Consider the following 57671-nt stretch of genomic DNA (forward strand, 5'->3'; position numbering starts at 1 on the left):
AAAAACCCGAAGCGGTAAGATCATGCGCAGAATCCTGCGTAAGATCGCCGAAGGCGAAACACAGAACCTGGGCGATACTTCTACCCTGCTGGATCCGGCAGTGGTGGACGAGATCAAACACGGAAAACTCTGATCGGTTTTCTGCACAGATGCATTGAGAACCTGATGGCTTTGAGGAATTTTTACAATTTGAATCTTTTGTATGCGTAAATGTTTTGTTGGTATTGGTCTGCTATTACTTGTCATGATCAATAGCCAGGCGCAGATGCTGAACCCTATCACACCTGCACCGCTTACATACGAATCACTGAAAGGAACCGGCGTGACCATTCAGTCATCCACCATACTGTATTATCCCGCTTCCTTTGCCGGTCAGGCAAATTATATGCAGCAGCAGATAGAACAACAAACAGGCATACGGTTGCAGTTGTCGGCAGGTAGTCCTTCGAAAGTTTTACCCCGCATCATTCTTCAGACAGATGAAAAAAGCATTACCCGGCCCGAAATGTACCATATCAGTGCTGCCGGGAAACAGGTGATCATTACTGCCAACGATGTAAGGGGATTTGTAAATGCTACACAGACTTTATTGCAATTATTGCCGAATAAAAAATCCATTACAGCTACTATTCCTGCCGTGGCCATCACCGACTATCCGCAATTCAGTTACCGCGGTATGCACCTGGATGTGGTGCGGCATATCTTTCCGGTGAGTTATGTGAAAAAATATATCGACTACCTCGCTTTTCATAAGTTCAACACATTTCACTGGCACTTAACTGATGACCAGGGCTGGCGTTTTGAAGTGAAGAGTTATCCCAAACTGAATACCATTGGCTCCTGGCGCGACTCTACCCTGATCGGTCATTTCAAAGATGTTCCGGCACGGTATGAAAGAAAACGATATGGCGGTTTTTATACAAGAGCCGAGATCAAAGAAGTGATTGCCTATGCAGCCGTGAGAGGCATTACCATTATTCCTGAACTGGATATACCGGGGCATAGCCGTGCCACTATTGCCGCTTACCCCGAGTTCAGCACCAAACCCGATACTACCTGGAATGTGGCCAGTACCTGGGGCATGTATAACCGCCAGAACAATGTGCTGGCACCCAATAAGGCTTCTTTCAGGTTTCTCAAAGACATTTTTACAGAACTGGCAGAACTATTCCCTTCAACCTACATACATATCGGTGGCGATGAATGTAGTATGCTCTGGTGGAAACAGGATCCCCAAACACAGGCTTTTATCAAAAGCAAGAACCTGTCATCCGAAAAAGCATTGGAAACCTATTTTATCGAATACGTTGCCAAACAGCTGAAACAGCTACATAAGAAATCTGTAGGCTGGCACGAGATTGCGGAAGGTGATCTGGATACCACTACCCTGATCATGAACTGGAGTGATGATAAACAGGCTCTCGCTGTTGCCAAAAAAGGTTTTGAGATCATACAAACACCGGGTAAACCTTTTTATTTTGATCATTATCAATCCAAAGATCCGAAAGATAGTCTGGCCATTCATGGCTATAACCCGGTAGAAGCTGTCTACAAATACCAGGTAGTGCCGGATGCCGTGAAAGCTGCAGGACTGGCCCACAAGATCATTGGCGCACAGGCGAATGTATGGACGGAATATATGGCTTTTCCCACCAAAGTAGATTACATGGTTTTACCGCGTATGACCGCTTTGAGTGAGAATTTATGGAGCCAGAAAAAAGATTATCCTGATTTTTTACGCAGGCTGGAAGAAGAGATGATACCCAGGTACAAAAGCTGGAACAGCTCTTATTTTCAGGGGTATAAATTATGGACAAAGGATAAGTAAATACGCCATAGTATTCATCGGATTTGATAGCGTTATCTCCTTTACCCCCTCAACACAGCCACCCTTGCCTTACGCAGTTCTCTTGTGGCACGCAGATGCAACGTGCGGTGATACAACACCCAGCCACCTATTGCACCAATCAGGCTGCCCAGCACAATATCAATAAAACGCGCAGAGATCAATGCAGCCGGGTCAGCGGTCATGGCCCTGCCAGCCTCCGCAAGCAGTAAGGTGAGTGGCGTGATAAAAATGACTGCGAGGCCATAATGCCGTACAATCAGCATTTCAACAATAAACTGCAGCAAAAGAATACTCAAACAAACAACAATAGCGCTTGGATGAAAAGAAAGGATCAACCAACCCAAACCGAGTCCGATAAAAGTTCCCAGGATTCTTTGCAGGCTTCGCTGCAGAACGTGACGCCGGTTGGCACCCTGCATAACAGCGATACAGGAAATGGGTACCCAGTAAGGATTATTCAATTTCAGCAGGTGCGCCAATAACAGGGATAAGCCCATCACCAGCCCGATCACAGAAGAAGTGAATATACCTGTAAACCGGATCCTTTTTTTTGCAGGCATTCCTGTCTGTTTTGACGGGTATTTGCTGATGACCAGTAAGGAATACAGCAAAGCCAGCACACAGGCCAGTAAGGCACCCAAACCAAGCATACCTGTTTTAAATACAATGGTTTCGGGTTGATAAGGCATACAACTGGCTATGGATAGCAGCATGATGAAAAAGAAGTTACCCGGGGGCCTTTGATAAAAACGATGGGTGAGCCAGTGTACTGCAAATGAAAGCATCCCCAGCATCAGCGCAGATAACAAAGGATCGAAACTGAATGCCAGGCCCACTGCAAATGAAATCATAAAACCGACTGAACAGATTCCCATGGTGAGCATCCTGGCAGCGATATGGCTGGATGGGATGTATAGGATCACCAATCCACCTGTGCAGGCCAGTATGGCATCATTCAAGCGGCCAAAGAAAAGTCCCGCTAACAGGGGAATACCTACACAAAGAGCCGCCAGCAAGGGAATATGCCAGAGCCGCTCTGATTTTTTCAGTTCCAGCAGTGCGTGTAATTCGCGGCGGATGATATAATGGGTGCGTCTGTTCAATGCGGTTGACAGGTAGATAAATAATATCCAGACGAAATTACTCCGGATCAGTCAGGATACAATAGCCTGCACATCTTTTCCCGGCAAAAAACCAACCTGCTTTTGCGACCTTTTTGTTATCGGATCTTCATTTTACACAAGCCACCATTATCTTCGTAACACAGATATGGCACTGAACGATACACTGAACAAACGCATATACCAAACCATTACGCTGAAAGAGCTGCTTTACTGGGTATTGTTTTATGTGGTGTATGGTTTTATCTATTATGTAACGTACGATATCACTATTTATGCCAAAAACGGTCAGAAGAACGGGTTCGAAGAAAAACTGCTGAACATTGTTTCCGACTTTGCCATCAAAGCTGTTTTAAGTGCCCCGCTCTGGTATCTGTATTTTGTGCAGTTGCGGAATAAGCCTGTATCGGTTCATTTCCTGCTGCACCTGTTTACCATTCCGCTTTTTATCCTCGTATGGCTTATCCTGCATCAGCAGAGTTCGGTGTATTTCGGTTTTGTGAGAGTACAGGGAAAAGCTTCGGCCTGGTTCGACTATTACCTGCCTTTATTGTTTTACCTGATCCAGTTCGCATTGTTTTATGCGCATAATTTCCGTTTAACTACCCTTACCCAACTGGAAAAAGAAAAAAAATTGCTGGCACTGGCACACGAGAGTGAAATGGCAGTGCTGAAAGCGCAGATACATCCTCATTTTTTATTCAACACGCTGAATAATATCAGTGCCCTCATCCGGCCCGAACAGGAAAATGTGCGGGTAATGATTGCACAGCTGGCAGATACATTCCGGTATTCGCTTCGCGCCAGCAAACTGCACCTGGTACCATTGGAAGAAGAACTCCGCTTTTTAGAAACCTATCTTTCTCTTGAAAAAGAAAGATTGGGCAACCGGCTAAGTTTTCAGATTAACTGCCCGAAAGATCTCCGTTTACGCAGCATCCCTCCGATGCTGATCCAGCCCCTGGTTGAAAATGCATTGATCCACGGCATTTCCCGGGCAGCAAGGGGCGGTAGTATTATACTGGACATCAATCAAACCGGTAAGGATTTGCAGTTCACCATTACTGATACCGGCCTGGGTTATGCGGGTAATACCGAAGAACTGTTTCAACAGGAAGGTATTGGTTTGAATAATATCCGTGAGCGTTTGTTGCTTTTATATGGCGAGGAGCTGCGGGTTTCAAAAAATGATCCGTCCGGACTTGTTTTTTCATTTATCATCCCCCTGCAAAATACCTGATATGATCTCTGTACTGATAATTGATGATGAACAAGGTGCCAGGTCTTTGATCAGGGAATATTTATCCCGTTTCCCAGAATTGTCTGTTCTGGGAGAAGCCTGTGATGGTGCAGAAGCAGAACAGATGATTCACTCCCTGAAACCCGACCTGGTCTTTCTCGACATCCAGATGCCTGTATACAACGGATTTGAACTGGTTAACCGGCTGCAGTTTTTCCCAAAAATTATTTTCACAACGGCTTTTGATGAGTTTGCCTTACAGGCTTTTGAAGCCAATGCCATTGATTATCTTTTAAAACCCTATACACTGGAAAGATTCAGCAAAGCGGTTAACAAAGTGCTGCATCAAACCAACCATTCAAAACCACTGCAGGCTTTACTGGAAAGCCTTGCTGCCAAAGCCCATACGCCTATCAGCCACATGCTGCTCGAAAAAGGAAAAGTGCTCGCCAATGTGGCCGTTGAGCAGATCCTGTACTTTGAGGCGGAAAAAGAATATACCCGTATCATTACTTCAGACAACAGCTATCTGAGCAACCTGGGCATAACTCAACTCGAAGAGAAACTGGACCCGAATAAGTTTATCCGCATTCACCGGTCGTATATAGTCCATATCTCTTTTATAAAAGAAGTCAGAAAAGAACCCAATAACTACCAGGTAATCATGACCAATAGCACCGTATTGAATATTGGCAGAACTTATCTCGATCATTTTAAAAAACTGATTCACTGATGCTGTAACCGCATTTCCTGTTGTTCGTGGTCGTATAGGGTCGTTCGTAGGTTATGCCGGTTACCGGCTCCTCCAGCAGACTATGTTTGCCGGAAAAAATGCGATCCCTACTTTTCAGTTTAGCCATTTGCTGTTTTTCTGCAGCTTATAGTCAGTTACCTCCCGTAAAACCCTGCCTCACACGGGGAGTTATTTTTTCGGAGGGTAAGCCGGTAGCGCAGGTAACCGTCACCCTGTTAAGTTTGCCGGATAGTCTTCCGCTGCAAATGCAGGCATCGGCCGGCAATGGCAGTTTCCTGTTCAGCAACCTCTGTAGTGGCAAACTATTGCGCATCAGTGCAACCGGTTTCGCCAACCAGCTGGTACCTGCGCCTGCTGATACTACCCTTGTTATTATTAATCTGGTACCAGTTACCAAAGAACTCAATACTGTTACGGTAAATGCAGAAAGAAGGGCCATACAGTCTTACCCCGACAGAACGGTGATCCGCGTTGACAATACCCCCTCTCATGCAGCTTCCAATGCGCTTGACATTCTGGAAAGATCGCCCGGGGTTTCCGTCGACAGGGATGGCCAGATCAGCATGCAGGGCAAACAGGGAACCCTGCTGTTGATTGATGGAAAAAAAGTTTATGTGAACGCCCAGGAAGCAGCCAACCTGCTGCGTTCCATCAGTGCGCAGCAGATCGATCACATAGAACTGGTTCCGCAGCCTTCTGCCAAATATGATGCGTCCGGTACAGCCGGACTCATCCATATTCATACCAAATCCGGCAGAAATACAGGTTGGAGCGGAAACAGCAGTCTGGTATTATCGGCGGGTAAATATGCCCGGGCCAGCATGAACAGCACTGTATTTTACCAGCAGCCAAAGATCGCTGCCGCTATCTCGTATGCAACGGGATACACACGCAATTCTTACGAAATTTTTATCGACAGGCTATACAGAACAGCCAACAATAAAATCTCTACGTTATACAAACAGTTTACTTTTAATCCGGTTACCCAGATACCACACGCTATCCGAACAAATGTTGATTACCGGATAACCCCTGTAAAAACTATTTCACTACAAGCAACTGCCTATTTCAGTGAACTTACCGATGGAGGAAAAACAAGTACGCATATTTCTGAACCATTGCGGGGAGAAAGTATAGGGTCTACGGATTTTAGTAACCGTATCTCCAGAGCCAATTATTCCGGCGGCATCAGCTACCGGCAGCAACTCAATAAAAAAGGCGACGAGCTTAGTATGGATGCAGACTACAGTTATTTTAACAGGTCAAACACACAAACCAACCATAACTATTTATTTGATTCTGTAAATACCCCGGTAGGTTCGCCTTATCTGCTAAGGGGTGATAACCCGTCGCGGATCTATGTATATTCTGCCAAATTCGATCTTGTAAAAACCGACAATCACCAGTTCAGATGGGAGGCAGGTGGTAAAATGAGTTATGTAAACACCAACAACCGTTCTGATTATGAAAGGTATACCGGAAGCACCTGGGAGCAGGATGCACGTTCCAATCATTTCAATTATACAGAAAAGATCATGGCAGCCTATCTGTCTGTGAAAAAAACAGCCGGCAACTGGAATATCACGGCAGGTGCAAGACTGGAACATACGATGGCCGATGGTGTACAATTGCAGAATAACCAAAGCTTCAGCAAACGATACACCAACCTGTTCCCCTCTGTTAGTATTGCAAAAAAGCTGGAAAATAATCAGACCCTCTTACTCTCTTACAACCGTAGGATTGACAGGCCCAATTACCAGGATCTGAATCCATTTCAGTTCATACTTAACCAGTTTACTTTTCAGCAGGGTAACCCTTTGTTATCGCCACAGTTCACACATACTGTTGAAGCAGGCTGGTCTAAAAGAAACATTTCAGTTAAATACTATTTCAGCCGGATCACTGATCTGATCAGCGATAATATTTATCAGGATACCGCGTTAAAACTGAGTTTTCAGCAGAAAGATAATGTGGCAATCAAATCAATGCATGGCGTCAGTATGAACCTGAGTACACGGGTATGGAACCAACTATCTTTATCCTTTTATACCCATGTTTTTTATAACCGGATACAGGGCAATATTGATCAGGAAACCTTTCGTGTTGAAACTGTTAGTGGTTCGGCCAATGTTACGGCACAGATTCAGTTACCCAAAAGCTGGAGTGTTGACCTGTCCACTACTTATCAGCACAGAAATTACCTCTCTGCTCTCCTCTACGATAAAGGTTCGGCCAATGTAACCGTTGGCGTAGGAAAACAACTTTTCTCAAATACCTGGAATCTTCGCCTCATTGTGCGGGATCCGTTTCTGTGGCAAAGAGTGTATTATACCAGCTATTACAAGGGAGTTGATTTTTCCATCAAACAGTTAACAGATAGCCGGCAGATCAGTATCAGCATCTCTTACAGATTTGGGAAAGATGCCAACCGTTCTGCTGCCAGAAAAAGCAGTGCGGCAGAGGAACAGGCAAGAGCAGGTGCTGCGGGATCCTGAGTCCATTCAATTTAATGCACAAAAAAGCCCAGGTTCACAGACTATGTTCAGACAAACTGTGATCCCGGGCTTTTATCAATTCTTCATCAATGTTAACGCAGTGCCATCCCACGATGGGAACAGTTTTGTATTGTTATTGATCTTCAGATGTCCATTTGCCACCGAGCTGAACACAGAACGGAAATCCGTACTCACCGGCAGGTCACGGCCATCTTCCAGTGCTGCTTTGGCGAGTGATGTAATATTATTGTACACTTTTCCTCCCTGTACATCATTGCCCAATACAAACAAACAACTCGCCCTTCCATGATCAGTTCCGCCGGTACCGTTCTGGTGCGCGGTACGCCCAAATTCGGTCATCGTCATCACGGTTACATCATCCTGGTAAGCTTCCATATCTTTCCAGAATGCAGTTATGCTGTCGCTGAAATCTTTCAGGTTCCGTGCCAGCGCCCCATTCACCGTTCCCTGGTTAAAATGGGTATCCCATCCGCCGCTCTCGGCAAAAGCTACTTCCATACCCACATCCATTTTAATCAGTGTAGCGATCTGTTTTAATGCATTGCCCAGCGGAGAATTCGGATACACTACTCCATTGGCCGGCTGGTAGTTTTTAATATTGTTCACATTGAGCATCTTCATCGCATCAAAACTTTCCTTACCGGTTTTACTCAGGATCTGGCTGGAGGTCTGATCGTACAGCTGCTCAAAAGATTTAGAAGCTAAATTAGTAGCCAACGGATTGCCCCGCATCTGTATGGCAAAATCCTGCAGGTTATTAATCGCTAATGATTCATTATCGCCATACAGACTTCTTGGCAAAGAACTGGTCAGGCTCACTGCACGAAAAGGAGTGCCCTCATGCCCCAGTAAACCCACGGCCCTGTTCAGCCAGCCACTGCTGGTACTCTTGCTGAAGGGGGTGCCGCTTTCCATATAATCCTGCGCATCAAAATGACTGCGGGTGGTATTCGGACTTCCCACGCCGTGTACAATGGCCATACGACCCTCTGTAAAAAAAGGAGCAAATGCTGCCAGTGAAGGATGTAATCCAAAACGTCCGTCCAGGTCTATCTGTTTACCTTCGGTTGTTGCCGGGCTCATATACAAAGTAGGACGCAATGTTTTCAGGTTAGGATCTGCGTACGGACTCACTGCCATCAATCCATCCATTGCCCCGCGCTGGAAAATACAGACCAGTACTTTATTCTTTTTATACGGCAATAAAATCTTGCCGCTATTGGCAGCTCTTGCAATAAAGGTAGGTACCCCACCAAACCCTGCTGCAAACAGCGCCATAGCGCCCGATTTCATAAATGCTCTGCGATTGACCATATGGATTATTTTTTGCGTCTCTGCGCCTTTGCGGAAAAAAATTGGCTCGCAAAGGCGCGGTTTATTTTCTTTGAAATTCTGGAGAACCAATAATGATGCCTGCTACCTGCGATACAGTATTTGTATTACCTGCTACATACAGCGTGGTTACGGGCAGGTTCTTTTTGCTCAGGGCTTTTTTCTCATTTAGTTTTTCCCGTTTATTTTTTTTCGCCGACAGATCCATCATCTCATCCTGTTCCGCTGTTTGCACCTCAGCAGTAGCGAGTGGATTTTTTTCCGCTGCTTCGCTGATCTTCTGTTCCAGGTTGGTATCGCGCACCATGGCGGTAAGGCGGCGGATGTTTTCGTCCTGGTTTCTTTCGGGCAACAGTATCTTACTATAAATAGCCAGTGCCGCTTCTGCACTCTCGGGTTCATGGTTATCATTCAGTGCGGCCAGATTTAATTTTACGCCCGGAATTTTTCCGGTGGCAAATGCCAACCCGAAATTCATCCGGTTCAACAGCGACCCGGTATTGATCCAGTATCCCGCACGATCAGGAAAACCGGTAGGGGCCTGGTAAAAATAGAATCGCTGTCCCATACGCGTACACCAGTTATAGATCTGAAAGGGTTGTTGCACATCTGCATTGGTAGCCCGGATGGCACTGATGGCAAATTCGAACGGCGATTTTACTTTTTCGCGCAACGCTTTTGTATCCCAGAACTCACGGCTGTTCACCATGGTGATCAATACGGTTTTGATATTGCCATGGCTTTTCAGGAAAGCTTCTGTCATTTTATTAACCAATGCCGCCGAAGGCGTATCACTCACAAACCTCGCAGCTAATTTGGTGCTGATGAATTTAGCAGTAGAGGGATGGGTAGCCAGCATTTCCAATACCTGTTCACCTTCTTCATAGCCGCCATTGGCTGGGAAGTTTTTACCGAGGATGGTCTTGGCACTTTCATCATGTTTGTCTGCACGGAATAAAAAATCACCTTCCACCACAAAACCTCTGCGTTGCAGCAAAGCTGGGCCAGCGGCCTGCAGTAATTTGATACCGGGACCATCCTTATACAAGGGCTTCACACTCCAGCCGGTTAAGGCACGGGCTACAGTGGTTACATCCTGCTGCGTATAACCGCCATCTACACCCAACGTGTGCAGCTCCATGATCTCGCGTGCATAATTCTCATTCAGTCCCTGTGTTTTTCTGGCAGCCAGTGTTTGCTGCAATATTTTTCCGCCGGGGGTAGCGGTATCATTGGCCGCCTGCTGTAAACGCTCACGGGCCTGCCTCGCCAGTACATTTTTTTCCTGACGGCGGGCCATGTCGTTATCCATACTTACACTGGAAGCATTGTCCAGATATTCCAGCATGGCAGGGTGTTTGGCCGTGGCTTCCAGCAAGGTGGCAAAATTACCCAGTACATTGGGGCGGATCGCATCACGTTCGTACGTGAGCACGTACTGCTGGCACTGGCCCTTTGTTAAGGAAACATTGAAGTGATTGAACCAGAAATCTGTCAGTAATTCCTGCAGCTGGTTCTGTCCATAGGCCGCACGGATCACTTTCTGGTTAATGAGTTGCCGGTGTAATTCCTGCGGCAGTTGGTAACCCTGTGCATCCATCAGTTTTTTTAACTGTGCACGGTACTCGGGCTTATCCAGGTTGCGGAGAGAATCTTTATCCAGTAAATTATTTTTGGCCGCCACGCGGATGATCTGCCCGGCATTGAGGTAACGGTTCACAATGGTTTCGTTATCCATGGTCAATGCTTCATAATTAGCGGCAGGCAGACGGCGTTTTACTTCCTCATCAGGTAATCGGCTGTTTAATTGTTGCTGTAGCCAGTTATCCAGTCCCATCTCCAGCACCTGTTTTACCTGGCCCGGTTGGATACCGAATGTAAAACGGTTCAGTAAATGGGCCGCAGCCTGCTCCTGTGTGAGTCCCATTTTTTTATAGGGCATATTCAGCCGGGGTTCGGAACTGTCGGCAGAATTGCCCTGTACAAAAGCAGATAACAGTGTAAGACAGGCTCCTACTGTAAAGGTTTGATACAAACGCCGAAGATTCATAGTAACCATTTTTAGTATGACGGGAAACAGAGTGGAAGGTTTAACCCAGCTCCCCATAAAAAAGCCTGCTGTTAGTTACAGCAGGCTTAGCAAATCATTTCCTGACTGCGCCTTTGCTCCTTTGCGAGAAAATTTGCACGCAAAGGCGCAAAGGCGCGGTTTGTTTATGTTGTTTTTTTGATCGCAACGCGGTAGAGGATCATTCCCATAGTGGCAAAGAACAAGGTGCCCAGAATAAAGTAACCACCCTGCGACAAACTATGCACAATACCTTCTTCCATACTGACGGCTTTCAGAAATTTTTCTCCGCTATCCGTTCCTGCCAGAAAAGCGATCACCACACCAGCCACGGCACCACCTGCTACCAGTCCGGTAGCAAACAGGTTGCCCTTGCCCAGCTCCTCTTCCTCCGCATTCAGTTTGATATTCTCTTTTTTCTGTTTGGCTTCTACAATACCCCGGATGGCACCGCCAATAAAGATGGGTAAAGTAGTAGCCAGCGGCAGGTACACACCAATGGCAAAACTGAGTGATTTGATGCCGCATAATTCCATCGTAATGGCTAAGAAAATACCTACTACCACATATTGCCAGTCGAGGTTCTGCGACAGGATTCCTTTGATCAAAGTGGCCATTAAGGTAGCCTGCGGTGCGGGATATTTGTCAGACCCGATAGCATGTTGTACACCTTGCTGCAGCATTTCAGTGGTAGGTCTGTCAAGGAATTTCACGGTTAAACCGATCACGATCGAAGAAACAATGGCACCCACAAACAAAGCGATCTGCTGGTTACGGGGTGTAGCACCTACTATATAACCACTCTTCAGATCCTGCGAAGTAGCGCCGGCATTAGCAGCAGCAATACAGATCATACCACCTACTACCAGTACCAGTGGCTCAAAAGCTTTACCCGTCCAGCCCACGCTTAAAAAGATCAGGCTCGTGCCCATTACCGTAGCAATGGTCATACCGCTGATGGGGTTATTGGAAGAACCGATCAATCCCACAATTCTGGAAGATACGGTCACAAACAAAGCCCCGAACAAAATCACCAGTACACCAATCAGTAATTTCTGCAGAAAACTATCGCCCGGTACCTGCGGTAATACAGCAATCAGTCCAATCAGAGCCAGGCTGCCAAAACCCACTACTTTCAGGTTCAGATCTTTGTCTGTGCGCAATACAGCCGCCGCACCGGGTTGGTTATTGGCTTTTAAAGAAGCCACACTTCCCTTGATGGATTTAATAATAGTAGGAATGGTTTTCAGCAAAGTGATCACCCCCCCTGCCGTAACGGCACCGGCACCTACCTGACGGATATAGGCATAATAAATAGCTGCAGAATAATCAGCAAAACTATGCGTTACCGGATCCCAGCCACCTTTTCCGCCGGCTTTGGTTACATCAACGAGGTAACCCAGTTTTACCAGTTGCAGCGCAATTACATCGCCCGGAACCAGGGTAGAAAGCAGTGGAATAAATACCATCCAGCTCAATACGCTACCCGCCACCAGTACACCGGCAATCTTAGGACCAATGATATAACCCACACCCATATACTCCGGTGTGATCTCTCCGGATACCTTGGCAGAAGGGAAAAATTTATTGATCTGTTTGGTGGCATAAAAAGGGGTTTCTGCAATCACATGTAAAATCTTCTGCAGAATGGCGTAGGCAAACGCTACACCCAGTCCCCAGAAAGCGGTCTTGGCAAAATCGCCTCCTTTCTCACCCGCCTTCAATACATCGCCGCAGGCCGTTCCTTCGGGATAAGGAAGATTTTCATGTTCATTAACGATGAGTGCTTTCCGCAGAGGTATCATTAATAAGGTGCCAAGCAAACCCCCAATGATGGCCAGTATCAGGATGGTGAGATAATTGAAATATTCTGCACTGGAGGGAGAAGAAAGAAACAGAAAACCCGGCAGGGTAAATGCCACACCCGCTGCAATACTCTCGCCCGCAGAACCGGTGGTTTGAATGATGTTGTTCTCGAGGATCGTTGTTTTCAGAAATTTTCGGCCCAGTGTAATCGCAATCACCGCAATGGGAATGGAGGCAGAAACCGTTAACCCGGCTTTCAGCGCCAGGTACACCGTGGCGGCACCGAATATGACCCCGAATAAACTACCTACCAGTATGGATTTTACGGTAAGTTCCTTCATATTTGTTTCAGGGGCAACAAAAGGCTTGAATGTTTTTTTCTCATCAGACATAGTGCAAGTTTTAGTTAGCGTAAGGTATTGGAAGGGAGGGTTAAAGGAAGTTAAACAAGTTGAAGTAGTTAAAGGGGTACAGAAAAGGTAATCGGAAAACTATCCTAGATCCTTACCTCCAACGACCAGTTTAACCAGCTTAACCTCTTTAACCATTTTAACCAATTTTAACCAGTTCAACTCCCTTTAACCAGTTTAACCAGTTTCCAATATCTTTAAAAAACCAAAATACAACTTATGAGTGAAATACAAAGCGATATCAGGAAAACCGGGATGCCGAAATCGGTTCCTTATATCATTGGTAGTGAAATAGCAGAAAGGTTCAGTTTTTATGGTTTGCGCTCCATTATGGTCACTTATATGGCGGTTGCGTTTTTCAATCCTACTCTCAATCCTGCGCTCAATGCCGAAGCCGATGCTAAGGCCAATGAAATGTCGCACCTCTTTGTTACACTGGCTTATTTCATGCCCATTGTGGGCGCTATCATGGCCGACTGGTTTTTCGGGAAATACCGCGTAATCCTGTTCGTTTCTATGCTGTATACCCTGGGCCATTTCATCTTGTCTGTTTCCGACAACAGTTATACTCTTTTCAGCACTGGTCTGGTAATTATTGCCTGTTGCGCGGGCGGTATCAAATCCTGCGTATCGGCCAATGTGGGCGACCAGTTTGACAAATCCAACGAGCACCTGCTCTCTAAAGTATATGGCTGGTTTTATATGAGCATTAACCTCGGCGGTACACTGGCCCCTTTGTTCATCCCGCTTCTGAAAAAATATTACGGTCCGGAGATCGCTTTTGGTGTACCCGGTATACTGATGGCACTGGCCACACTGATTTTCTGGCTCGGACGAAAAAAATATGTCAAAGCACCTCCCGCAGGTATTAAAAAAGAGAATTTCTTTACTATTTCCGTCTATGCACTGATCAAACTGTTCAGCCGTAAACCCGGACAAAAAGTATGGGAAGCTGTTGGCGAAAAGTATTCTGCCAAATCGATCGATGGCATACAGGCTGTGTACCGGGTGCTGGCCGTGTTTGCTTTTACGCCCATATTCTGGGCCTTGTGGGACCAAAACCTTTCTGAATGGGTATTACAGGCCACCCGCCTGGATCTGACGCTGATTGGTGGCATTACTATTTTACCCGAGCAGATCAACTTTGTCAACCCCTTGTTTCTGGTATTGCTGATCCCGGTTTTTACTTCTTTTATATATCCTTTTCTGGAGAAAAGAGGGATCAAAGTAACTCCATTGCGCAAGATTGGTGGCGGATTGGCGGTAATCGGACTGGCATTTGTAATCATTGCACTGTTGCAGGAACAGATAGATGCCGGCGGAAAACCTTCGGTATGGTGGCAGATACTGGCCTATATACTGCTGGCAGCTTCTGAGATAATGGTTTCTGTAACCTGCCTGGAATATGCGTATACCCATTCGCCCAAATCGATGAAAAGTACTATGAGTGCTTTGTACCTGCTGGGCATTTCGGCCGGCAACCTGCTCGTAGGGCTCATCAATGGAAACATTGTCAACAAAGGTTTCTTCAGCCAGTTCACCGGCGCCAAATATTACTGGCTATTCATCGGTATACTGGCCATATCATTTGTGCTGTTTCTCCTGATCGCAAGGCGTTTACCGGAGAAGAGTTATATAGGGGTGGAGGAGAGTGAGTAGTGAGTGGGTAGTTGTGAATAGTGAATGGCCAATGGTGAATAGACACTCACTACTGACTACTCACAACTCACCATTGCCCATTGACCATTGCCCATTCACAATAATTTTCCCCTATCCCCCAAAAAATCCCCCATACAGCCTACTTTCGCTTGGCAATTGAACCATCATGAACATCTTACTACTTGGCTCCGGCGGCCGCGAAAATGCATTGGCCTGGAAAATGGTGAAAAGCCATCACTGTGACAAACTCTTTATTGCCCCGGGCAATGCCGGAACAGCACTGTACGGTACTAATCTTGCTCTTTCGGTAACCGATTTTCCTGCTATTAAACAAACCTGCATCGATCAAAAGATCAATATGCTGGTGGTGGGACCGGAAGAACCGCTGGTAAAGGGTATCTACGATTTTTTTCAGAGCGATCCGCAGTTGCAGCACATCATTGTAGTGGGTCCATCGGCCAAAGCCGCACAACTGGAGGGCAGTAAAGCTTTCAGTAAAAAATTCATGCAGCGCCACCAGATTCCAACGGCAGGTTATGCAGAGTTTACAGCTGACAATTTTGAAGAAGGAAAAAAATATATCGCGCAGCATAGTTTACCGGTGGTGTTAAAAGCCGATGGACTGGCCGCAGGAAAAGGAGTGGTCATTTCTTCTTCGCATGAAGAAGCCCTGCAGGTATTTGAAGAAATGATCCTGCACAAACAATTCGGCGAAGCGAGCAGCAAAGTGGTGATCGAAGAGTTTTTAGAAGGCATTGAAGTAAGTGTGTTTGCTTTAACAGATGGAGAAGTGTACCAGATCATCGGTCATGCGAAAGATTATAAACGCATCGGCGAAGGAGATACCGGTTTAAATACAGGCGGTATGGGCTGTGTAAGTCCGGTACCTTTTATGGATGATGTATTCATGCAGAAAGTAGAAGAGCGGATCATCAAACCCACTATCAACGGGCTTTTCAAAGAAGAACTCAACTATCATGGTTTTGTATTTTTTGGTTTGATGAATGTAGGCGGCGAACCTTTTGTGATCGAATACAACTGCCGCATGGGCGATCCGGAAACAGAAGTAGTGATGCCTTTACTGCAAACTGATATTGTAGGACTTTTCGCCGCGATGGATAATGGCACGTTAGTTGATGCTAACATAGAATTCTATCCGCAACACTGTGCAACAGTGATGGCGGTGAGTGGTGGTTATCCGGGTGACTACCGAAAAAATTTACTGATCAGCGGATTGAATGAACTGCCAACAGATGATACCATCGTTTTTCATGCAGGCACCAAACTGGTGAATGGCGAAGTATATACCAATGGCGGCCGCGTATTAACCGTTACAGCTTATGGAAATAATATTCCGGAAGCAGTGGCCAAATCCAAAAAAATACTGGAAAAAATTTCGTTTGAAGGGATGTATTACCGAAAGGATATTGGGTATGAATTTGCGTAAATAGTGAGTGGTGAGTAGTGAATAGTGAGTGTTTGTATTCTGCTTAACTCACTACTCACCACTCACTACTGACTTACCGCATTTTGCCTAATTCGTGGCAACTGCCTCAAAACCCCTGAAAATTCAGTATTTTGGCTTTGCGAAACCACTATTTTCAGTCACCTTTGCAAACATTGACTAACACATTCGAACTTTTTATATACAATGGGATTGTTTAACTTTTTCACACAGGAGATTGCCATGGATCTGGGTACAGCCAATACCCTGATCATTCATAACGATGAAGTGGTAGTAAACGAGCCTTCGATCATTGCCCTGAACCGCAATAATATGAAGGAGGTTTTGGCCGTGGGCAAAAAAGCCCTGATGATGCACGAAAAGACCCACGAAAGCATCCGGACGGTGCGTCCGCTGAAAGACGGGGTAATTGCCGATTTTAACGCGGCCGAGCTGATGATCAGGGAGTTGATCAAGATGATCTACCCCAAAAAGCCCCTGTTTCCGCCCAGCTGGCGTATGGTGATCTGCATCCCCTCCTCTATTACAGAAGTAGAAAAACGTGCCGTTCGCGATAGTGCCGAGCAGGCAGGTGCCAAAGAAGTATATATGATCCATGAGCCCATGGCAGCCGCCCTCGGTATCGGGATCGACGTAGAAGAACCCGTTGGAAACATGATCATCGATATCGGGGGGGGAACCACCGGTATTACCGTGATTGCGCTGGCGGGTATTGTGTGCGACCAGAGTATCCGTATCGCCGGTGATGAGTTTACGGCCGATATCATGGAAGCCCTGCGCCGTTACCACAGTTTGCTGATTGGTGAGCGTACCGCTGAACAGATCAAGATCAATGTAGGTGCTGCCATGAAAGACCTGGATAACCCACCGGATGACCTGCCTGTAAATGGCCGCGACCTGGTAACCGGTATCCCTAAACAGATCATGGTCAGTTACCAGGAAATAGCCGAAGCACTGGACAAGAGTATTTTCAAAATAGAAGAAGCCATCCTGAAAGCACTGGAAACCACACCGCCCGAACTGGCAGCGGATATCTACCGCCGCGGTTTATACCTCACAGGTGGTGGAGCCCTGCTGCGCGGATTGGACAAAAGACTGAGTGCCAAGATCAAACTGCCCGTACACGTGGCCGATGATCCGTTAAAGAGCGTGGTACGTGGTACCGGGCTGGCGCTTAAGAACTACCAGCGTTTTCCATTTATTATGAGATAATCTGGATACAGGTTGCAGGGTACTGGTTACTGGTGTTATCAAATGGTAAGCATATACCTGTAACCTGAAACCAGCAACTGGTAACCGAACCGGCAACCCGCACACCCGTGAAAAATATTTTCCTCTTCATACGTCGCTACCTCACTTTTCTCAGCTTTCTGCTGTTACAGGTGATGGCTATTGTGATGCTGAGCAGTGCGAGTAAAACCCACCAGTCTTTTTTTGCCACGGCAGCCAACGAAGTAACCGGTGGCATCAACAAACAATACAGTGGTTTCCGCGATTATTTTGCCCTGAAAGAGACCAACCGTTTACTGGCCGAAGAGAATGTACGCTTACGTAATATGCTCGCCTCCAATTTTGTTGCACCCAATACGGATAAAGAACTGTACGTAGATACGCTTGTAAAAGATACCCTCGGGCGTTCGCGCAAGTTTACCTGGTTACCTGCCAAAGTGGTCGGTAATTCGTACGCCTTACAAAACAATTTCATTACGATAGAGCGGGGTAGTAACCAGGGAGTGAAAAAAGGCATGGCAGTCGTTAGCTCTGCCGGTATTGTAGGCGTGGTAGTAGAAACCAGCCCTAATTTCAGCAAGATCATGAGCCTGATACACCGTAGCAGTAAGGTAAGTGCCATGCTCAAAAAAGACAATAATACAGGCAGCCTGGAATGGGACGGAACAGATCCAGGTTTTCTTACCCTGCGTAATGTAACCAAGGGCGCCAAAGTAGCGAAAGGAGATTCGGTGATAACGAGTAATTACTCTGCCAACTTCCCACCTAAACTGTTAATCGGTACGGTAGCTGAGATCAGTTCAGAATCTTCCAGTAATTTTTATACCCTGAAGATCAGAACAGCTACTAATTTCTTCAGTCTCCAATATGTATACCTGATCGAAAATGTACGGTATGCAGAACAGGTTCAGTTAGAAACGAATACTTCCAGAATACCATGAGCAGCCTGCTGAAAAATATAATCCGTTTTGTGGTATTTATCCTGTTCCAGGTGTATATCCTGAACCAGGTTCCACCATTGCACCAGTTTCTGGTGCCTTATCTCTATTTCCTGTATATTCTTTGGTTACCCTTTACTATCAACCGCTTCTGGCTGCTGATCATCAGTTTCCTGTTTGGGTTGAGTCTTGACTATTTTACCGGCACGTATGGTTTACACGCCGCTCCCTGTGTACTGATCGCATATATCCGGCCTTTCCTGCTGAACCTGCTGATACCCCAGGAAACCACCGAACAGAGTTATATTGAACCCAGCCATAAAAGCATGGGTTGGGCACCCTATGCTTTATACGTAGGCATACTCAGTTTTGTTCATCATTTCTATCTCGTACTGATTGAATGGCTGCAGTTTGGCAACTTCGTCTACTTTCTCGGTAAAGTGGCCGGCACCACGGCTATCAGCCTGCTCATGATCTTCCTGGCAGAAATGCTGTTTAACCGGAACAGCCGGTACAGGAGTAGTTAACATAGTGTGAATGTTCCGGTTACAGCCAATGGATGTATCGCTTTCCGCTACCCACATCTATGAATAACTTTTTTTAAAATAGTTGATACAAGCTTCCCCCCATTTCATCAACTTTGTAACCAGTACTACTCAATCACTCAACTCACTTACTTAGTTAACAGGTATGCCGGTATTTAATCAGAGCAGGGGGCGCATTATACAGATCATTTTTGCGGTTGTATTTCTGGTAATGATCGGGCAGCTGATCAATCTGCAGTTGTTTTCGGTAAAATACAAGCTGGCTGCAGAGAACAACGCGCTGCTCCGTAAAGTAATTTATCCCGACCGCGGAATCATTTTCGACAGAAAAGGAAAAGCGATCCTGGAAAATACCATCAGCTACGACCTGCAGGTGATACCCTCGGAAGCCAAAGGGGTAGACACCGCTTCGCTTTGTAGTTTACTCAATATCGATACCGCCGAATACAGGAAAAGAATCCGTGATCTCATTTTTAAGAACGGATATGTAAAACCAAGCATCTTTGAACCACTGCTGACCGTTGAAATGTTTGCCCGCCTGAATGAGAACATCTATAAATTTCCCGGTTTCTCACTTACAGAACGTTCGGTAAGAACCTATCCTTATAGCGTGGCCGGACATGTACTGGGTTATATACGTGAGGTAGATACTTCCTTCCTGCGCAGGCACAAAGACGAGGGCTACCAGATGGGCGATTATGCCGGTATGACCGGACTGGAACGCTCTTACGAAAAAGTATTGATGGGCCAGCGCGGTGTAAAAAACTATATACGCGATAACAAAAGCCGCATTCAGGGGCCTTACGAAAACGGCATGTATGATACAGCAGCCGTGGCTGGTAAAAATATTCACCTGAGCCTGGATGTAGAGCTGCAGAAACTGGGTGAAAAACTGATGAGCAATAAAGTAGGAAGTATTGTAGCCATTGATCCGCAAACGGGCGGAATCTTATGTATGGTAAGTGCTCCTACCTACGATCCCAACTACTTAACCGGCAGCCAGCAACGCAGACATTTTGCAGACCTGCTGCTCGATCCGCGTTTGCCGTTGAATAACCGCGGGCTGGGTACTTATTATTCTCCCGGTTCTACTTTTAAAACGGTTGTGGGTTTGATCGGGTTATCAGAAGGTGTGATAGACGAGCATACCACCGTTAACTGTCCGGGCTATTTTACCGGTTGTGGTACCGGTAAGCCTAAATGTCTCGATAAAGGTGTTTTCAATTTCAAAGATGCTGTGGCGCATAGTGATAACAGTTATTTCTCTACCGTGTATAAAAGAACACTTGACCAGCCAAGATATCATGGTGCAGACAGTGCCTTAGCCGTATTCAACAGTTACGCATACACTTTTGGGTTGGGCCGCAGGTTAGGTGTAGACCTTCCTTCAGAGAAAAAAGGAAACCTGCCGGTTTCGGCTGATTACAGAAAAATATTCGGTCCCCGCTGGTATTCCTGCAATGTGATCTCCAATGCCATTGGACAGGGAGAAGTAAATACAACACTGGTTCAGTTAGCCAATGTAATGGCTATCATTGCCAATAAAGGTTGGTTCTATACACCACACTTGGTAGATTCTATAGAAGGTGGTGATGAGTATAATTTATTGGATCCATATAAAATAAAACATCACACCGATAATCGGATACCTGATACGGTATATAGTGCCGTACAGGATGGTATGCAGGCCGTAGTAGAATATGGAACTGCGGTACGTTCCAGAATCCCCGGCATCATCATGTGCGGCAAAACGGGAACCGTAGAAAACTATGCCAAAGGGAAAAAGCAACCCGACCACTCTTTCTTTGGTGCTTTTGCCCCCAGAGATAAACCAAGGATTGCAATCGCTGTGATCTGTGAGAACTCAGACCAGGGCGCCCGTGTAGCGGCTCCTATTGCCAGCCTGATTGTAGAAAAATATTTACGTGATTCGATTGCGGGGCCGGAGAGAAAAGCGATGATTGAAGAATATACCAACAAAGTATACATACCACCATTGATGCGGATCGAGATTGCCAAGAAGGATTCATTACGTAGATTAAAAGAAAACCAGCAGCTGCTGGAACAGAAGCTGAATAAAAAAGAAACCGACGATGCTTCTGACGATGACAGTGCCAAACCGGAAACGGAACCCGGGAACCCACCGACGGCTCCCGTTAAAAAAGTTCCGATACCCAAGAAAAGCGGAGAAACACCAACCGCAGCATTAACCATCGAAGACAGGAAATACAAAAAGCAGCTAACCAAATGAGTAACCGAAACAATATATCAACGCAGGCACAGGGTGTAGACTGGACGGTAGTTTGGTTATATGCGATACTCGTATCCATTGGTATTCTCTGCATTTTTATGGTAGAGTACCGGGTTGATACCAACTGGCTGCAGACTTTTCTCGGTGGTAAAACCAATTACAGCAAACAGTTGATTTTTGCAGGTATCTGTGCCATAGTGGCCACTTTTATCCTGCTAACCGACAGTAAACTCTTCACGGCATTTGCCAACCTGATGTATGCATTCGGGATACTGCTGATGCTGGCTACCTTCGTGATTGGTAAAAATATCAGCGGATCAAAAAGCTGGATCCCGTTGGTTGGTGGGTTTAACCTGCAGCCGGTAGAAGTCTGTAAAATATTTACTGCCCTGGCACTGGCCAAATTCCTGTCGAGACAGGAAACCGATTTCACCAAACTCAAATCACAGATACTTGCGGGCGTGATCTGTCTCTTGCCGGCCGTAATTTCAGTGGCCCAGCACGAATCAGGTATGGCCCTGGTATATTTCAGTTTTTTCCTGGTGATGTTCCGCGAAGGGTTGTCGCCCTTTGTATTGATTCTCGGTTTCTCTTTTGTAGCACTGATCATCTCCACCCTGTTGATAGAACCCAATACACTCGCCATTATTCTTACCACCATTGCGTTGCTGGTGATTTATCTGTTGCGTAAATCCATCAAAAAAAGCAAAGGACTTTTATACCTGATCCTCGTTATCTGGTTTGCCTGTGTGGGCATACAAAGGTTTGCGGTACCCTTTATCTTTAATAATGTACTGGAGTGTTACCAGAGTGCAAGGGTGTACAGTGCTTTCGGAAAAGATTACGATTGCAGTCTCAACAAACGTTCTGCTAAAAAAACAGATAAAGCACCACGCAAACCGGATGATTATAATGTACGCCAGAGTAAGATCGCCATTGGTTCGGGCGGATTAACGGGGAGGGGTTTTTTAAAGGGGACCCAAACAAGGGGTAAATATGTACCGGAGCAGCATACAGACTTCATCTTTGCCTCCCTGGGCGAAGCCTTCGGGTTCGTCGGTAGTTTTGTATTCCTGATGATTTACCTGTTCCTGCTCTTCCGGATTATCAAAATTGCGGAGCGGCAGCGAAGTACTTTCAGCAGGGTGTATGCGTATAGTGTGGCCAGTATCATGTTTTTTCATATCGCTTTCAATATCTGCATGACCATTGGTTTATTCCCCTCACCGGGTGTAACCTTACCGTTGATCAGTTATGGAGGATCATCGCTGGTTTCTTTTACCATACTGATTTTTATTTTACTCAGGCTGGACGCCGACAGGCAGATGGTATTGAGGTAGACAATTTGAAAATGTGACGATTTGAAAATTTGACAATGAGAATTATTCCACTTTCCGAAGGCGCATTTACCATCGATAAAACCAAAGTGTTTGTCCCTTTTGATACTTCATCAGAAGAACTGAACAGCCGACCGCTGGGTAGTTTACTGGTAGAGATCCAGCCTTTTGTAATCGTTACTGCAAAAGATGTGATCCTGCTTGATACGGGATTAGGATACAATGATGCCAACGGCCGTTTTCAGTTACACCAAAATCTCGAAAAAGCCGGTATACAACCCGCACAGGTTACCAAAGTGCTGATGAGCCATTTACACAAGGACCATGCAGGTGGCGTTACGATTAAAAGCGAACTCAGTCCAGACAGGTTCCTCAGTTTCCCTTATGCCACCTGGTATGTGCAGCGCAGAGAGTTTGATTATGCTATGGAAGTAGGAACAGCTTCTTACCTAACCGAAGATTTTCAGTTACTCGAAGATTTCAGCAAAGTGGTTTGGTTAACAGAAGATGAAGGGTGGATCGACGGCTATATCCGTTACCAGTTAACCGGTGCGCATAGTAAATTTCACCAGGTATTCTGGATAGAGGAAAATGGCGAAACCGCTTTTTTCGGTGGAGATGTGGCACCACAGCTGCAACAGATGAAAAGCCGCTTTATAGCCAAATACGATTACGACGGAAAAAAATGTATGGAACTGCGCCAGCAATGGTGGCAGGAAGGACAGGAAAAAAATTGGACCTTTCTCTTCTATCACGATATCAAACACCCGGTGTGGAGTCGTGAATCGTGAGTAGGCAGTGGTGAGTGGGTAGTTGTGAATGGGCAATGGTGAATGGTGAATCTTTCGGTTCCTAAGTGAATTGACAATTTACACCTCACTACTCACTACTCACCACTGCCTACTCACGATTCACGCCCCCCTACTCCTGCTTCCCCCTCAGCCTGCGTTGTTGCAATTCTTTTTCATCACCACCATAAAATCCCTGTCATCTGTTTTACCACGATATCAAATACCCGGTGTGGGGGCGTCAGTCGTGAATCGTGAGTAGGCAGTTGTGAATGGGCAATGGTGAATCTTTCGCTTCCGATATTAATTGACAACTGCCCATTCACAATTCACACCCCCTACTCCTGCTTCCCCTTGCCCCTCAGCCTGCGTTGTTGCAATTCTTTTTTCACCACCACCATAAAATCTCTGTCAACGGTAAGTGCTTTGTTTACACGTTCGTCGGTGGCAAGGATCTTTTTAAACTCGGTACGGTATTTTTTGCGGAGGTTCAGCATCTCTTCTTCGGTAGCGAGAATATCTTCTTTTCTGTTCAGGCGGATCTTCCGTAACTCGGCCGAATAACTGTAATACACAGGCCAGAATTTCTGGGCCTCTTCATTGGTTAATGCCAGCTGTTTGGTAACAAAAGCCATTTTCAGTCCAATGATATTGGCTGGTGGCGGTGGCGTCTGTGCATCATCCTGCTGCGCCTGTACGGTAGTGGCGAAACAAAGGATCAGTAAAAAGGTATATAAAATAGATCTCATGATAAATCGCTTTATTCAGAAGTTAACACTTCGTAGCTCTCGGCATTATCTGTCAGGTATTGTTTCAGTTCATCATCGCTTACCTGCTGCAGGTTGTTTTTTACATCAGTCAGGATCTCTTCATTGGTTAATGTAGTAATCGTATTAGTAACAGCTGCATGCTCGGGGTTATCAAGATAATTCGCCAGTTCGGTTTCGCTCACTTTAGTTAATTCTGAAGACAGATCAACGGTTTTGTATGCCGTGTCTTCGATATTAGCCGGATTATCTGTATACAGGAATGCACCGGTTACGAGCACACCCGTTACCAGTGCTGCAGCTGCATACTGCATCCATTTGCGGGCAAGCCGGAGGCTAACTACCCTGGCCTGCGGTTGCTGGTAGTGCGCCAGACGGGCAAAATCGGCCTGGGCAAAATAAGTTGCCGGAACCTGGTACGGCGTTCCTTTATCAATGGTGTTGAGTAAAGGGGCCACTTCATCTAACTCTTCACGTACAGTATGGTTGGTTTGGATGCGGGAAAGAATCTCTGCGGGTAAGCTGGCAAAATAACCATCCGGCACTTCATACACAGGCGCCGACGCCTGAGCCAGCATTTCCTCCACACGGATCTTTTCGGCCATAACAGCCGGGAAAGAGGCGAAATACCCTTCCGGAACAGTATACAGTTTCACCTGACTGATCTCAGCAACCAGCGGGGCAACTGCCTGTAATTCGGCTATGATCGTTTTCCTGTTTTCCATGATCTGCTGGTTTGACAGCCTGTTTTGCCTAAAGTTTAATAATTTTTTATGAATTCCTCTATTTTACGCGCCGCATGGTGATAGCTTGCTTTCAGGGCCCCTTCGCTGGTTTCCAGTATCCGGCTCATTTCCTGATAAGGCATTTCATCGTAATACCGGAGATTAAAGACCACCCGCTGTTTTTCAGGCAACTGCTGTATGGCCACCTGCAGACGCCATTCCAGTTTATTGGCGTCAAAGTTACTGTCTGCACGCACTTTATTACTCAACCCCGCTTCTTCCTCATCCAGACTGATGGTTCCCCGCTTTTTCTGCTGTTCCAGAAAACTTAAGCCTTCGTTGGTAGCTATGCGGTATAACCAGGTATAGAGCTGACTGTCTTCCCTGAAATTTTCCAGCCCTTTCCACACTTTAATAAAAACATTCTGCAATACATCATTGGCATCATCATGATCCACTACCAGCCTGCGTACATGCCAGTACAATTTCTCCTGGTATTTTTTAATGATGGCCGTAAATGCTTTTTCCTTTGTAGCAGTCTGGTGAAACTGAAACAATAACTCCTTGTCGTCAGCGTGCATGCAGGTATTTTTATAAATATAACGAACTGTTCTTTGACCTGGAAAAACAACAAAGGTTTAATGATTAGTCGAATATAACTAACGATCATTAGCTGCAAATCAAGTCCGGCAGGCCTAAATCAGCGTTTTTGTTAGTTTCGTTTTCAGCAAATGAAGTAACTTGGACGCAGCAAGCTCTATATGTCTTCTTCATTATATATCAGCAATTTCAAAAGAAATGTAACAGACAAGTATACCATTTACAACAGTCTGTTTGCAGCACTTCCTTTCTCCGGCATCGCCAATGTAGGCGCTTTACTTCCTATTTTACTGCAGGCCTGTGTAGATGGGTATGCAGAAGGGAAAAGTCCGATGCAGATCATCGACCGTTTTTTTGAGCAGCATACACAGATCAAAACGGAAGCCGAAAAAATTGATCGTTTATTCAAATTTGCCCAGTACATAGAACGGCAGGTAGTATTGTTTGATGCCATTGAAGATGCCGCATTTACCACGGTGAATAATATAGATGGTGCAGGCAGCCTGAAAGCCCTTGCCAACGAAGCGGCTTTCACCGGTAAAACACAGGCTTTAAAAAACAAACTCCGCAAATTCAAAGTACGAGTGGTGTTAACCGCACACCCTACGCAGTTTTATCCGGGTAGTGTATTGGGTATCATCCACGACATGAGCGAAGCGATCGGCAAGAATGATTTTCATACCATCAACCAGTATATACAACAACTGGGTATCACCCCCTTCTTCAATAAAAAACAACCCACACCATACGATGAAGCGGTGAACCTGATGTGGTACCTCGAGAATGTATTGTACCAGTCTATCGGCAATATTTACAATTACATTGCCCGCGAGGTTTTTGATAATGAATTCGACAGCGACAATCCTTTTATCGAACTGGGTTTCTGGCCCGGTGGCGACAGGGATGGGAATCCGTTTGTAAATGCGGCTACCACCATCCGCGTAGCGGCGGCACTGCGCAGTGCCATCATCGTATGTTATTACCGCGATGTTCGTAAGCTTTCCCGCCGACTAACATTCAGTGGGGTGGATACAATGATTCATCGTTTGGAAGAACAATTGTACGAAAATGTCTTCCGCTCCAGCGAGAGTAACCGCATCAGCAAACAGGAATTACTGAAACAATTAACCGCCATGCGCGAGCTGGTGGTAGAAAAACATCATTCTTTGTTTTTACAGCGTATAGACAGTTTCATCCATAAAGTAAAAATATTCGGAACCCATTTTGCCGCACTGGATGTAAGGCAGGACAGCCGCATACATACACAGGTGTTGGTAGATATCAATACCACTTTACAGAGCCAGGGGCAAAAAGGTATTTTACCTGCCAGGTATGCAGGTCTGTCGCAGGAAGAGAAGATCAGGGTTTTATCCTCACTGGAGATGAAGCTGGACGTGAATCTCTTTCCCAAAGGTCTTACCAGAGATACACTGGAGTCGATGTACGCTATTCAGGAAATACAAGCCATGAATGGTGAGGCAGGTTGCCATCGGTATATCATCAGCAACTGCCAGACGGCTGTAAATGTGATGGAAGTATTTGCCCTGTTCCGCCTCTGTGGCTGGAAAGCCGATAAACTGACCATTGATATTGTGCCTTTGTTTGAAACCATTGATGACCTGCAGGAAGCAGAAAGCATCATGGAGTTTCTTTACTCGCATCCGGTATACAAACAACACCTCAAACAACGCCACCAGCAGCAAACCATCATGCTCGGCTTCAGTGATGGCACCAAGGATGGCGGTTACCTGCAGGCCAACTGGAGTATTTATACAGCCAAAGAAAACCTGACCGCTATCTCCCGTAAATATGATATCAAAGCCAAATTCTTTGATGGCCGTGGCGGACCGCCTTCGCGCGGGGGTGGCAAGACCAATAAATTCTACGCTTCGCTGGGAAATAATATTGAGAATGAAGAGATCCAGTTAACTGTGCAGGGACAAACCATCACGTCCAACTTTGGCACCATCCAATCATCCCAGTATAACCTGGAGCAATTGTTGAGTGCCGGCATCAGTAACGAAATTTTTTCTGATAACCGGATGCTCTTATCACCCCACGACCGGTTTTTACTGGATGAGTTGGGTAAAGTGAGCTACGATGCCTACCAGGCATTTAAAACACATCCGCAATTCCTCTCTTATCTGCAGCAGTTCAGTCCGCTGAATTATTACAGCAAGAGTAATATTGCCAGTCGCCCCTCCAAACGTGGCAGTGGCGGCAGCTTACAATTCGAGGACCTGCGGGCCGTACCTTTTGTAGGAAGCTGGAGTCAGCTGAAACAAAATGTACCCGGCTATTATGGCGTAGGTACGGCTTTACAGCACATGAAAGAAAAAGGTTTGTGGGAAGATGTAAAAGCCATGTTCAGGAACGTACTGTTTTTCCGAACCCTGATTGATAACAGCATGATGAGCATGCTGAAATCTTCTTTTGCCTTAACACAATACATTAAAGATGACCCCGAATATGGCGCCATCTGGCAACTGATTAAAGCGGAATTTGATTTAACAGCTACCCTGGTACTCGAACTCTCCGATGCAACCGAATTGATGCAGGATGATAGAACCGGCCGAGCCTCTATCCAGATGCGGGATAAAATTGTGCTGCCGCTATTAACCATACAGCAATACGGTTTACACCAGTTACACCAGGCAGAGACCGATCCGGTGATGAAAGAGGTATATGAAAAACTAATTACCCGCAGTATGTTCGGCATCATTAACGCTGCAAGGAACTCTGCTTAACGCAGAACGCTAAACGCCCAACGTAAAATAGATTACCTTACAAGTCATTTTTGTCCTGCGTCAGGAATCCTTCCACTTCCACAAATGCAAACAGGCATAGGTACGGTAGGGACTCCATTTGGCGGAAATTTTCAGCATCTTCTCCTTCATCTCTTTTTTATTCTCCGGGTCCAGCTTATATAAATGCGTCATCGCCTGTTGAATACCAAGATCATCTACGGCAAATACATCTTCGCGGCCCAGGGTAAACATCAGCAGCATTTCTACCGACCATTTACCGATTCCCTTGATCTGTACCAGCAGATCAATGATTTCCTCATTGCCCATAGCCAGCAATTTCTTATCGGTAATCTTATGTTCGATACAGAAAGCCGCTACATTATGTACATAACTCACTTTTGCATTACTGAGCCCGATGGCGCGCAGGGTTTCAGCGGGGGTATCCAATACCTGCTGCGGCTTGGGTTCTTTGCCTTTGTACAAATCGAGAAAACGCTGGAAGATTACCCGGGCTACTTTGGTACTTAACTGCTGGCTGATAATACTGGACATGATCCTGACCGGTATATTGGGATGCAGGTCCAGCTGGTGCAGATCCGTACCAATGATTTTAGCCAGCTTTTTATCCTTCTGCAAATGTGTTACATACTCCATGCGGGTAAGTTAAGTATTTTGCAAAGCGATGCAAAGAGAAATTAGATTAACGGCAGACGGATCACATACAATAGCCCTGCCGGATGCGGGTATTACTTACCACAGTCACCACGGTGCTGTTGGCGAAAGCCGTCATGTATTTATAGAAGCCGGCTTACAAGCACTGTTTCATTCTGTTACAGCACCCATACATATTCTTGAAATAGGTTTCGGGACTGGTCTGAATGCCTTGCTTACCTTACAGGAAGCCCGGTTACACCAGCATCCCGTTTTATATACAGCGATAGAATTATTCCCATTAAGTGCAGAAGAGATTGGTCAGCTTAACTACGGACAACTGTTGCAGGATCAGCCCGGGTTCCTCGCCATTCACGAAACCAACTGGGAAAAAACGATCGCCATTGATCCTTTTTTTACACTCAGGAAACACAAAAGCTCGCTGCTTACACTGGAAGGTATAAATGATGTTACCTGTATTTATTTCGACGCCTTCTCCCCCACCTACCAACCCGAACTGTGGACCGAAGCAGTATTTCAACAATTATACAACCTGCTTTTACCCGGCGGGTTACTCGTTACCTACTGCAGTAAATCAGTGGTTAGAAAAGCCATGACAGCAGCCGGTTTCCAGGTAACAAAAATCCCCGGTCCCTGGGGCAAACGCGAAATGGTGAGAGCGGGGAGAGGATTAACGGATTAGCGGATTACGAATTAACGGATTAACGAATCCGCCAATCCGCTAATTCGTAATCCGGTAATCTATTTTAATTCGTAGCTTAACTATATAATCTACACACATGAAACTGCTTTTAACCCTGCTAACTACTGTAATCTTTCTCACAGCTTCTGCCCAGAACAAAGACGAACAAACCATCCGTAACCTGCTGGCAAGGCAGATGAGCGACTGGAACAAAGGCAATATTGCCGGGTTTATGAAAGGGTATTGGAATAACGACAGTCTTTTGTTCGTGGGCAAAAACGGGCCCAATTACGGGTATCGCACTACCCTGCAGAACTACCTGAAAAGTTACCCGGATACAACAGCGATGGGTAAACTTAATTTTGATATCCTGAAAGTACAGGCGCTCTCACCAGACTGCTATTTTGTGTTGGGGAAATGGATGCTCAAAAGAACCATTGGCAACCTGAGCGGGCATTATACCCTTATCCTGCGAAAGATCAAAGGTGAATGGGTGATCGTATCGGATCATAGCAGTTAGTGTAATATTCAGATCAATTCCGCGACTAACAATCCACTAAGTTAAAAGCATCTATATGATACTCATTATCCTCGGCGTAATCTTACTGGTTACCGCCATCGCCATGAATAAAGAAAGAGAGGATCTACGGAAACTATCTGTAGGCCTGCGCATTTCCGGGCTTGCTGTAATAGTGATCGGCATCATGACCTCCTGCATCAAACAGATTAACGCCGGACAGATCGGTGTAAAATCCCTGTTCGGGAAAGTAGACAACGATATCCTTACCAGCGGACTGAATTTTATCAATCCATTGGTAGAAGTGAATACCATTGATATCAAAACACAGAACTATACCATGAGCGGAGTGCACGACGAAGGCGATAAAATGGGAGATGATGCCATCCGGGTACTCACAGCCGATGGACTGGAAGTAGTCATAGATCTTACAGTTCTATACCGGGTAATCAGTACCGAAGCGCCTACCATCATCAAAGAAACCGGGCTCGATTACCGCGATAAGATTGTTCGTCCGCTGACCCGTACCAAGATCAGAGACAATGCGGTGTATTTTACAGCAGTAGATCTGTACTCTAACAAAAGAGATCTGTTCCAGGGACGGATCTTTAAAAGCATCGAAACAGATTTTAAAAAACGTGGCCTGGTACTGGAGCAATTGCTGGTACGTAATATTACCCTGCCTGCTACGGTAAAAGGCTCCATTGAGGAAAAAATAAAAGCAGAACAGGATGCCCAGAAAATGGAATTTGTATTACAGAAAGAAAAACAGGAAGCCGAGCGTAAACGCGTAGAAGCCCAGGGTATTGCCGATTACCAGCGCATCATCAGTTCAGGACTGGGCGATAAACAGCTGCAATACGAACAGATACAGGTGATGAAAGGATTGATCACTTCCCCCAATGCAAAAGTGATTATCATGGGGGGAGGCAAAACACCTGTGATCCTCGATACCAAAGACGGAAAAAATTAACCCTGACTTCTTCTCTTCGTTTCACCCTTATTGAAAAAATTACACGCAAAACAGTCTGTTACAAAGCAGACTGTTTTGCCTGCGCCATCTGCGAACCCATCAAACGGCCAAATACGAGATGCCCGCAGAATACGCCGATCACAGAAGAAAAAATATCGAGATAATCAAAAGTTCTCCCGAATACCGGAATCAGTTGCAGGTATTCGTTGATGATCACTAACAGTAATCCGAAAGAACAGGTAAACGTAAGATCACGTTGTGTTTGTAACCTGAAATACCGTTGAAAAAACCAACAGGCCCCGAAAGGCAGCAGGAAAGAGCCGATCAGGTTAGGCGCAAAACCCACCAATGGCTGCAAGAGAGAAGGAATATGCACCAGGGGTCTGATCAGGAATTTAATGGTCCAGATCAGTAATGTGCCGGTAATCACGGTCCATCTGGAGATATTTTTCAGGTACATATATGCTCAGTTTCTCAACTGAAAATAAGGAAAAGCCGATGCAAATGATTTATCCGGGGGAATTTATTTTATGAAAGGCTCGTGTTACTCCTGTTCAAAATCAATCGGTTTACGCCATAAACGGATTACCCACCTCAATAAAAAAGCCAGGCTGAGCAGGAACCAACTATAAAAAAGCACATTACCCATCCTGATATGATCTTCTACAAAGGCATATCCGAACATGATACCGGCTGTGCTGTTAATCGCCATCCACAGCAACGCCACCGACATCGTATTCACAATACGCAGCAGATATTCCCTAACGCCTGGTTCCACAGAAAGAATATTGATGAAAATGAACTACAAATTAGTCAGATAAATGTTCTGAAACAATCTATCACCAGGAAAGATTAGTCAAAACTCTGGTTGCTCGCAGCCGCCAGTTTCAGGATGCGGTCAAACTGTGCCGGTGTAAGATCGTTGTAGAAATAGTAGATCGGGTCTACCGGTATACCGCCCCTGTGTACTTCGTAATGGCAATGTGGTGCGGTGCTCTTACCGGAGTTACCTACGTAACCGATAACCTCGCCCCTTTTCACCGTTTCGCCCACCCGGGCTTTGATCCGTACCATGTGGCCATACAGGGTTTCATACCCAAAACCATGCGATACCACAACCCGGTTACCAAAGCCGCCGGTGTGATAACCAGCGTCTTTTACCCGACCATCAGCAGTTGCATAAATCGGGGTACCCATCGGGGCACTGAAATCCAGTCCCATATGCGCCCTGCGATCTTTGTAAACCGGATCAATCCGATAACCAAAACCCGACGCAATCCGGTTCAGGTTCTTATTACTGATGGGTTGGATAGAAGGCGTAGAAGCCAGCAGTTTTTCCTTATTCTTCACCAGACTGGCAATTTCATCAAAAGATTTTACCTGGTAAGCGGTACGCAATGACAGGTTATTCAGCTGACCCGCAATACTTTCTACCAGCTCCGATTCGCCCATGCTTTGAACCAGTTTCACTTCTTTCCGCAGCTCAATATCCTTGATGCGCGCACTGTCCGGAATGGGCGTGGCTCCGAAAATAGAACGGTACACCCCATTGTCACGGTTCTCGATCTCATCCATTTTCAGTTCCAGCTGCTTCAGTCTCTCCATGAAAACACTGTAATTATTGCTCAGGTCTTCGTTCTGCTGGCGCAGGTATTTTTCTTTGGGAGAGTCAATATAACGGAAAGCAATGGCAAAAATGATGGCACCGGTTACAATCGATGCCGCTATGAAGCCGATCAACTGCAATAACCGCACCCGCAGGGGTACTTCCAGCTTTTCGTACCGGAGGGTGTGGGTATTATAGTAGTATTTGACCTTTTTCATCAGCTTTTTTGCTTGTGAGGGGCTGAGACGGTGAATAATCAATGGTAAATGAGCGCAGAATCATCTTTTAAGCCGTTCGATTCACGCCTCGCGATTCACGCATTCACACCCCAATTCCTTACCTTTGATGCCCCTAAAAAGCCTCCAAATATAGTTTCTAACGCTCTAACAATTTGTTTAAAATTTTTTGATAGATGATGACCAGTGCCGAAATACGCCAGAAATTCCTTGATTTTTTTGCCTCAAAGGGCCATCGCATTGTGCCATCGGCACCGATTGTAGTGAAAAACGATCCTACGCTTTTATTCACCAATGCGGGGATGAACCAGTTCAAAGACTATTTTCTGGGTAACAAAAAACCGGAAGCGTCCCGCATTGCAGATACCCAGAAATGTTTACGGGTAAGCGGCAAACATAACGATCTGGAAGAAGTAGGGGTAGATACCTATCACCATACCATGTTCGAAATGCTGGGGAACTGGAGTTTTGGCGATTATTTTAAAACCGAAGCCATAGCCTGGAGTTGGGAACTGCTGACCGAAGTATACAAATTAGACAAAGACCGTTTATATGTAACCGTTTTTGAAGGTGATCCTAAGGAAGGGATACCCGCTTCTTCCATCGCACTGGAAGAATGGAAAAAAATTGTACCGGAAGATCGCATCGTTTTCGGTAATAAAAAAGACAATTTCTGGGAGATGGGAGATACGGGGCCCTGCGGACCCTGTTCAGAAATTCATGTTGACTGCCGTAGCGATGAAGAAAGAAAACTGATTCCCGGAAGAGACCTTATCAACAAAGATCACCCACAGGTAATTGAGATATGGAACAATGTATTCATCCAATACAATCGTCTGAAAGATGGTAGCCTGGCACCATTGCCATCCAAACATGTAGATACAGGCATGGGCTTTGAAAGACTGGTACGTGTGATCCAGGGAAAACAAAGTAATTATGATACCGATGTTTTTACCGGCACTATTGCCACCACAGAAAAGATCACCGGCAAAAAATACGATCACAGCGATAGCAAAGAAGCCGTTGCCTTTCGTGTGCTGGCCGATCATATCCGTGCTATTGCCTTCACCATCGCCGACGGACAATTACCTGCCAATAACGGTGCCGGTTATGTGATCAGGAGGATATTGAGAAGGGCCGTTCGGTATTATTATTCTTATCTCGATTACAAACAGCCTTTGTTATTTCAACTGCTGCCCTTACTGGCCGATCAGTTCAGTAATGTATTTCCGGAACTGAAAAAGCAACTTGATTTTGTAAGTAAGGTAGTGAAGGAAGAAGAAGACGCTTTCCTCAAAACGCTGGATAAGGGGTTAAAGCGCATTGATGACATCATTGCACAATCCAAACAGCAGATAGAAGGTAAGGCTGCTTTTGAACTGTTTGATACATTTGGTTTCCCCATCGATCTTACCCGTTTGATTGCTGCAGAGCACCAGCTCACGATTGATGAGAAAGGTTTTGAAGCAGAAATGCAGCAACAGAAAAACCGCAGCCGCGCAGCCGGTACCATTGATACAGAAGACTGGGTAGTGCTTTCCGATACAGCGATGAACGAATTTGTAGGATACGATTCGCTCGAGATCAAAAGTAAAGTGATCAAGTACCGAAAAGTAAAAGCCAAAGGTAAAGAAGCCTACCAGTTGGTACTCGAAGCCACTCCTTTTTATGCAGAAAGCGGCGGACAGGTAGGCGATACGGGCACACTGGATTTTGAAGGAGAAATAGTGGCCGTAACGGATACCAAAAAAGAGAATAACCTGATCATCCATTTTACCGATAGTTTACCTGCTAATATTCAGGCGGCAGTTATGGCTAAAGTAGATGGCAACCGGCGCCAGTCAACCGCCATACACCATAGCGCCACTCACTTACTGCACGCCGCTTTACGCAAAGTGCTGGGTACACATGTGGCACAGAAGGGAAGTCTGGTGAACGAAGAACAACTCCGTTTCGACTTTTCCCATTTTGCCAAAGTAACGGAGGAAGAGATCACGCAGATCGAAAGCATCGTGAATGAAAAGATCCGCGCAAATATTCCAGTATACATCAAAGAAATGAGCAAAGACGAAGCCGTAGCCATGGGTGCCATGGCTTTGTTTGGAGAGAAATACGGAGATATTGTTCGCGTGGTGGTTATGGACCCCGCCTATTCGATCGAACTCTGCGGTGGAACCCATGTAGGTTATACCGGTGAATTAGGTTTTTGTAAGATTAAACATGAATCTGCGGTAGCCGCTGGCGTAAGAAGGATAGAAGCCGTAAGCGGTAAAGCGGCAGAAGCCCTGATACAGGAGCAGTTTGAACAGGTAAACCAGATCCGCGAAGCGCTGAAAAACCCGAAAGAGATCAGCAAAGCCGTAGAAGCATTACAAGCAGATAATAACGAACTGAGAAAACGTATAGAAAGTCTCGAAGCCAAACAACTCATCATTACCAAAAACGAATTGTTATCACAAACAGAAAACATTCAGGGAATTACATTCCTCGGTGCGGTAGTAGAAGTAAACAGTGCCGACAGCCTGAAGAAACTCTGTTTTGAAATGAAAACTGCCTTAACAAATTATGTGGTAGTATTGGCGGCACAGGTAGATGGCAAAGCGCAGGTAGCCATTTTACTGGATGAATCGGTAAGTGTTTCCAAAGGACTGGAAGCGCCCAAAATCATCAAGGAGCAGGTGGCAGGTTTGATCAAAGGCGGCGGTGGCGGACAGAAAACACTGGCCACAGCTGGTGGACAGGATGCCTCTAACCTACCGGCAGTGATAGAAAAAGTGAAAGCCTTACTGGTATAATTGCATTCTTTATTTTAGCCACAGATACACTAAAGATTATCGGTGTATCTGTGGTTTTTTACTGCCTGTATATGAATAGTCTCTTCTCATCTGACCGACTTCACTTTCGCGAGTTCACAGCAGCTGATGCGCCGCTCATTTATACATTGAACAAAGACCCGGAAGTAACCCGTTACCTGCACGAGTTGCCCACTACTGATGAAACGGTTGCTTTGGAACTGATTACTAGCAGAATGATTCCGCAATACCAGCAGTACGGTTATGGCAGGTGGGCGGTATTACTGAAAGAAAACAATGCATTCATTGGCTGGTGTGGTTTAAAATACCGGCCCGAAAGAAGCGAAACCGACCTCGGTTACCGCTTTCTGCGCAGTTGCTGGGGTAATGGGTATGCCAGCGAAGCGGCTGCCGCTTGTCTCCGGTATGGTTTTGAACACTGCCAACTTCCAATCATCACGGCCCGGGCGCATGTAGAGAACCTTGCTTCCCTGCGGGTGATTGAAAAATGTGGCATGCAGTTTACCTGTTTCGAAGAAGTAGACAGCTGTCCGGTAAAAACCTACCAACTCCGCCATCCGGGCTTATCCTGAATATAGCCCCTGCTTACTCTTACTGTTTAACCTTTTTTAACATTTCCGAATAGTTTCGTATTTGACAAATCTCCTACATTTGATCTACCAACAAATTCGTACATCTAAAATCTCTGTTATGAATAAAAGAATTCTACCCCTGCTCCTGCTGGTATTGGGCAGCGCCACATTCGCTACTGCACAAACCAAAGAGAAACCGAAAGTAACCAAGGACCAAAGCATCACCATCCGTAAAAAAGGAGATGCCAAAGAAAAAATGACCATCGTAGTAGATGGCGATAACATTACTGTTAACGGCAAACCATTGGAAGATCTCAAAGACACGGATATTGAGATTCTGCGCAACAGCGATCATATGCGTGCCATCCTGCCCAAAATCAAGGGACGTTTGGCCCCTCTGGGCAGCCTGAAAATGATGGGCGATGATTTTCCTTTTGGCGGTAACCGCGCTTTACTGGGTGTGGTAACCGAGAAGAATGAGAAAGGCGCTAAGATCACTTCAGTAGAAAAAGAAAGTGCCGCCGAAAAAACGGGGCTTACCAAAGATGATATCATTACCCAGGTTGGTGATAAAAAAATCGAAAACAGCGAAGACCTCTACGATGCTGTAGGCCAATACAAACCCGGCGATAAAATAACCATCAGTTATCTGCGTGATGGCAAACCTGCTACCGCTACTGCCACACTGGGTAAAAGTAAATCGGCTCAACTGCGGGTATTTAATATGGACAGGAACAACAATTTCAATTTCGAAATGCCCGACATGCCCCGTATCGATGGCCGCGATTTTAATTTCGATTTCAACTATAGCCGCAAACCACGCCTGGGAATTGGCATCCAGGACCTGGCAGAAGGCAAAGGCGTGAAAATCCTGGATGTAGAAGAAGATACGCCTGCAGCCAAAGCTGGTTTACAGAAAGACGACGTGATCACCGATATCAACGGTACAGCCGTTAACTCTGTAGATGAATTGAAAAGCAAAATAAAAGACCTGAAAGAAGGCGACAGTGTAAAACTCAGTTACCAGCGTGCCGGCAAAACACAGACCGCTGAGATCCGGTTTCCTAAAAAATTAAAGACAGCAGAATTATAAATCGGCTGTAGTAGAAATAGGTGTCTGGCCGCTGTAGCGTCCCGACACCTATTTGGATTTTTCTCATGTTCGCACCGCGCCATTCCTGGCGCGGTTTTTTTGGTCGGGACGCTAAAGCGGCCTGAACAAAAAAACCATCCCACTCACCCCATTCCAAAAAAACTCTCACACAAAATAAAACACAGTTCCCTCAACCATCACCCCCTCCCATCTGTTCTTTGAAACGCAAGCCGCACACACTAACTTTATCTCTCAACCCGATTACATGAAAAAGCTATTAACCCTGACTTTCTTACTTGCCTCCGTTTGCTCCCATGCACAGGTATACAATGCCAAACAACCCCTGGTACATACCTATTCCATTGTAGCCAGAGATGAAAAAACAGGTGAGATGGCCGTGGGTGTACAGAGTCATTGGTTCAGCGTAGGTACTTCAGTGCCCTGGGCAGAAGCAGGAGTGGGCGCCGTTGCCACGCAATCCTTTGTTGACAAATCTTATGGCCCCAAAGCACTCGCTCTGGTAAAAAAAGGATTTACACCGCAACAGGCATTAGACAGTTTAACCAAAGCCGATCCCGGAAGAGAAGTGAGGCAGGTAGCCATCATTGATAGCAAAGGAAATGTAGCAACACATACTGGCAAAAACTGTATTCAGGTAGCCAACCATATCAAAGGAACCAATTTCAGCGTGCAGAGTAATATGATGCTGGGCGATCAGGTTTGCGCCTTCATGGCCCGCTCTTTTGAGCAGTCAACCGGTAAACCCCTCGCCGAAAGGGTCTTACTCGCGCTGGAAGCAGCACAAAAAGCTGGCGGCGATATCAGGGGTATGCAGGCCGCAGCCATCGTAGTGGTACCCGGTACCCCAACCGATAGCTGGAATAATAAATCAGTAGACCTGCGGGTAGACGATTCGCCCAAACCCCTACAGGAACTCAGACGCCTGTATAATGTGCAAATTGCTTACGAACACATGAACAGCGGCGATCTGGCTGTTGAAAAGAACGATATGGCCAAAGCCATGAACGAATACAATGCCGCCATGAAACTATTCCCCGCAAACCTGGAAATGCAATACTGGACAGCCATCACGCTCGCTAATAACAAACAGCTTTCCAAAGCCCTGCCCATGCTGAAAAGCATTTTTACAAAGGATAAGAACTGGAAGGAGCTCACCCGCCGTCTGCCACCGGTAGGATTGCTTACCGTGCCGGACACAGACCTGCAAAAGATCCTTTCGTTATAAACTGTTAAGGAAATCATAGCTCTCATACCATCTACCGGCGAAATCATACAAACAATCCGTGAAATCAGTGATTAGGGCTATTTTTGCCGCAACATGTTATGGAACGATAAATATGAAGCCGTTATCGGCCTCGAAGTGCACGCCCAGCTGGCTACCAGCAGTAAATTATTTTGCGGAGACAGCACCGCTTTTGGCGCGGCTCCCAACACACATATCAGTCCTATTACCATGGGGCATCCCGGCACTTTACCCAAGACGAACAAAAAAGCCGTTGAATATGCCATCCGTATGGGACTTGCCTGCGGCTGTGAGATTGAGAAAGACAACTATTTTGCCCGTAAAAACTATTTCTACCCAGATCTTCCGAAAGGATACCAGATCTCCCAGCATACTACCCCTATCTGTAAAGGAGGTTATATAACTATTCAAACACCGGATGGTGAGAGAAAAGTGCAGTTAAACCGGATCCACATGGAAGAAGATGCCGGTAAAAGTATCCATGACCTTGATGAAGCTTTTACCTGTATTGACCTGAACCGTGCAGGTACCCCACTGGTGGAAATTGTAACAGAACCCGACCTTTTTTCTGCCGATGAAGCCTGGCAATATGTAACAGAAGTTCGCAGGCTCGTTCGCTGGATCGGAATCTGCGATGGGAATATGGAAGAAGGTAATCTGCGTTGCGATGCCAATGTTTCTATCCGCCTGAAAGGCGAAACCAAACTGGGTACCAAAGTAGAAGTAAAGAACCTGAACTCGATTCGTAATGTAAAAAAAGCGATCGAGTATGAAATAGAAAGAATGGTGGCCCTGGTGGAGAAAGGTGGAACCGTACAACAGCAAACCCGCAGTTTTGATGCAGCCACCGATACCACTTTCGCGATCCGCGATAAGGAAGAAGCCAATGATTACCGCTACTTTCCCGACCCCGACCTGGCCCCTTTTCATTTAACAGATGATTTTATCCAGGCAGTGCAGTTGGCCTTACCTGCCTTACCTGCCGAATTAAAAAAACAGTACCAATCTGCCTATGGCCTAAGCGCTTACGACGCGGCCCAGTTATGCGATGAAAAAGAAACCGCCGATTATTTCACAGCGGTGATCCGGCATACGAACCAATATAAAGCAGTAGCCAACTGGATGCTGGGCCCCCTCCGCCAATACCTGAATGAGAACGGAACTAATTTCGGAACCCTTACCCTGCCGGCCGAACTGCTGGCAGAACTGATAAAAATGGTGGAAGATGGTAAGGTTAACTTTTCTGTAGCGTCTTCTAAATTATTACCGGCTTTACTGGCCGGCGAAGGCTCGCCCATGGTCATTGCAGAAAAAATGAACCTTTTACAGGTAAGTGATAGTGCTGAACTGGAAGCCTGGGTAAATGGCGCACTGGAAAATATGCCTGATAAAGTGGCCGAATATAAAAAAGGAAAAAAAGGACTGATCGGCCTCTTTGTGGGCGAAGTAAAAAAACGCAGCCAGGGAAAAGCAGATCCCAAAATGGTAACACAGTTACTCGAACAGAAATTAAACAACTAAATTAGCAACGCTCATTTCCTATGCGGAAGAATGAGACCGGCTTAACCCAATCATATGAAAAATATACTCTTTGTTTTAGTAACCCTGATCACCCTTTCTGCCTGTCAGGAAAAAAAATATGGTGCTTTTACTGTTAGCGGTAAAATTGAAAATGCCACCGGTAAAAAGATCTTCCTGCAGGAACTACCCTATGGCGGTCAGCAACCCATTATCCTGGATTCGGGCACACTGAAATCCAATGGCAGTTTCCAGTTACGTGGCATGGGTAAAGAAGAAGGTCTTTACCGGGTAGTGGTCGAAAACGGTCCCGACGTATTGCTGGTGAATGATGATAAAAGCATCAAACTGCAGATGGACCTCAATAATTACAGAGCCTACAAGATCGAAAACTCACCAGCCAGTGAAAGCCTGCATACGCTTTTCGAAGATTACCGCGGTAAAGATTCTGCCCTCTATGCAACATTCATGCAGTTAGATACCCTGCAGAAACAGAATGCCAGCGATAGCGCCCTCAGCATTATCCGCGATCAGCGTGATGCGCAGATCAAAGTAATGAATACCATGGTGTCTACATTCATTAATCAGTCTAACAGCGCTGCCGCCCGGTACTATGCACTCGGCATGGCATCCCGCACCATGAAACAAGAAGACCTGCTGGTACTGGCCAATGCCTCTTTCGATAAATTCAAAGAACATAGCGGTCTGGCCAAGATCAAAAGTCTCCTGGCTGTACAACAACCCGCCTCTCCCAAATATCCTCTGCTCGATCAAACTGCACCGGAAATCAGTCTGCCCGATGTAAACGGCAAACCCTTCCTGCTCAGCAGCCTGCGCGGAAAATATGTATTGGTTGATTTCTGGGCCAGCTGGTGCGGCCCCTGCAGAAAAGAAAACCCCAATGTAGTCATCGCCTACAATAAATACAAGGATAAGAATTTCACGATCCTCGGTGTATCATTGGATAAAGAGAAAGCAGATTGGGAAGAAGCGATCAAAAAAGATGGTCTTACCTGGACACATGTCAGCGACCTGAAACAATGGGAAAGCAGTATGGTGCCGCTTTACCAGTTCGATGGCATTCCTTTTAATGTGCTCGTAGATCCACAGGGTAAGATCATTGCTACCGGTTTACGCGGCGAAGAGCTGGAAAAGAAACTGGCAGAAGTACTGAAATAACTGATCTGGTTACATAAAGAGAGAGGCAAAAACCTCTCTCTTTATGTAACATACAAAGCTGCTATAAAGAATTATAATATTTTAAAACATCTACCAGTTCCGTATCCTTTCTGAAAGAATATTTTTTATCGTTGATATAGGCCTGTATTTTATCCTGCTTATCACTCAACGCGGCCAGTACCTCCTGTTTGTTCAATTTCAGGAATTTGAGTTTCCCGTTTTTACCGACATAATATTTGGCCGTGTTGGCAAAGGTTTTTACAATACCTGCATTGATCTCGCTCATTTCAGTAAGCTGTTTTACATCCAGTTTGTATAACCCCATTTCTGCTTCCAGCAATACCTGTACAAACTCGTTTCCCCGAAGATCTGCGCCGGAGATCCCACGTTTGAATACCATATGCGTAGATGGATCCTCTTTAGGCATCAGCGTAAAGGAAAGCACATCTTCCTGAAACTCGAAAGACTCATCGTTTTTATTAAAGAAAAGTGCATTGTCATACACATTGAATTTCAGTTCCAGGTTCTGGTAAACCCCTCTGGCAATAGAGACGGATCCTTTGATCCACTTATCCACCAGGAAAGGCGTACCCCGGATACCCGAGTATTTATCCGGATTAAAATTCTTTGCACTTACAGGGTCCTGCAACTGGTAAACGTTCTGCGCATAGGTTGTGGCACTGAACAGTAGCAGGAAAGCAATAATGGCGGTGACTGATTTCATGGTGGTTGCGTTAAGATCAACAAAAGCTGTTCAAATATAATCCTGTTTTACTGCCGCATCAACTGTCGTTTGTTAAAATGATAAAGGCTGCCCTATGGCAGCCTTTATCATTCTATTCAAATGAGCAACCGATTAATAACCGGTGTTCTGCTGTGATTTGATCTGTGGGTTGGCATCCACTTCCACCTGAGGGATAGGGAATAACCTTCTGAACACAGTGTAAGGAACCGTTCTGGAAGTTGCAGGGTAGTTGGTGCTACGCACGATATTACGCTTTAAACGCTGCATATCGTGGAACCTGTCTCCTTCAAAAGCCAGTTCTTTCCTTCTTTCTGTAATGATATCTTCTAACAACTGTGCACCGGTAGAAGCGATCGCAGTAGCACCTCTTCTGCTGGTGATAAAGTTCACATAAGTCAACGCATCGGCTTCGTTGCCTGGCAGAGAAGCTTCAGCAGCGATCAGGTACATTTCACTCAAACGCAGTACTTTGGTATCACTCAGATCGCCCTGGATCACCGGATACTTGTTTACAAATGCAGCAGGCAGTCCAGCTCTTGTACCGGTAGGGTATAAAGCTTTACGAACATCGGTTGCACTGAAAGAAGCATACAGGTCATCGGCACAAAGCAGGTCACCATAGTTACCAGCCTGGCTGTACAGGTAGCTCAGGGCATCAAATGCCAGGTTAGCAACCGCATCAGAAGAAACTTCAAATAAAGTCTCCAGTTTGCTGGTAGTAACTGTAGCATTGCTCCAATAAGAAGCATGGCTGGCAGCCGTTAATGAAGTAAATCCACCATTGTTGATCACATCCAGTGCAGCAGTTTTAGCATTGGTCTTATCACCCATGTTCAGGTACACTTTTGCCTGAAGGGCTTTAGCCGCATATTTGCTGAACTGAGAAGAGTTGGTGTATTTAGTCATCAGGGTATAAGCTTTGTTCAGGTCATCAACCATCAAAGCATACACTTCTGATACCTTGTTACGAGCTGGTTTCAGGTCCGGATTGTAAGTGGTTACAATAGGTACCCCCAATGCAGCAGGATCATCGCTGTAAGGTTTGGCAAAATGACGTACCAGTGCAAAATAAGCAAGGGCACGGATGGCATACGCTTCTCCTCTGTATTGATCCACATTAGCATTAGAAGCTACAGTGGTGTTGATGATATTGTTGGCTCGCAGAATCACAGTGTAAGCAGAAGCCCACAAACCAGACACGTTACCATCAGCTGCAGTAGCACCTTTGGTGTCGCTGTAATCATTAAAAAAAGTATAACGGTTGGTATTCAGAGCAGACTGGTAAGCATTGTCTGCCATGATATCGCCCCAGATAGGCATTGATCTTCCGTAAAAATCCACACCACGGAGACCGGCATAAGCTCCACGGAGGGCTACTTGCAGATCAGCTTCTGTACCCAACGCCTGTTCAGGTGTTAAGGAAGTTGGTGAGTTCAATTCAATGAAGGTCTTTTTACAGGATGACGCAGTTACCAGTAACACTATTACCAGTAACATTTTATAGTTTAATATTCTTCTCATAATTGAAAGTGTTTTTTAAAACTGTAATTAAAACGCAACGCTCAGACCTACAGTTACAGTTTTAGGGATGAATACGTTCAAGTTACTTGCACTATTGGTACCTTGCTCAGGATCGAAAGCCAGGTTCTTGTCTTTCACCCATGTAAACAGGTTCGTACCTCTTACGTAGAAATTGGCACTGCTGATACCGGCTTTGGCCAATACTTCCTTAGGCAGATTATAGCCCAACTGAATTTCACGTAATCTTACGAAATCACCCTTTTGCAGGTAGAAAGTAGAAGCACTCTGGAAGTTTTTGTTACCACCATAGATATACTTAGGCATATCAGTAACATCACCGGCCTTCTGCCAGCGATCAAGTACACGGGCCACTTTGTTGAAAGTAGCACCGAAACCGGCACCAGTGTAATAACCACCCCATGTATCATATACCATGTTACCATAGTTATAATACAATTGAGCACTCAATGTAAAGTTCTTGAAAGTAATAGTATTGTTCAATGATCCGAAATACTTAGGTTGTGCATTACCAGCCAACACCCTTGCATTTACGCCAGGATATACATTGGTTTTGGTTCCACGTGCATTATCTGCATACCACAGAGGATCTCCATTAGCAGGATCTACACCAGCCCACTCTCTTAAGAAGAAAGAGTTCAAAGCTACACCCTGACGGATGATTAAGTTACCATTGGCGATATCAGCACCACCAGGTAGTTCAACCACTGTGTTTTTGTTGTTGGCAAAGTTGAAATCGATTTCCCATTTGAAGTTCTTTGTCTGAACAGGTGTTACACTCAGGTTCAGCTCAATACCTTCATTCTTCAGGGTACCGATATTCCTTGTTGCAGAAGCAAAACCGGAAGTACGTGATAAAGGAACTGATAACAACAGAGAAGAAGAAGTTCTTGTATAGTATTCAGCAGTCAGACTGATCCTGTTTTTCAAGATACTTACATCCACACCTACGTTAAATGGCTTGTTCAACTCCCAGGTCAGGTTAGGATCACCTACGTTAGCAGGTGCACTACCAGGTAACTGGTTGTAGTTGCTACCAAAACTGTACAGTGGCAGCGCATCATAGTTACCAATAGCAGTATTACTACCGTTAACTCCATAAGAAGAACGAAGTTTCAGCTGGGTAATGAATTTTACATTCTCCATGAATCTTTCTCTGTCTACATTCCAGGTTCCACCTACAGACCAGAAATTACCATACTTGTTGTTAGGACTGAACTTAGAAGATCCGTCACGACGGAAACTTCCTGACACTACAAAACGGTTCTGGTAATTCACGGCCGCTGAAGCAAATTGGGAAGCAAATGAATACTCAGAGATAGTGGCAGAAGCAGTGGTGGGACTGGCACCTGATGCTGGGTAAGTTAAAGTAGTGGTGGGAGGGAACTGCTGAGACTGCAGAGAACTGAAGTAAGCAGATGATTTCTGTGCTTCATAACCGATCTGTGCATTGAAAGACAGGTCTCCACCACGGGTAATATTCTGTTGCAGATCCAGGGTGTTGGTCCATACCCAGTTATAATAACGGGTATAGTAAGAAAACGCTCTACCGCTTGAAGCGGCACCATCACCATGTAAAGGGTTGTTATACTGATCTTCTTCCAGTACGTTGTAATCCACACCATACTGAGATTTGAATTTCAGATTTTCCAGAATCTTGTACTCACCATATACGCTTCCTCGCATACTGGCTTGTCTCAGAAAACGCTTATCCAGATCACTTAATGCGATGGTATTGTGCAAACCACCCAGGTTAGCACTGGTCAGGTTATAAGAACCATCGGCTTTATAAGCAGAATAGGTGGGCAACAGGAAATAAGAAGACAGAACCGGGTTACCAAAAGCACCACCTGCTAAAGGAGCACGCTGGTTAACCACACCGCCATTCAGACTGAAACCAAGTTTCAGTTTATCGGTAGCCTGGTTGGTAATGTTTACATTACCGTTGGTTCTGGTTAATCTTGAGTTGATAGTAGTACCGTCCTGAACAAAACGACCGCCTGACAGGAAGAACTGTGTTTTATCGTTACCACCGGAAGCACTAACGTTATATTGTTGTTGTGTACCATTGCGTACCACATTGTCTAACCAGTTAAAATCGATACCGTTACCCAGACCCAAAGCGGTCAAAGTTGCCGTAACGTTTGCAGGAGTCTGACCTGCGTTAACAAGACCTTCACGGGTGATATCCAGGTACTGCTGTGCATTCAGAGGTTTGTATCTGTCGTTGGTATAAGCAGTATTACTCTGACCAATCTCAGAATCAACCCTGAATTTGGTTTTACCACCTTTACCTTTTTTGGTAGTAACCACAATTACACCATTGGCAGCACGGCTACCGTAGATAGACTGGGATGCCGCATCTTTCAGTACAGAAATGCTTTCGATGTCGTTAGGGTTTAAGGTGCTCAACAGGTTGGACGTAGTTTGCAGACGGGATGCATCACCTGTGTTAACTGGGATACCATCTATGATCCACAATGGGTTACTGCTACCATTAACGGAGCTGATACCACGGATAATGATGTTCTGAGAAGCACCTGGCTGACCAGAAGCTGCTACAGATTGCAGACCGGCTACTTTACCTTGTAAGGCCTTATCTACAGAAGAAAAAGGCAGGTTCTCGATTTCAGCAGCTTTTAACGTAGCTACGGAACCGGTAAGGTCTGATTTCTTCTTGCTACCATAACCAACTACTACCACTTCCTGAAGGTCCTGCTCGGATGATAACAGGGATACAGTGATATTGGTTTTAGTACCAATAGACACTTCCTGACTGGCAAAATTCAGAGAAGAGATAACCAGCGATTTGGCAGAAGCTGGTACATTGATCGAAAAATCTCCATTGGCATCCGAAGTTGTACCGGTGGTTGTACCTTTTACAACTACAGAAGCATTGGGAACGGGGTTACTTTTTGAATCAGTAACTTTTCCTTTTACTGTACGTGATTGGGCCGCTATTTGGGTAATAGCCAGCACCACGCACAATAACATTGTGACTAATTTTCTCATAATTCAGTTTTTAGTGATTGCGGGGGCGCAAATTAGTTAAAGAAAACATAACATAACATTCTAAGACAGGATTATGTTGTTTTATGCTGCAATTTTCAAAAATTATATGCGAAATAAAAAATAAAAGGTTCTTATAACTTTATAATCAATTAGTTACAAATAATCTATTAATAATTTTCAAACATTAGATATGGACGAGTTTTTCTCTTTTTTCCGGCTTTCGTAAGATATTTTGTACGGTAAATACTGTTACAGGTGGTTCATCCGGATCCTATTTCACTGTCCATTCTTTCATATGATGAAAAATAAAATAAATATTTTCCTTTCATTGTTGTCTTGTGATAACAGTTGACTACCCCCTGTCTAAGCTAACTTCTGTGCCCTCTTTCAGGTGCTCAAGTGCCCTTCAAATGCCCATCAAATGCCCTTCAGGTGCCCTTCAAGTCTGCTTCTTGTTCAGTGCTCATTCGGTTTCTATTCAGTTTTGGGTCAGTCCTTGCTCAGTTCTCGTCCAATTCCTGTCCACTTCTTCTTCATTTCCTGTTCACGCTTACAGCGGCCGCGAAGCAGGGAAAAAGCAAATAAAACAAAATGAAAGTGATAGTGAAGTAAGGAAAGTACAGGTATCTTTTACGGGAAATGCCATTTGTTCTGCTACCCTTCCTTTCTCCGGAAACCTTTCACACGGAAGGGGGGAGGTTATAAAATTTATGCATCACAAAGAAATACTTCGAAGTGCTGGGTACACAGTAGCTGTTGCGGAGAAAAGACACCGAATATTCTTTCACAACAGATTGATTTACCAGGCTTAAAAAAATAAAGCCGAACCCATAATGATGGGTCCGGCTTTACCTGAAAATTGATGCGTCATTCTTTGCAGAAAGCGGTGAATGATACCTGTTTTAGTTATCCTTACACAATGGGTTCAGCAACAATTCATCAGAAGAAATAGGCCAGATATATTGCTGACCAGTATTAGGAATCGCACTCACACCTGGTTTCGCAGGCAGTGGTAATCCTAAACGGGTAATATCTGTGCCACGTAATCCTTCACCCAGCAATTCAATCCTTCTTTCGATCATGATTTGGTCTGCCAGGGCAGCTGAATTTGCAAAATCTGCAGCGGTAAATACAGTGGTAGCATCTGATCTTCCACGAACGGCATTCAGTAAAGCAATTGCCTGCGCATCAACCGTATTGGTAGAACGTACCCTTGCTTCGGCCAGGTTCAGCAATACTTCTGCATAACGGATCACTGGTGCATAATCGATAAAAGTAGATGGTACACTGTACTTGGTGAGATAACTCTTACCACTGAATACCTGTATGAAGGTTTTACGTTTATCTGTTGCTTTCCAACCTGTATTGGAAATGATACCGGTTGACAGCAAAGAGTACTCACCATTACCGCCATTGAAAGCGGATGGTCCGTAGTAATAGCCTAACTGGTTTTGAGTGCCCGGTGTTTCATTGCTTGCAAATGGCATCGACAGAATAGATTCTGTAGTAGTATACGGCGCCTTGAAGATATTGGTGTAATCAGCCTGCAGTGCATGGTTTACACCGGTAGTGGCTGTGAAAGGAGCAGTAGCAGAAACAATTTTATTGGCTTCTGTAATTACTTCTGCATACTTACCCATACTGAGGTATACCCTTGTTTTTAAAGCAATAGCTGTGTTCTTATGTGCACGCGTAGTATTCAGCAAAGCGGATGCATTGGTGAGCGGCAGGTTCTGTTCTGCAAAAGTGAGATCTGCGAGGATCTGGGTATATACTTCTGCAACAGTAGCACGGGCAAGAGCATAATTGCCAGGACCAGTATTACCCGTTAAACGCAGGGGCACACCGGGTTTGCTACCGTTACCATCCCAGTATGGACGTGCATATAACTGCAGCAGGGAATAGTAGCTGAGTGCACGCAATAAACGGGCTTCTGCTACAAAATTGCTAGACAGTGCAGCTCCTACCACATTGGTTCCTTTGGAAGCCATACCATCAATAAAAACATTGGTCAGGTTGATCACATAATAGGCACGTGACCAATGGTTCAATACACTATTGGTAGAACTGTTGCTCGGTGTATAGTTCCAGACATCAAAACCCGTAACCACGTTGGTACGGTCGTTGGCAAACTCTTCACCACGGATATCGTTGAAGATCTGGTAACGTCCGCCATACATGCCGGCATTTTTGATGGAGGCGTAGATAGCCCTTACCTGTCCTTCGATCCTGTCTTTACTGTCGAAAGCCGTTTCAGCGGAAACCGAATTCGTAGGCACCGGGTTCAGGTACGATTCTTTGACGCATGATGTAAACTGCATTCCTAATGCAGCCAACACAGTATATAAAAGGTATTTTTTCATTTTCTTGAATTAAACTGTTAACAATTAGAAACCAACATTTACTCCCACTGTAATGGTTCTCTGGTTGGCAACAGTATTTCTATCGATACCAAAGTTGGATGAACCATTACCATTAGAAGAAACCTCGGGATCCGGACCAGGGTACTTGGTCAGTATCAGCAGGTTGTTACCGGCTACATAGAACCTCGCATTGCTGATCTTCACTTTATCAAGCACAGACTTTGGCAGGTTATAACCGAGGGTCAGTGTTCTCAATTTTACGAAATCACCTTTAAATACATTGATATCTAACGGGAAAGAAGAACCATTGGAAACGTTATCTCCAAATACCGCTTTTGGTATCTCTGTTACATCACCTGCTTTCTGCCACCTTTGTAATACATCGGTAGAGTTGTTCCAGAAACGCTGGTCGCGCAGACCTGCGTTGGTACCATAGTACAGGTAAGAACCAAACTGGTAAGTAAACAATGCATTCAGTTCAAATCCTTTGTAACGGAAAGTATTGTCGAAACCACCATAAAACTTAGGATTGGTATTTCTGTATACAACCGCATCGGCATTGCTCACGGTTGGCGCAACGGTTCCATCTGCATAAGAGAAACGGAACTGACCGGCAGGAGCTACGTGCTGGAAATACACATTTTTTCCGGCAGCATTCACGAAAATTCTGCGGCCTGTTGCAGGATCAACACCCGCTGTTTTGGTTACAAACAGCATACCAATCGGGAACCCTGGTTTGGTAATACTTGGATTTTCCAGACCACCGGTGGAAGAAATGATCTGATCCAAGCCCTCTGTTAATGAGGTTACCATATTCTTGTTATAACTGATGTTTAAGGAAGATGTCCATGAGAAATTCTTGCTCTGCACTGGTGTGGTATTGATCGCAAACTCGATACCTCTGTTATACATCGTACCTACGTTCCTAGGAATAGTAGAAGGAAATCCTGCAGAAGGAGGTTGTGGTACAAACAACAGCAAACCATCGGTGTTACTGTTATAGTAAGTCAGTTCCACATTCACTTTATCTTTCAGGATACCGAAGTTGATACCCACATCTGTTTTTTTGCTGGTTTCCCAGGTAAGATCGTTGTTACCTGCAGAACCGAAAGCCAGAGTGGCGTTTCCACCATATAAACCGGATCCGAAAGTAGACAGGGAAGCAAAGTTTCCTAAGCCACCGATATTACCCACTTTACCATAACTACCCCTGATCTTGAAACTGCTGAACACATTGTCCAGTTTCATAGAAGACCAGAAGTTTTCTGCAGTAATATCCCACGCAGCAGAAGCAGCCCAGAAAGTACCATATTTGGAATTAACACCTAACTGAGAAGCACCATCGCGACGTAAACTTCCGTTCACAGTGTATTTCTTGTTGTAGGTATAGGTTAAACGGGCAAACTGAGAATAGAGATAGTTTTCGCCGATCGATAAACCCGCGGTGTTAGGCGTAGCCCAACCACCCTGGATATTGGTGAAAGCAGGGTCAGATACGGTGATACGGTTCAAACCATATCCCAAACCGGTTGAACGCTGAGACTCGATACCTCCCAGTAAGGTTACTGCGTGTTTATCTGCAAAGGTTTTATCAAACTGAAGGGTATTGGTGAATACCGTTCTTTTGTTTTTGGTAAAGTTGCTGGTAACAGAACCATTGGAACCGAAACCTTCACCAGAGATAGGACTATAATACTGGTCATTATCCACCAGAATATAATCCAAACCATAAGTAGACCGGAAAGTTAACCAGCTAAACGGTTTGATCTGGGCATACAGGTTACCGATGATGTGATCGTTCTCGCTATTGGCCCTGTTCTGATCTAACTGGATAACGGGGTTATTAAAACCAACCTGGCCCTGTTTGTTTCCACCCACACCAATCAGTGCGCCGGAATAGTTATAGGTACCATCGTTGTTGTAGGGAGAAATATTAGGTGCCGTAATCAATACCACACGGCCTAAACCTGCAGTAGAAAACGCATCGCCTAATGAACCTGAGCTAACGGCAGCAAGGTTCTTCTCATTTGAATATTGAATTTTACCGCCCAGGCTTACATATTTACCGGCTTTGTGATCAACATTCATCAATAAAGAAAGACGTTTGAAATCGTTTCTTTTAATAATACCCTGTTGTTCTGTGTAACCACCAGAGAAATAGTAACTGGTTGATTCGTTGGCACCAGATACGCTTACGCTATTGCTGTGTTGTACACCGGTACGGTATACATAATCATACCAACGGGTATTGATGGGGTTACCATCCGGGCCATTCATCAATGCAAACTGGTTGGTAGCGCTGAAGGTTCCGGCATTTTTAAGTGCTTCGTTTTTATAATCGGTGTACTGGAATGCATCCAGCAGGCTGGGCAGGCGCTGTACCTGGCTCCAGCCAACCCAACTGTCTAAACTTACTTTAGAACGGCCGGCTTTACCCTTTTTGGTAGTGATGAATAAAACACCATTGGCAGCCCGGCTACCATAGATGGCAGTAGCTGCCGCATCTTTGGCCACATCCACACTTTCAATATCGTTTGGATTGATACTGGCCAGCGCATTACCGGCAGAGCTGGTTGAGCTGAAATCGCCGGTGAAAGTCGGGATACCATCGATTACAATCAATGGATAAGAAGAAAGAGAGATAGAGTTGGTACCACGGATCCTGATAACAGGCGGACTATTCAGCACACCACTTGGAATCGTGATCTGGACACCCGCAGCGCGACCACCCAGTGCCTGTTCAAAACTCTGAACGGGTTTGTTGGCAAGGGCTTCCCCTTTTACACTCGCGATACTTCCGGTAATGTCTTTTTTCTTTTGTGTACCATATCCCACTACCACTACCTCAGAAAGATTGGCAGAATTGGAAATCAGTCGCACAGTTACAGATGATTTTCCGGCAATGGAAACCACCTGCTCTTCCAGTCCAACATATGCAAACTGTAATGACCTTGTTTTGTCTGTTACTTTAATGGAAAACTTTCCGCCGGCATCACTAAGCGTGGTGGCAGATACTTTTCTGTCAGCCCCCTGTGCCGTAACGGTAACCCCTGAAAGAGGTACCCCCTTGTCGTCAGTTACCGTTCCGGTAACCGTTCTGTTGGTTTGTGCGATGACTTGCCCTATCAGCAGGACACAGCAAGCCACAAATGTTGCTAATTTTCTCATGTGCAGGTTTTTTGGTTTTGGAAATGTTAAACTTAGACAAAAAAACCATAAAAATGGCTGCACAAAAAGAAAATAGTATCATAAATGTCTGATAATGAATAACTAAAGTGTCATTCATACATATTTCACCCCGGTTTTTTCTGGTGATTGCTGTAACTGTAACCCTATTTTGGGCGGTTTAATCCTTCTTTTTGCCTCCCGAAGTTGACAGGATCAGTACCGGAAGCAGGATCAGGTTGGTTAAAGTGCCAACCACCAGGGTAAGGGAGGTAAGCCAACCCAGGGCTTTGGTACCGCCGAAATCACTGATACAGAAAATGATAAATCCTGCAATCAATACCAGAGAAGTATATATGATACTGATGCCTGTATGGCGGATGGTTTGTACCAATGTTTGCGAAACCTGGTGATTGTAATGCGGTAATTCCTGTTTATAGTTGATGAGGAATCGTATGGTTACATCGATGGCAATACCAAGGGCTACACTGAACACCAGTACCGTAGATGGTTTCAGCGCAATACCTGCCCAGCCCATCACACCCGCGGTAATCACCAGCGGAATCAGATTGGGGATGAGTGAACAAACCAGTATACGGAAAGAGCGGAACAGGTATAACATACAGAGTGTGATCAATGCAAAAGCCCATACAATACTTTCCTTTAATCCACGGATAATAAAACTGGATCCTTCGAGAAAACTGATACTGCTGCCTGTAAACGTTATTTTATAGGATGCTGTATCAAAAATTTCATTGGCTTTCTGCTCAAAATGATTCAGCAAGAGAGGCAGTTTGGCACTGCCGATATCTTTCATGTTCACACTGATACGGGCCACCTGCTGCGAACTATCCATGAAACTGCTGATGAGTTTGGCAACGCCTTTGGGAGAAGCTGTTTTAGTGGTATCATTTTTAGTTTGCAGGTAAGGCGCCATAAACACCAGATCCGACTCGTAAGGAACGGTGTAACTCATACTGTCTCCATCAAAATAAGCCTGCTTGGCAAATTTCAATCCCTCTACAAAAGACAAAGGCCGGGCTGTTGCGGGATCGGCTTCGATATAAGCCGATAATTCATCGATCTTACTGATCGGTTTACTGCGGAAAATACCTTTTTTCCTTTTGGTATCTACCAGAATTTCAAGCGGCATCACCCCACCGAATTGTTGTTCAAACCATTTCAGGTCTGTGTATACTTTATCGTTCTTAGGCAGATCATCTACAATAAATCCTTCACTTTTAATCCGGAAGATACCGAGAATGGCAAATACGGTAATCACGGCCGTTACACCATATACCCAGCGCGAATGCTGGAAAGTCCATTTTTCGATACGTAGTAAAATCCTCTCGAGCAAAGCGTTTTCGAGGTAACGGGTATGTTTGGCTTCGGGTGGCGGAAGGTAACTGAGTACGGCCGGGATAAAGATGAGCGAGATCAGGAACAGTGCCATGATATTGATACCCGCTACGGCACCAAACTCTTTCAGCAGATCGCTTTTGGTTAAGGCAAATACCGCAAAGCCAATAGCCGCGGCAATATTACAGAACAGGGTAACAATACCCATTCTGCCTACCATGGTAATCAATGCTTTATCTCTATCTCGCTGATCCAGGTAGGCCGTATGGTATTTGTTGAGGAAGTAGATACAGTTCGGGATCCCGATCACCACTACCAGCGGGGGAATTAACGCGGTTAACAGGGTGATCTTATATCCCAGTAACACAATCGTTCCCAAACTCCATACCACGCCGGCACCCACCACAGCTAAACTCATCAGGGTAGCACTCACCGAGCGGAAAAAAAGAAACATGGTAACCACCAGCAACACCAGCGAACCGATCAGGAACCAGTTCATCTCATTTTTGATACGGTTACCGATGGTGGTTCTGATATACGGGAGTCCACTGGCATAAACAGTTGTATTGGTTTTTTTCTCAAACAACTGTACCTGCGCCAGGATATCGTTGATCAGTCTGGTTCTGCTTTTACTGTTGATGGTGTCTTTATTTACATTCACACCCATCAGGTAACTATGGGTTTCGGGATTATACAGGAGCCCACGGTAAAAAGGCAGGTTTTCCAAAACAGCACGGTCGCTGTCGAGCAGTGACTGCGATGTATAGGGATACTGAAATATTTTCTCCGGCAACAGGCGGTGTTCGGTACTGTCGTTTTTGAGGTTTACCACTTCCGGGATACTCAGGATATCGGTAACACCTGCTATCTTTTTTAATGCCTGATGTAGTGCCCCTACCTCATTAAAAAAAGTGGTTTTGTAAAACTGATCAGACCCGATACCTATGACCATGGTATTGCCATCGCCACCGAATTTTTTCAGGAAAGACTGGTAATCCTGGTATTTGGGATTATCGGTAGGAAGAGCCCGGGTAAAATCGTAACTCAGCTGAACCTTTGATGCCTGCCAGGCCATAAACGCCGTGGCTACGGTTACTATTACAAGGAGGGGAAAACGGAAACGGAGAATGAATTTGCCTGCTTTATACCACATGTAGGTCAGTTGATAGAATTTATACTACAAAGAAAGCAATAAAAAGTCACATGAGATTACGGTTGATTACACGTTGGAATCAGTTGTTTACACGGAGTTTTGCAGGAGTTGGTTTTACAGCCTTGATTAAGGCTTAATTTCAGGTATCCAATATCAACTAACGCGTTTTCAATACCCGCGCTGGTTGAAAAATCCAATATCCATGAAAAGGAACAGGTATCTATATCTGTTAACACTGCTTATGAGCATGTACCCCGGTGTCGGCGTCATTGCCCAGGGTGTCTGTTCCAGTAGTGCCCTTGCGCCTGTATATAGTGAGACTTTTGGAACCAGCACTTCTTCTACCAAAAAAAATACCATCCCTACCGGTTTTGTAACCAACTACAGCTTCAATGGCAGTTCTGCGCTGAGTGATGGTGAATACATGGTAACGCCTCTGGGAAAGAATACCGGAAGAAACGATTGGGCGCAGGGCCGCGACCATACCGGCAATACCAATGGCAATATGTATATAGTGAATGCCGGCAAGCCCAACAGCGGCCCGGTTGACCTGTTCTTTTCCAAACAGGTGGATAATCTTTGCCCGGGTTCTGTGTACAGTTTTTCTGCCTGGATGGCCAATATGAATACCATTTCCAATACCAAATCTATCTGTGGTGCAGGACTGGTCTGGCCAAAAGTTACCTTCAATATCAAAAACACTTCGGGTACTATTCTCCAGTCGTATACAACCGATACACTACCCTTAACAGCCAACACTACATTAGCCCCCAACTGGAAACAGTATGGTTTTCAGTTCTCTTTACCGGCTGGTACTACTTCGCTGATACTGGAGATGAGGGATGCGTTGGGCGGACAGGCCTCTTATTGCGGTAATGACCTGGCCATTGATGATATTATTTTTTCTGCCTGCACCCCTACGGCAACGGCAGTGATCAGTACGGCTTCTACCATCTGTTCCGGCAGTTCTACCAGCATTGATTGTTCGCTGGTGAACAGTCCGTTCAGCAATCCTGCCTATCAGTGGCAGAAAAGTACAGATGCGGGTAGTACCTGGAGCAATATCGGTACACCGGGCACTTCGGCCATGAGTTATGCCATTGCAAATGCGATAGTGGCAGATGGAGCAACTTACCGGGTATTGGTTGGACCGGATGTATCCAGTCTTTCCAGCTCTACCTGTGTTACTGCTTCCAATACCGTAACCCTTACGGTGAATCCTTCTCCATCCGTTACACTGAGCAGTGCCAGTCCGATCTGCACGGGCAATACCCTTTCACTGGCCTCTACTGCGAGCGGGGGCACCAGTCCATATACGTACAGCTGGATAGGTCCCAACAGTTTTACAGCCGCTACGGCCAATGCCAGCATTGCCAATGCCACATCTGCCGCCACCGGTACTTATACCATTACGGTAACTGATAACAAAAGTTGTACGGCTACAGATGCCAAAACCATTACAGTTAATACCACACCCAATGCAGGAACGATTACCAGCAGCAGTACAGGGGGTTGTATTGGTACACAGGTTGCGTTGAGCAATACGGCACCGGGTGGGGTATGGAGCAGCAGTAATACAGCCATTGCCACCGTGAGCAGCAGTGGAAATGTAACCATTACAGGTGGTGGTACCGCAACGGTTTCTTATACCGTAACCAATGCCAACTGTACTGCAGTAGCCAATATCAGTATTACCGGGGCCAGTGCCCAACTGCATCCCGACGTGATTGAATGTAACAACGGTATTGCCCATTTTGATGCTACGGATAGTTATTATGGTGTCACCTACAGCAACAATAACCCGGGCAATAGTTTTGCATGGACTGTTACCGGCGGACCTTTTACTTTTCAGGGTTCATCCAATGCAGGCAGCCAGTACCCGGGCATGCAGTTTCAAACCGGTAATACCTACCAGGTAATACTCAAATTCACTACCAATGGGGTGAGCTGCAGTGACACGCAGATGGTGTATAAAAATGTAACAGCAGCAGATACCATTCAGGGATCAAAGGATACCACTGTTTGTTTTAACAGTGCCCCCATCTCGTTGAGCGGTAAAGTATCGCCTGTTACCAATACTTACCAGTGGAGTACCTCCGGTAACGGCGTGTTTTCGAATCCCAATACGCTCAGTACTACCTATACACCTGGTGCAGCCGATAAAGCAGCGGGTGTGATCAAAATCTACCTGACAGGTTCTTCCACCCTGAATGCAACGGGTAATTGCGGAACCGCATCCAGTATAGATTCTATGACATTGCGGATTTATCCGGATAATGTGGGTACCAACAGCAGCGAGGTAATCTGTTCTAACCAGGCATTGAACTTTACACCAGCTGCTGCTATTCCGGGCAGCACGTACTCATGGGTTTCTGCTGTAAGTGCCGGTACCATTACCGGTAACTCTCCCAGCGGAACAGGTTCGGTGATTGACTCGCTCGTAAATCTTTCGCATACCAGTGATGCTGTGGTGGTGTATACCATTACCCCCTATGCATTCACCCCCTCCAATGTGAGCTGTAGCGGAACACCTTTCACATTTACGGTAACAGCAAGACCAAAACCTGCCGTTACTATCACTAATGCCACCAGCTCGCTTTGTACCGGCGGCATTACCCATCTGCAGTTCAGCAGTTCGTTGGCAGGAAGTACCTATACCTGGAATTCCTCTGTTATTTCCGGTACTGTTACCGGTAATTCAGGCAATGCCACCCCAACTGCGATCGATACTATCACCGACCAGTTGGTAGCTACTTCCGGGAGTAACGCCATTGTACGATATCGCATCACAGCTATTTCGCCACTGGGTTGCAGTAATACCGATTCTACAGATGTATTGGTATATGGCGCATCCAGCACAGCGAATGCGGGCGTTGACCAGGTTTTATGTAACAGCACGGGTACTTTGCTTGCCGCTAACAATCCTTTATTAGGCAATGGTAGCTGGGCGCAGGCAACAGGCCCCTCAGCTGCAGTTTTTGGATCTGCCTCTTCGGCATCTACCACCCTGAGCGGGTTAGTAGCCGGCACATATCAGCTGGTGTGGAGTATTGGCAACGGGA

Annotated in this window: 41 protein-coding genes (2 of these 41 only partly in view); 24 read left to right on the forward strand and 17 right to left on the reverse strand. The window is 45.5% G+C overall.

Features of this window, described 5'->3' with window-relative positions:
• Both acs and AC1RNB_RS03785 read left to right on the forward strand, forming a co-directional pair.
• On the forward strand, positions 1 to 133 hold the 3' portion of the coding sequence (gene acs, locus AC1RNB_RS03780) for an acetate--CoA ligase (RefSeq protein ID WP_493080836.1). The gene continues 1805 nt to the left of window position 1, outside the view; the window shows 133 of its 1938 coding nt (coding positions 1806-1938); its start codon lies beyond the left edge, outside the window; its stop codon occupies positions 131 to 133.
• A gap of 69 nt (positions 134 to 202) precedes the next feature.
• The gene (locus AC1RNB_RS03785) at positions 203 to 1828 is read left to right on the forward strand and encodes a beta-N-acetylhexosaminidase (RefSeq protein WP_493080838.1); all 1626 of its coding nucleotides are present in this window, start codon (positions 203 to 205) and stop codon (positions 1826 to 1828) included.
• 41 nt (positions 1829 to 1869) lie between these two features.
• On the opposite strand, the gene AC1RNB_RS03790 is transcribed toward AC1RNB_RS03785, so the two are convergent.
• On the reverse strand, positions 1870 to 2952 hold the full coding sequence (locus AC1RNB_RS03790; RefSeq protein WP_493080840.1) for an FUSC family protein: 1083 nt from the start codon (positions 2950 to 2952) through the stop codon (positions 1870 to 1872).
• A 166-nt stretch (positions 2953 to 3118) separates the two neighbouring features.
• On the opposite strand from AC1RNB_RS03790, the gene AC1RNB_RS03795 reads away from it, so the two are divergent.
• From AC1RNB_RS03795 to AC1RNB_RS03805, 3 genes are all read left to right on the forward strand, one after another.
• Positions 3119 to 4210: a sensor histidine kinase gene (locus tag AC1RNB_RS03795; RefSeq protein ID WP_493080841.1), complete on the forward strand. Its 1092-nt coding sequence runs from the start codon at positions 3119 to 3121 to the stop codon at positions 4208 to 4210.
• A 1-nt stretch (position 4211) separates the two neighbouring features.
• Positions 4212 to 4943: a LytR/AlgR family response regulator transcription factor gene (locus AC1RNB_RS03800; RefSeq protein WP_493080843.1), complete on the forward strand. Its 732-nt coding sequence runs from the start codon at positions 4212 to 4214 to the stop codon at positions 4941 to 4943.
• Positions 4944 to 5041: 98 nt separating this feature from the next.
• Positions 5042 to 7459, forward strand: coding sequence for a TonB-dependent receptor domain-containing protein (locus AC1RNB_RS03805; protein WP_493080845.1), 2418 nt, complete (start codon positions 5042 to 5044; stop codon positions 7457 to 7459).
• Between the two features lie 75 nt (positions 7460 to 7534).
• Here the strand turns inward: AC1RNB_RS03805 and AC1RNB_RS03810 are convergent, their stop codons facing one another.
• The 3 genes from AC1RNB_RS03810 to AC1RNB_RS03820 form a co-directional block, all read right to left on the reverse strand.
• Positions 7535 to 8794 (reverse strand): DUF1501 domain-containing protein, encoded by a 1260-nt coding sequence (locus AC1RNB_RS03810; protein WP_493080847.1) that lies wholly within the window; start codon positions 8792 to 8794, stop codon positions 7535 to 7537.
• A 61-nt stretch (positions 8795 to 8855) separates the two neighbouring features.
• Entirely contained in the window at positions 8856 to 10862 is a 2007-nt protein-coding gene (locus tag AC1RNB_RS03815) for a DUF1800 domain-containing protein (protein ID WP_493080848.1), read from the reverse strand.
• A gap of 164 nt (positions 10863 to 11026) precedes the next feature.
• Positions 11027 to 13078, reverse strand: coding sequence for an OPT family oligopeptide transporter (locus tag AC1RNB_RS03820; protein WP_493080850.1), 2052 nt, complete (start codon positions 13076 to 13078; stop codon positions 11027 to 11029).
• 237 nt (positions 13079 to 13315) lie between these two features.
• On the opposite strand from AC1RNB_RS03820, the gene AC1RNB_RS03825 reads away from it, so the two are divergent.
• The 8 genes from AC1RNB_RS03825 (at position 13316) to AC1RNB_RS03860 (ending at position 23312) form a co-directional block, all read left to right on the forward strand.
• Complete coding sequence (locus AC1RNB_RS03825) at positions 13316 to 14755, forward strand: POT-type proton-dependent oligopeptide transporter (RefSeq protein ID WP_493080851.1); 1440 nt, start codon at positions 13316 to 13318, stop codon at positions 14753 to 14755.
• A gap of 166 nt (positions 14756 to 14921) precedes the next feature.
• Positions 14922 to 16202 carry a phosphoribosylamine--glycine ligase gene (gene purD / locus AC1RNB_RS03830; protein ID WP_493080853.1) on the forward strand — a complete coding sequence of 427 codons (1281 nt, stop codon included), beginning with the start codon at positions 14922 to 14924 and terminating at the stop codon, positions 16200 to 16202.
• Between the two features lie 204 nt (positions 16203 to 16406).
• Positions 16407 to 17432, forward strand: a complete 1026-nt coding sequence (locus AC1RNB_RS03835) for a rod shape-determining protein (RefSeq protein WP_161816967.1) — start codon at positions 16407 to 16409, stop codon at positions 17430 to 17432.
• 107 nt (positions 17433 to 17539) lie between these two features.
• A complete protein-coding gene (gene mreC / locus AC1RNB_RS03840; RefSeq protein WP_493080855.1) occupies positions 17540 to 18391 on the forward strand; it encodes a rod shape-determining protein MreC in 852 nt (283 codons plus the stop codon).
• Complete coding sequence (locus tag AC1RNB_RS03845) at positions 18388 to 18915, forward strand: rod shape-determining protein MreD (protein WP_493080856.1); 528 nt, start codon at positions 18388 to 18390, stop codon at positions 18913 to 18915. The genes mreC and AC1RNB_RS03845 overlap by 4 nt, the downstream gene beginning before the upstream one ends.
• 163 nt (positions 18916 to 19078) lie before the next feature.
• On the forward strand, positions 19079 to 21184 hold the full coding sequence (mrdA, locus tag AC1RNB_RS03850) for a penicillin-binding protein 2 (protein ID WP_493080858.1): 2106 nt from the start codon (positions 19079 to 19081) through the stop codon (positions 21182 to 21184).
• Positions 21181 to 22524, forward strand: coding sequence for a rod shape-determining protein RodA (rodA, locus tag AC1RNB_RS03855; protein WP_493080860.1), 1344 nt, complete (start codon positions 21181 to 21183; stop codon positions 22522 to 22524). The genes mrdA and rodA overlap by 4 nt, the downstream gene beginning before the upstream one ends.
• A 35-nt stretch (positions 22525 to 22559) precedes the next feature.
• Complete coding sequence (locus tag AC1RNB_RS03860) at positions 22560 to 23312, forward strand: MBL fold metallo-hydrolase (RefSeq protein WP_493080861.1); 753 nt, start codon at positions 22560 to 22562, stop codon at positions 23310 to 23312.
• 335 nt (positions 23313 to 23647) lie between these two features.
• Here the strand turns inward: AC1RNB_RS03860 and AC1RNB_RS03865 are convergent, their stop codons facing one another.
• From AC1RNB_RS03865 to AC1RNB_RS03875, 3 genes are read right to left on the reverse strand one after another with little or no spacing between them, the layout of a single operon-like run.
• Positions 23648 to 24058 carry a hypothetical protein gene (locus AC1RNB_RS03865; protein WP_493080863.1) on the reverse strand — a complete coding sequence of 137 codons (411 nt, stop codon included), beginning with the start codon at positions 24056 to 24058 and terminating at the stop codon, positions 23648 to 23650.
• A gap of 11 nt (positions 24059 to 24069) precedes the next feature.
• Positions 24070 to 24801, reverse strand: coding sequence for a hypothetical protein (locus AC1RNB_RS03870; protein ID WP_493080864.1), 732 nt, complete (start codon positions 24799 to 24801; stop codon positions 24070 to 24072).
• Positions 24802 to 24836: 35 nt separating this feature from the next.
• Complete coding sequence (locus tag AC1RNB_RS03875; protein WP_493080866.1) at positions 24837 to 25382, reverse strand: RNA polymerase sigma factor; 546 nt, start codon at positions 25380 to 25382, stop codon at positions 24837 to 24839.
• Positions 25383 to 25562: 180 nt separating this feature from the next.
• Between AC1RNB_RS03875 and AC1RNB_RS03880 the strand changes: the two genes are divergently transcribed.
• Positions 25563 to 28148, forward strand: coding sequence for a phosphoenolpyruvate carboxylase (locus AC1RNB_RS03880; protein WP_493080868.1), 2586 nt, complete (start codon positions 25563 to 25565; stop codon positions 28146 to 28148).
• Positions 28149 to 28208: 60 nt separating this feature from the next.
• Here AC1RNB_RS03880 and AC1RNB_RS03885 read toward each other — a convergent pair whose 3' ends face one another.
• Positions 28209 to 28802 (reverse strand): DNA-3-methyladenine glycosylase family protein, encoded by a 594-nt coding sequence (locus tag AC1RNB_RS03885; RefSeq protein WP_493080870.1) that lies wholly within the window; start codon positions 28800 to 28802, stop codon positions 28209 to 28211.
• Positions 28803 to 28830: 28 nt separating this feature from the next.
• Between AC1RNB_RS03885 and mnmC2 the strand changes: the two genes are divergently transcribed.
• From mnmC2 to AC1RNB_RS03900, 3 genes are all read left to right on the forward strand, one after another.
• Positions 28831 to 29502: a tRNA (5-methylaminomethyl-2-thiouridine)(34)-methyltransferase MnmC2 gene (gene mnmC2 / locus AC1RNB_RS03890; protein ID WP_493080871.1), complete on the forward strand. Its 672-nt coding sequence runs from the start codon at positions 28831 to 28833 to the stop codon at positions 29500 to 29502.
• A gap of 97 nt (positions 29503 to 29599) precedes the next feature.
• Positions 29600 to 30022 carry a YybH family protein gene (locus tag AC1RNB_RS03895; protein WP_493080873.1) on the forward strand — a complete coding sequence of 141 codons (423 nt, stop codon included), beginning with the start codon at positions 29600 to 29602 and terminating at the stop codon, positions 30020 to 30022.
• Positions 30023 to 30077: 55 nt separating this feature from the next.
• Positions 30078 to 30992 (forward strand): prohibitin family protein, encoded by a 915-nt coding sequence (locus AC1RNB_RS03900; RefSeq protein ID WP_493080874.1) that lies wholly within the window; start codon positions 30078 to 30080, stop codon positions 30990 to 30992.
• A gap of 58 nt (positions 30993 to 31050) precedes the next feature.
• On the opposite strand, the gene AC1RNB_RS03905 is transcribed toward AC1RNB_RS03900, so the two are convergent.
• The 3 genes from AC1RNB_RS03905 to AC1RNB_RS03915 form a co-directional block, all read right to left on the reverse strand.
• Entirely contained in the window at positions 31051 to 31452 is a 402-nt protein-coding gene (locus AC1RNB_RS03905; RefSeq protein WP_493080876.1) for a hypothetical protein, read from the reverse strand.
• Between the two features lie 84 nt (positions 31453 to 31536).
• Positions 31537 to 31770 carry a hypothetical protein gene (locus AC1RNB_RS03910; protein ID WP_493080877.1) on the reverse strand — a complete coding sequence of 78 codons (234 nt, stop codon included), beginning with the start codon at positions 31768 to 31770 and terminating at the stop codon, positions 31537 to 31539.
• A gap of 74 nt (positions 31771 to 31844) precedes the next feature.
• Positions 31845 to 32816: a M23 family metallopeptidase gene (locus AC1RNB_RS03915; protein WP_493080878.1), complete on the reverse strand. Its 972-nt coding sequence runs from the start codon at positions 32814 to 32816 to the stop codon at positions 31845 to 31847.
• 194 nt (positions 32817 to 33010) lie between these two features.
• Here AC1RNB_RS03915 and alaS point away from each other — a divergent pair, with 194 nt between their 5' ends.
• From alaS to AC1RNB_RS03945, 6 genes are all read left to right on the forward strand, one after another.
• Complete coding sequence (gene alaS, locus AC1RNB_RS03920) at positions 33011 to 35629, forward strand: alanine--tRNA ligase (RefSeq protein WP_493080879.1); 2619 nt, start codon at positions 33011 to 33013, stop codon at positions 35627 to 35629.
• Positions 35630 to 35700: 71 nt separating this feature from the next.
• Positions 35701 to 36219 carry a GNAT family N-acetyltransferase gene (locus AC1RNB_RS03925; protein ID WP_493080881.1) on the forward strand — a complete coding sequence of 173 codons (519 nt, stop codon included), beginning with the start codon at positions 35701 to 35703 and terminating at the stop codon, positions 36217 to 36219.
• 118 nt (positions 36220 to 36337) lie between these two features.
• Complete coding sequence (locus tag AC1RNB_RS03930) at positions 36338 to 37312, forward strand: PDZ domain-containing protein (RefSeq protein ID WP_493080883.1); 975 nt, start codon at positions 36338 to 36340, stop codon at positions 37310 to 37312.
• 265 nt (positions 37313 to 37577) lie between these two features.
• A complete protein-coding gene (locus AC1RNB_RS03935) occupies positions 37578 to 38558 on the forward strand; it encodes a DUF1028 domain-containing protein (protein ID WP_493080884.1) in 981 nt (326 codons plus the stop codon).
• Between the two features lie 93 nt (positions 38559 to 38651).
• Positions 38652 to 40097 (forward strand): Asp-tRNA(Asn)/Glu-tRNA(Gln) amidotransferase subunit GatB, encoded by a 1446-nt coding sequence (gene gatB / locus AC1RNB_RS03940; RefSeq protein ID WP_493080886.1) that lies wholly within the window; start codon positions 38652 to 38654, stop codon positions 40095 to 40097.
• Positions 40098 to 40151: 54 nt separating this feature from the next.
• Positions 40152 to 41273, forward strand: coding sequence for a redoxin domain-containing protein (locus AC1RNB_RS03945; RefSeq protein WP_493080888.1), 1122 nt, complete (start codon positions 40152 to 40154; stop codon positions 41271 to 41273).
• A 61-nt stretch (positions 41274 to 41334) separates the two neighbouring features.
• Here the strand turns inward: AC1RNB_RS03945 and AC1RNB_RS03950 are convergent, their stop codons facing one another.
• The 6 genes from AC1RNB_RS03950 to AC1RNB_RS03975 form a co-directional block, all read right to left on the reverse strand.
• Positions 41335 to 41997, reverse strand: a complete 663-nt coding sequence (locus AC1RNB_RS03950; RefSeq protein ID WP_493080889.1) for a hypothetical protein — start codon at positions 41995 to 41997, stop codon at positions 41335 to 41337.
• Between the two features lie 132 nt (positions 41998 to 42129).
• Entirely contained in the window at positions 42130 to 43539 is a 1410-nt protein-coding gene (locus tag AC1RNB_RS03955) for a RagB/SusD family nutrient uptake outer membrane protein (RefSeq protein ID WP_493080890.1), read from the reverse strand.
• A gap of 27 nt (positions 43540 to 43566) precedes the next feature.
• Entirely contained in the window at positions 43567 to 46569 is a 3003-nt protein-coding gene (locus AC1RNB_RS03960) for a SusC/RagA family TonB-linked outer membrane protein (protein WP_493080892.1), read from the reverse strand.
• Between the two features lie 902 nt (positions 46570 to 47471).
• Positions 47472 to 48932, reverse strand: a complete 1461-nt coding sequence (locus tag AC1RNB_RS03965; RefSeq protein ID WP_493080894.1) for a RagB/SusD family nutrient uptake outer membrane protein — start codon at positions 48930 to 48932, stop codon at positions 47472 to 47474.
• A gap of 24 nt (positions 48933 to 48956) precedes the next feature.
• Positions 48957 to 52100: a SusC/RagA family TonB-linked outer membrane protein gene (locus AC1RNB_RS03970; protein ID WP_493080896.1), complete on the reverse strand. Its 3144-nt coding sequence runs from the start codon at positions 52098 to 52100 to the stop codon at positions 48957 to 48959.
• A gap of 178 nt (positions 52101 to 52278) precedes the next feature.
• A complete protein-coding gene (locus tag AC1RNB_RS03975) occupies positions 52279 to 54609 on the reverse strand; it encodes an efflux RND transporter permease subunit (RefSeq protein ID WP_493080898.1) in 2331 nt (776 codons plus the stop codon).
• A gap of 241 nt (positions 54610 to 54850) precedes the next feature.
• Here AC1RNB_RS03975 and AC1RNB_RS03980 point away from each other — a divergent pair.
• Positions 54851 to 57671 carry part of the coding region annotated (locus AC1RNB_RS03980) for a beta strand repeat-containing protein (RefSeq protein ID WP_493080900.1) on the forward strand (this coding region is incomplete at its 3' end). The annotated region continues 3530 nt past the right edge of the window, so 2821 of the 6351 annotated nt are shown.

The organism is Sediminibacterium sp. GW821-FHT12F12 (assembly GCF_058806635.1).

Excerpts from the sequence above, each read along its gene's own strand:
- rodA (WP_493080860.1), top strand. The coding sequence starts at position 21,181 with ATGAGTAACCGAAACAATATATCAACGCAGGCACAGGGTGTAGACTGG.
- AC1RNB_RS03970 (WP_493080896.1), bottom strand. The coding sequence starts at position 52,100 with ATGAGAAAATTAGCAACATTTGTGGCTTGCTGTGTCCTGCTGATAGGG.
- AC1RNB_RS03870 (WP_493080864.1), bottom strand. The coding sequence starts at position 24,801 with ATGGAAAACAGGAAAACGATCATAGCCGAATTACAGGCAGTTGCCCCG.
- AC1RNB_RS03960 (WP_493080892.1), bottom strand. The coding sequence starts at position 46,569 with ATGAGAAAATTAGTCACAATGTTATTGTGCGTGGTGCTGGCTATTACC.
- AC1RNB_RS03865 (WP_493080863.1), bottom strand. The coding sequence starts at position 24,058 with ATGAGATCTATTTTATATACCTTTTTACTGATCCTTTGTTTCGCCACT.
- AC1RNB_RS03885 (WP_493080870.1), bottom strand. The coding sequence starts at position 28,802 with ATGGAGTATGTAACACATTTGCAGAAGGATAAAAAGCTGGCTAAAATC.
- AC1RNB_RS03880 (WP_493080868.1), top strand. The coding sequence starts at position 25,563 with ATGTCTTCTTCATTATATATCAGCAATTTCAAAAGAAATGTAACAGAC.
- AC1RNB_RS03915 (WP_493080878.1), bottom strand. The coding sequence starts at position 32,816 with ATGAAAAAGGTCAAATACTACTATAATACCCACACCCTCCGGTACGAA.
- AC1RNB_RS03950 (WP_493080889.1), bottom strand. The coding sequence starts at position 41,997 with ATGAAATCAGTCACCGCCATTATTGCTTTCCTGCTACTGTTCAGTGCC.
- AC1RNB_RS03975 (WP_493080898.1), bottom strand. The coding sequence starts at position 54,609 with ATGTGGTATAAAGCAGGCAAATTCATTCTCCGTTTCCGTTTTCCCCTC.
- alaS (WP_493080879.1), top strand. The coding sequence starts at position 33,011 with ATGATGACCAGTGCCGAAATACGCCAGAAATTCCTTGATTTTTTTGCC.
- AC1RNB_RS03820 (WP_493080850.1), bottom strand. The coding sequence starts at position 13,078 with ATGTCTGATGAGAAAAAAACATTCAAGCCTTTTGTTGCCCCTGAAACA.
- AC1RNB_RS03815 (WP_493080848.1), bottom strand. The coding sequence starts at position 10,862 with ATGAATCTTCGGCGTTTGTATCAAACCTTTACAGTAGGAGCCTGTCTT.
- AC1RNB_RS03860 (WP_493080861.1), top strand. The coding sequence starts at position 22,560 with ATGAGAATTATTCCACTTTCCGAAGGCGCATTTACCATCGATAAAACC.
- AC1RNB_RS03965 (WP_493080894.1), bottom strand. The coding sequence starts at position 48,932 with ATGAAAAAATACCTTTTATATACTGTGTTGGCTGCATTAGGAATGCAG.
- mnmC2 (WP_493080871.1), top strand. The coding sequence starts at position 28,831 with ATGCAAAGAGAAATTAGATTAACGGCAGACGGATCACATACAATAGCC.
- AC1RNB_RS03955 (WP_493080890.1), bottom strand. The coding sequence starts at position 43,539 with ATGAGAAGAATATTAAACTATAAAATGTTACTGGTAATAGTGTTACTG.
- AC1RNB_RS03945 (WP_493080888.1), top strand. The coding sequence starts at position 40,152 with ATGAAAAATATACTCTTTGTTTTAGTAACCCTGATCACCCTTTCTGCC.
- purD (WP_493080853.1), top strand. The coding sequence starts at position 14,922 with ATGAACATCTTACTACTTGGCTCCGGCGGCCGCGAAAATGCATTGGCC.
- AC1RNB_RS03795 (WP_493080841.1), top strand. The coding sequence starts at position 3,119 with ATGGCACTGAACGATACACTGAACAAACGCATATACCAAACCATTACG.
- AC1RNB_RS03875 (WP_493080866.1), bottom strand. The coding sequence starts at position 25,382 with ATGCACGCTGACGACAAGGAGTTATTGTTTCAGTTTCACCAGACTGCT.
- AC1RNB_RS03900 (WP_493080874.1), top strand. The coding sequence starts at position 30,078 with ATGATACTCATTATCCTCGGCGTAATCTTACTGGTTACCGCCATCGCC.
- AC1RNB_RS03845 (WP_493080856.1), top strand. The coding sequence starts at position 18,388 with ATGAGCAGCCTGCTGAAAAATATAATCCGTTTTGTGGTATTTATCCTG.
- AC1RNB_RS03895 (WP_493080873.1), top strand. The coding sequence starts at position 29,600 with ATGAAACTGCTTTTAACCCTGCTAACTACTGTAATCTTTCTCACAGCT.
- AC1RNB_RS03825 (WP_493080851.1), top strand. The coding sequence starts at position 13,316 with ATGAGTGAAATACAAAGCGATATCAGGAAAACCGGGATGCCGAAATCG.
- AC1RNB_RS03785 (WP_493080838.1), top strand. The coding sequence starts at position 203 with ATGCGTAAATGTTTTGTTGGTATTGGTCTGCTATTACTTGTCATGATC.
- AC1RNB_RS03810 (WP_493080847.1), bottom strand. The coding sequence starts at position 8,794 with ATGGTCAATCGCAGAGCATTTATGAAATCGGGCGCTATGGCGCTGTTT.
- AC1RNB_RS03930 (WP_493080883.1), top strand. The coding sequence starts at position 36,338 with ATGAATAAAAGAATTCTACCCCTGCTCCTGCTGGTATTGGGCAGCGCC.
- AC1RNB_RS03935 (WP_493080884.1), top strand. The coding sequence starts at position 37,578 with ATGAAAAAGCTATTAACCCTGACTTTCTTACTTGCCTCCGTTTGCTCC.
- AC1RNB_RS03835 (WP_161816967.1), top strand. The coding sequence starts at position 16,407 with ATGGGATTGTTTAACTTTTTCACACAGGAGATTGCCATGGATCTGGGT.
- AC1RNB_RS03805 (WP_493080845.1), top strand. The coding sequence starts at position 5,042 with ATGCGATCCCTACTTTTCAGTTTAGCCATTTGCTGTTTTTCTGCAGCT.
- gatB (WP_493080886.1), top strand. The coding sequence starts at position 38,652 with ATGTTATGGAACGATAAATATGAAGCCGTTATCGGCCTCGAAGTGCAC.
- mrdA (WP_493080858.1), top strand. The coding sequence starts at position 19,079 with ATGCCGGTATTTAATCAGAGCAGGGGGCGCATTATACAGATCATTTTT.
- AC1RNB_RS03905 (WP_493080876.1), bottom strand. The coding sequence starts at position 31,452 with ATGTACCTGAAAAATATCTCCAGATGGACCGTGATTACCGGCACATTA.
- AC1RNB_RS03800 (WP_493080843.1), top strand. The coding sequence starts at position 4,212 with ATGATCTCTGTACTGATAATTGATGATGAACAAGGTGCCAGGTCTTTG.
- AC1RNB_RS03925 (WP_493080881.1), top strand. The coding sequence starts at position 35,701 with ATGAATAGTCTCTTCTCATCTGACCGACTTCACTTTCGCGAGTTCACA.